Below are 56126 nucleotides of genomic sequence, written 5' to 3' on the forward strand. Positions count from 1 at the left end.
GTCCCGCCCGGAGACGAGCATCTGCCGCATGGTCTCGAACATGTCGTGGCGGCCTGCCGTGTTGGAACAATCGGTGCCCAGTCCCAGCCTGATGTTCGCGTCGAGCATCCTGCGGACAGGCATGGCGCCGGAACCGAGCATCTGGTTGCTGAGAGGATTGTGGATCGCCGTGGCGCCATGCCTGGCCAAGGTCTCGCGTGCCGTGTCGTCGAGCCAAATCGCGTGCGCGAGCGAAGTGCGGCCGTCAAGCAGTCCGAGCCGCTCGAGCTCCGACACCGCCCCACCAGGCCAACGCGCCTGCGCGAGCCGATGCTGCGGATAGGTTTCGAGTAGATGCGTGTGGCTGCCGAGATCGTGGCGCGCCGCAAGTTCGGCCCACAGTTCGAGCAGGGGCTGCGAGCACCGCTGGGGCGCGTTCGGGCCGAGCAGAGGCGTAATGCGCGCGTCGCGCGTCCACGCCAATCGCTCGGTCCTGAGACGCAGCGCATCATGGTCCGACATGGGGCCCTGCGCCTGCGCCTCAAGGGTCGTGCGATCCAGCGGCATGTCGAGGATGTCCTCGTCGCGCAGATCGGCGAAGAACGGGGCGAAACCGACGCGCAGGCCGCTCTGGCGGTGGACATGAAGGGCATCGTCCATGAACTGGGCGGGAGGGAAGTGGTCGATGTAGCCGCCGATACCCGCCCGGATCATCTCGATAGCGGTCAGTCGCAGCGCCGCACGGATCGAGGCGGCCGTGGAGCCCCGACCGTAGCATATGGCCCAGAGCGACCAGAGCTCCAGCGGATAGCTGTTCTCGGTGCCCCGGAACAGCGTTGAGGACGAATGCACATGACCATTGAAGAAGGGCGGAATCACCGCGCAGCCGGTCGCGCCGACGGTCGGAACGTCCCGCCCGCTCGCCTCTCCAGGAGCGACGATCGCCTCGATCGAACCACCGGCGAGCAGGATGTCGGCGCGTCGAAAGGCTCCGTCGGTCCAGACCGTGGCGTTGGTTATCAGGGTTCCGTCGACCGCTGTCTCGCCCACCTCAGCCGAACCGCCCGGCAAGCTCATGCGCCTGGAAGACGCCCTCTTGGGTCGCATAGGCCGTGACGAAATCAGGAGGGGTGATATCGAAGGCCGGATACCATCCCTTCGCCAGCGGCGTCGCTGTGCGCTGCCCCATGCAGTAGAGCGACTCGTCGCCATCCCGCATCTCGAGTTCTACCGCCGCGGGCTGGGGTGCCAGGCGATCCGGCTTCAGCACCATCGCGATGTACGGCACGCCGAGCGCCTTGGCGGCGGTGGCGATCTGGAATGTTCCAACCTTGTTGAACACGTGGCCCGACAACGTGACCCGATCCGCCGCGGTCATGTACCGAGAGACCATTCCGCTCGCCATGGCGTGGGCGGCCATGCCGTCAGTGATCACCGTCGCGGGCAGTCCCATCTCGGCCACCGAATGGGCGGTAAGGCGAGCGCCCTGGAGGTATGGCCGCGTCTCCGTACAGATGACGGAGACTTTCTTGCCGCTCTCGATGCATACGGCGAGAGTATCCACCAGGCTCGTTTCTGCCCAGCAGTGGGTGAGGATCGTGTCGCCGTCCTCTATCAAGCCCGCAGCCGCAGTCCCCAGACGCCTGCTGTTCTGCAAGCGCATGTCCCACTGTCGCCGAACCAATGCATCGACGGCCTCTACGAAATCGTCGCGGCTGGCGATCTCGGGCAGGCTCGCCTTCACTGCGGCAACGATGTCGCGGATGTTGTTGTTGGTCGGCCGCGTTCTGAGCAGCCTGTCCGCCGCCGCGGTCATCACTGCCATGCGCCCGTCCGCATCGGCGCCGGCAGAGCTTTCAGCCGCCAGGGCGAGCGCGGCGCCGGCCACCTTGCCCGGGCCGGCGCTCTGCGTGACCATCTCCTCGATCGCCCTGGCGCAGGATTCGACGTCGGGACAGTCGACAAACTCGATGCTGTGAGGAAAGACCCTGCGGTCGAGGATGCGCACCAACCCAGGCTCACGCAGGACGCTATCGCGGATGATCGTTGGTATGACAGCCGTATTCATGGGGAATGCTCTCTCTGGAATGTCACGCAGACGCCGCGAGATGGGCCGCAACGAGCGGCGCCTTGCCGTGGCCGCCGCGCCGTTCGTCCCACTGCGACAGCCGCACGAGCGCCTCTGCGCCGGTCATGCAGGCCTTGGCGACTCCGCCGCTGTCCGCCCACACGCCGGTGCGTCGGTTGGCGATGACGGAGCACACCACGCCAGCACGGAAACCGAAGATGCGCGCAAACGTAAGCAGCGACGCCGCCTCCATCTCGAAGTTGAGGACGCCCAGACCTGCCATTTCCTCGAGCACGGTCTCACTGTGCTTCGACATGAAACCGTTCAAGGCCGGGCGGCCCTGTCCGGTCAGGAAGGAGCCTGCCGTGCAGCCGGTACCGATCCGAAACGAATGGCCGAGTGCGGCAGCGGAGTCCGACAGCGCGAGCGTCGCCTCGTGAGAGGCCGTCGCCGGAAATTCCGGCCGGGCGTAGAAATGGGTCGTCCCATCCAGCCTGACCGCTGCGTCGTTGATGATAAGGGACCCGGTTTCGATATCGGCATGCAACGTGCCGCAGGTGCCGACGCGTATGAAGGTGTGGACGCCCAGCCGCGCCAGATCCGTGAAAACGTTCTCCAGGGACGGCGCCCCGATCGCCGTCGACATCGCGCCGATCCGCACCCCGCGATAGACGCCCGTCGCCGCCTTGTAGCCGCGGGGCAGCGTTACGACGGTCGCGTCCTCCCATTGCGAGGCCATTATATCGACGCGGTCGGGATCGCCCGGCAGGAGCACGTAGCCGGGCAGATCGATCTCACCCAGCTGTTGGATGCGGCGCTGGTCGCCCATCGTTGCGGGCGAGTTGGTAGCGGTCGTGTTCATCAAGTCCTCCGTATGGGCATGTTGGTGCGGCGCTCAGCTGGTGCGCCAGCGAACGATGAATGTCTCGGCGATGACCACGATGGTGAACATGCAAAGCGCAAGCAGGGAGGACGTCGCAATCGCGGCGTAGAGAAGCTCGGTGCGGTAGTCGAAGGTCGTCTGAATGATCAGCACGCCAAGTCCCAATTCCGCGCCGATCCATTCCGCTACGATGGCACCGATCACACTCGCAGTCGCCGATATGCGCAGCGCCGCAAACAGGAACGGCACGGAGCGCGGCAGCCTCAGCCTGAAGAATACTTCCCGGCGCGATGCCGACATCACCCGCATCAGTTCGAATTCCGACGGAGAGACCGACTCGAAGCCGCGGATCATGTTCACCAGCATCGGGAAGAAGCAGACAATAGCCGACACCATGATCTTGGAGGTGATCCCGAGGCCAAAGATCAGGATTAGCACTGGTGCGAGCGCGATGATCGGGATGGTGTTGAAGAACACTGCGACCGGCAGGTAGATTTCGCGCACGCGGGTCCAGTGCACGAAGACGGTGGCAATGCAGATGGCGGCGAAATTGCCGATCAGAAAACCGCCCACGGCCGCCTGCATCGTCGGAACAAGGTTCTTGAAGAGGATGCCAAAGTTGGTGCCGAACGCCTTGGCCACGCCGATGGGGCCGGGCGAGATGTAGTTTGGCACGTCGAAGAGCCAGACCGCGAGCGCCCAGGCGAGTACCAGCGACGACAGGCCGAGGATAGGGCGCAGGATGGTCATCATGTCAGGCCATCCCTTCCGCTGTCTCGAGGTGCCGTCGGAGGTTCGAGGTGATATCGAAGAACCTGCTCGAGCCGCGATCGATGGCGCCGGCGGGTTTCTCGCCTTCCAGATTGATGATCCTAGACATACGACCAGGATGCGCCGCCATGACCGCGACCGACTGGCCTAGGAAAGCGGCCTCGGACAGGCTGTGCGTGACGAAGACGATGGTGGTCCCCGTCTCCTGCCAGATCTTCAGCATCTCGTCGTTTAGGCGTTCGCGCGTGATTTCGTCGAGCGCCCCGAAGGGTTCGTCCATCAGCAGGACATCGGGCCGCGTGACGAGGGCGCGCGCGATGGCTACACGCTGGCGCTGGCCACCCGACAGCTGATGGGGCAGCGCCGCTTCCCGGCCGCCGAGCCCGACCAGCTTCACGAGCTCGTTCGGATCGCGATGTGGCCTGCCAGCCGACTTCCAGTTACCGACCTGGAGCGGCAGGCGGACATTATCGATGACGCTCCGCCAAGGCAGCAGCGTCGCCTCCTGAAAGACAAACGATATCCGCCGCGCGTGGCGTGCCTCGGCGGGATTGCCGCCGAACACCTGAACCTCGCCCCGGTCAGGTGCCTGCAGATCGGCGATGACTCTCAGCAACGTCGACTTGCCGCAACCGGAAGGCCCGATCAGCACGCAGAACTGTCCTTCCGCGATGTCGATGGCAATGTCGTCGAGGGCCCGGATCGGCCCCGAGGCGGTGGTGAACGTGACCGCCACCCCCGATACCCGGATTGCCGACATCAGCCGAGCCTTGGACGAACATCGGCGGTGGCGTCGAGGATCGCGTGTGAAGAGACCTCGCTGAGCACCGGCTTTCGCACTTCGAAGGCCTTTGCTTTGTCGAACGTGTCGATCTGCATCTGCAGCTTGTCATTGTCGAACCAGCCCCAGCCATTGGCCTTGGTATCGGGCCCGAAGGCGATGCTCATGACAGTGTCGACGGTCGCGTGCTCGACCGCGCGGTCGAGGTTCGGCAGGGCGTCGCACATCAGGTCGACGGCTTCCTTTCGATTCTCGAAGGCCCAGCCCCAGCCCTTGCTGCAGGCGCGGATGAACTTCACCAGACTATCCTGCTCCGAGGCGAAGACCTCAGGCGTGGTGAGATAGGCGTTGGCATAACCGAGAGCCCCTGCAGATTCGGCGGTCATCACCACGCGATCCTCGCCGAGCACCGCAAGCGCCGTGGTATTGGTGAGGAAGCCCGTCACGGCATCGGCCTGGCCCACCAGCAGCGCGGTCATGTCTGCGCCCTGAGTGATCGTCTTGACGCTGGCCGGGTCGATGTTGTGCAGGCTCATGATGATCTGCAGTGTCAGGCGGCCATTGGGATTGAGTGCGACGGTCTTGCCGACGAGGTCCTGGGGCGTGCGGATCGGGGAGGACGGCTTCGAGATGTAGGCGTAGGGGGTACTGATATCCGCAGGCGAACAGCATGACCGGACGGCCGGCGCCATGCGCGAGAACGGTCTGTGAACTTGTCATCTGCGCCGCGGTTGCCTGGCCGGCCAGCAGCGGCGGAATTGTCTGGGCGTTGGGGCCTCCGCCGCCCAGCGTGACGTCGAGACCTTCCTCGGCGAAGTAGCCCTTGGCCTTTGCGACGATGTCGCCAATCTGGCCGTTGCCGAGCAGCCAGTCATATTGCACCAGCATGGCCTTAGTGCCGGCGGCTCGCGCCGGCCCGAAGCTGACGAAGGCGCCGGCCATCGCCGAGCCGCTCGCTATCGTTACGGCCGAAGAACGAAGAAAATCACGGCGGCTCATGCCATCGGATCGATCGAGTATTTTTCCCATTGTCATGATGTCGGTTCCCGTTGTTGCGTCTGATGCGCGTTGCCCGAAAGGCACCACCGACATGGGTTCCACGCAACCAACCAGTTATCCGCAAAGAGGGGATCCAGTTTGCGCCAAGGTGCAACCTGACGCAGCGATGTTCGAGAGCCGTCACATCGATGCATGCCCCCTTACTGCTGTCTCTGTGGGAGTCCGTTATCCGGTTTTGGGAGATACGATCCTGGGGCCCTGATCGCGGAAATCCGACAAGGTCAACGATCCCAACCGTTTCCGTTTGATGTGGCAGCCCGCTGCCGATGAACCTTGAAATTCTGTTTTAGGACGGAGACAGGGCTGACAGTGCGGCCTTGAGGGATGTCGTCGCGCCTTGGCGGAGGTCTAGGTCGGCCTCGATGTGATCGATGTGGCGCAGGACGAGCGCCTGCGCAGCGGCGGCATCCCGACGCTCCAGCGCAGCGACGATCCCGTCATGCTCGTCATGGCCGCAGCTTGAAGCGCCCGATCGCCCGTAGAGTGCGATCACCAGGGAGGAGCGTGCGATCAGTTCCTCCATGAAGCGGTGCATGATCTGGTTGCCTGCTGCGGCGGCGAGCAGGAGGTGGAACTCGCCCGACGCCTTGATCTCGGCACGCCGTGCATTCGGGCCGCGCAGATCCATGTGCCTTCGCTCGTCGGTGAGATGCGCGCGCAGCCGGGCAAGGTCACGCGGCGTCGCCCGGGCACAGGCCTCCGACGCGATGCCGGGCTCGACCAGCCGCCGGGCGGCGAAGACCTGCCGCGCCTCTTCCGGATCCGGATTGGCGACGAAGGCACCACGGTTGCGCTCGATCCGCACGAGACCTTCAAACGAGAGCATCTGCAGCGCCGAGCGCGCCATCGTGCGGCTGACATTGAACAGCGAGCCGACCTCGACCTCCGTCAATTTCATGCCGGGCGCCAGCCGCCGATCGACGATCGCGTCGCGCAGGTGATCGCGGATCGCCTGCGTGCGGTCTTCGGCCGCCTGTGGGCTGTCAGGTTCCTGGGTTGCGACGAGGGACATGGAGGTCATCAAGATATCTGTTCCCTTCTAGCGGAATCCGCGCCCAAGGGAAGATGGGAACCGCTACAATCTGATTGCAAGATCGCATACAATATTTGCATATGATTGCTCACAATCGCCTATGATTTGTGCACTGCAAAAGTCCGAGGCAGGCGCAAAACGCGCTCAAAGACACAGAATCAACCGTTTAGCGCCGGAAAGCCAATTGGCACGCATTCTGCATCGCTCTTCCCGAACGGGAGATGCGCATGAGCAAGGCCGCAACGATCGACATCGCTTCTGTTTCCAAGGTGTACGGCCAGACGACGGCCGTCCACGCGATCAGTCTCAAGGTTCCGGCCGGCAGCTATTGCTGCCTTCTCGGCCCCTCCGGCTGCGGCAAGTCGACGACGCTGAGGATGATCGCCGGCCACGAGAGCATCTCCTCGGGCGACATCCGCCTCGGCAATTCGGTCGTCACCGACCTGCCGCCAGCCAGGCGCGGCACAGCGATGATGTTCCAGTCCTATGCGCTGTTTCCGCATATCGACGTCACGGACAACGTCGCTTTCAGCCTGAAGATGAAGGGCGTCCCCAAGGACGAGCGCCGTGCCAAGGCGCTGGACATGCTGAAGCTGGTCCAGATGGAACCCTACGCGACGCGGCGCCCGGCACAGCTCTCCGGCGGCCAGCAGCAACGCGTGGCGCTGGCCCGCGCGCTGATCACCGACCCGGAAGCGCTGCTGCTCGACGAGCCGCTGTCGGCGCTTGACCCGTTCCTCAAGATCCGGATGCGCGCTGAGCTGAAGCGCCTGCAGACGACGCTTGGCATCACCTTCGTCCATGTCACGCACAGCCAGGAAGAGGCGATGGCGCTGGCCGACCTGATCGTGGTGATGAACGACGGGCGCATCGAGCAGGCAGCACATCCGCGCGAGGTGTTCGAACGGCCGGCCACCGCCTTCGTCGCCCGCTTCATGGGCGACCACAACGTGATCTCAGGCAGGGTCACCGCCGCGAGCGAGAGCGGTGTGACGGTCGCGGTGCCGAGTGGCGGCGAATTCTCCGCGACCGGCGGCCTGCGCGAGGTCGGCGAGAGCATCGACATCGCGGTGCGCACCGACAAGGTGCGGATCGGCGAGCCGGACGCCCCTGGCCTCGGCTTCACCGGCATCGTCGACAACATCGAGTACCGCGGCGCCTCGGTGAAGCTCACCGTCAGCGGCGCCGGCGTGCAGGACTTCACCGCGATCGTCAGCGACGCGGCCTTCTTCGCAGCACCGGTCAAGGTCGGCGACGCGGTGTCCCTCGCCTGGGGCCCCGAAGACTCGATCGTCCTCGGCCGGCTCGATTCCTGACGACAGAAACCGACAACATAGGGGAACTGGACATGACACAGACGACGAAAAAGCCCGCCGGCATCTCCCGCCGCTCGCTGATCAAGACCGGCGGCGCGGCCCTTGGCCTCGCGGCCGGGTCCGGCGCGATCACCGGCTTCCCGACCATCTGGGCGCAGAACCCGATCACGCTGCGCCAGTTCGGCACCGGCGTGTCGAATCTCAACGCCATTGCCGACAAGTGCAAGGAAGACCTCGGCATCACGCTGGAAATGACGGCAACCGATTCCGACGCCGCCGCTCAGCGCGCCGTGACGCAGCCCGACAGCTACGACATCGCCGACATCGAATACTGGATCCTGAAGAAGGTATTCCCGGCCGGCGTCATCCAGCCGATGGATACCAAGAAGCTGACCTACTACGACCAGATCGTGCCGCTGTTCAAAACCGGCAAGCTGACGCCGGACAGCGTCATCGCGCAGGGCACCGCGCCGCACACGGTCGGCTTCGTCGAAAAACCCGGCGACAAGACTTTCGCCGCCGCCGAGACGCAGTATTTCACGATGGTTCCGACCATCTATAACGCCGACACCCTCGGTATCCGCCCTGACCTCGTCGGCCGCGAGATCACGACCTGGGCCGACATCATGGACCCGGCCTTCAAGGGCAAGACCTCGATCCTCAACATCCCCTCGATTGGCATCATGGACGCGGCCATGATCATGGAGGCGATGGGCAACATCAAATATGCCGACAAGGGCAACATGACCAAGGAGGAGATCGACAAGACGGTCGACTTCTTGATCAAGGCCAAGCAGGACGGCCAGTTCCGCGCCTTCTGGAAGTCGTTCGACGAGAGCGTCAACCTGATGGCGTCGGGCGAGGTCGTCATCCAGTCGATGTGGTCGCCGGCCGTGGCCGCCGTCCGCTCCAAGGGCATCGCCTGCAAATACCAGCCGCTCAAGGAAGGCTACCGCTCCTGGGGCGGCGGCCTGGGCCTCGCCGCCCACCTCGAAGGTGCCAAGCTCGATGCGGCCTACGAATACATCAACTGGGCACACGTCCGGCTGGGTCGGCGGCTATCTCAACCGCCAGGGCTACTATTCGGCGGCCATGGAGACGGCGAAGAAGTTCATGTCCGACGATGAGTGGGGCTACTGGATCGAGGGCAAGCCGGCGCAGGGCGATATCAAGGACCCGACCGGCAAGGTCATGGAGAAGGCGGGCGCGGTGCGCGACGGTGGTTCCTTCGAGGAGCGCATGGGCAAGGTCGCCTGCTGGAACTCGGTCATGGACGAGGACCGCTATATGGTTCGCCGCTGGAACGAGTTTATCGCGGCCTGACGACCGATCTGCCTCCCCTGGCCATCGCCGGGGGAGGCATCCGCTGCAACCCCAATCGCGAGCAGGGTCTTCCAGATGACCGCAGCCATTGACGAGATGATCGCCGAACCTGCGGCCGCAGGCCGGAGCCGCGTCCGGGCCTCGGTCTTCGCGCGCTTTTCCGCTTATCTGCAGGCGGCGCCGCTGGCGCTCATCCTCGGCGCATTCCTGCTCCTGCCGATCCTGATGATCGCGATCGTGTCCTTCTGGGACTACGACTTTGCCGCGATGTATCCCGATTTCATCACCCTCAACTATGCCGAGACGCTCGGCTCCTGGGTGACATGGAAAACCTATCTCAACACGCTGAAATACGCGGCCATCGTCTGGGCGCTGACCATCTTCATCGGCTTCTGGGTCGCCTACTACCTCGCCTTCCACATCCGCACGACGACGATGCAGATGGTGCTCTTCCTCGTCTGCACGGTGCCGTTCCTGACCTCCAACATCATCCGGATGATCTCGTGGATCCCCGTGCTCGGCCGAAACGGCCTGGTGAACTCGGCGCTGGTCTCCTCGGGCATCGTCCCTGCCCCGATCGAATGGCTGCTCTATTCGGACTTTGCCGTCGTGCTGGCCATGGTCCATCTCTACACGCTGTTCATGGTGACGCCGATTTTCAACACGCTGATGCGCATCGACCGGTCGCTGGTCGAGGCCGCGCGCGACGCCGGCGCCACGAGCTGGCAGATCCTCACCAACGTCATCATCCCGCTCGCCAAGCCCGGCATGGCGATCGGCACCATCTTCGTCGTCACCCTGGTGATGGCCGACTTCTCGACCGTGCAGGTCATGTCCGGTGGCCAAAGCGCCTCGGTCGCCCTGATGATGAAGAACCAGATGTCGCTGCTGCAATATCCGGCCGCCGCCGCGAACGCGGTGGTGCTCTTGGTCCTCGTTCTCCTGATGGTCGCAGGCATCCTGCGCATCGTCGACATCCGCAAGGAGCTCTGAGCAATGTCGCACGAGAAGCGCACTTTCGAATTCTACGTCCTGTCGACCTTCTTCATCCTGTTCGTGCTGTTCCTCTACGGCCCGCTTTCGGCGATCCTGATCCTGTCCTTTCAGGGCCCGAACGGCGGCCTCACCTTCCCGCTGAACGGCGTGTCGCTGCACTGGTTCGCCAACCTGTTCGAGCGGCAGGCGGTTGGCGACTTCGGTGGCAGTTTCCGCCGCTCCTTCACGCTCGGTCTGATGGTGATGATCGTCACGGTCGTCGTGTCGCTGCTGGCGGGCCTTGCCTTCCGCCGCAAGTTCGTCGGCGCGACCGCGTTGTTCTACCTGTCGGTCGCCAGCCTTGTCGTGCCCTCGATCATCATCTCGCTCGGCATCGGCGTGTTGTTCCAGCAGGTCGGGATCAAGCCCTCCTGGTATGGCTCGGCCTTCGGCGCGCATCTCACCTGGACGCTGCCCTTCGGCGTGCTGATCATGTTCGCCGTCTTCAACCGTTTCTCGCCGTCCTATGAGGAGGCCGCCCGCGACCTCGGCGCCACCTCCTGGCAGACCTTCGCCCACGTGCTGCTGCCGATGATCGCGCCGAGCCTCATCGGCGTCGGCCTGTTCGGGTTCACGCTGTCTTACGACGAGTTCGCCCGTACGCTGATGACCGCAGGCACTTTCAACACGCTGCCGCTGGAAATCTACGGCATGACCACCAACGTCACGACGCCGGTCCTACGCGCTCGGCACCGTGACGACGCTCTTTTCCTTCCTGGTGATTGCGGCTACGCTCGGCATCATCGTCTGGCTCGGACGACGACGGACTCGCGGCTGATCCTGCATGCGCATTCTCGTCGTCAACCCGAACACCACCGCCTCGATGACCAAGACCATCGAGGCGGCCGCGGCCGCGGCCGCGGCCAGGGGAACCATGATCGAGGCGGCGACATCAGGCATGGGACCGGTATCGATCGAAGGCTATTACGACGAGGTCTTTGCGATGCCTGGCCTGCTCGCCGAGATCCGGCGTGGCGAGGCCGGCGGCGCGCAGGCGGCGGTGATTGCCTGCTTCGACGACACGGGGCTGGATGCCGCGCGTTCGATGGCCTCGATCCCGGTCATCGGCATCTGCGAGGCTGCACTTACGCTGGCTTCCTTTGTCGCGTCCCGCTTCACCGTAGTGACCACCAGTGAACGCTCGCGCGTGCCGGTGGAGGAACTGGTCCGCCGCTACGGCTTTGCCTCGCGCGCCAAGGTGCGCGTCGCGGGCGTGCCGGTGCTGGCGCTGGAGGACCCGACCTCGGGCGCGGTTGCGAAGCTCAAGGTGGAGATCGCCCGCGCGCTGGACGACGATCACGCCGAGGCGATCGTGCTCGGCTGCGCCGGCATGGCCGACCTCGCGGCGGCCATGCAGCGGGAATTCGGCCTGCCAGTTATCGACGGGGTCGGCGCGGCGGTGAAGCAGGCCGAGGCGCTGATCGCGCTTGGTCTGACGACCGGCAAGCGCGGCGCCTACGCCCCGCCGCTGCCCAAACGCTTCGCCGGCATGCTCGCCGATTTCGCTCCGCCGGTCACGTGATGGCCAGCGCTCCGGAAATCAAACCCCTGTCGCCGGCCGAGGTGGAGACGCTCGTCGGCTGGGCGGCAGGCGAAGGCTGGAACCCGGGTCTTGGCGATGCCGCCGCCTTCCGCATCGCCGACCCCGAAGGTTTCCTCGGCGCCTTCGTCGGCGGCGAGATGGTCGCCGGCATCGCGGCGATCGCCTACGGCGACGATTTCGGCTTCATCGGCCTCTACATCTGCCGGCCCGACCAGCGCGGAAAAGGCTACGGCAAGGCCGTGTGGGACGCGGGCATGGCGCGGCTTTCGGGCCGCACGATCGGTCTCGACGGCGTGCCGGCGCAGCAGGCAAACTATCGGAGCATGGGCTTCGAACCGGCCTACCGCACGCTGCGCTTCAGCGGCCGGGTTGCTGCATCCGCCATATCCGACACTCGCCCTGTCACACCCGATCTGTCCGCCGCGATACACGAATTCGACCGCATGTGTTTCCCGGCCGAACGGGACGATTTCCTGGCCGCCTGGCTGGGCCCGCCGCGGCTCTCGATGGCATCTGTTGCGAACGGGATCGTCCGGGGCTTCGGCGTGGCCCGCGCCTGCGGCGAGGGACACAAGATCGGCCCGCTGTTCGCGCGCGATGACGAGACCGCCGCGGCACTGCTTGCCTCACTCGCAACGACCTGCGGGAGCGAAGTTCACATCGATGTTCCCGACGCGCGATCCGGCTTCATAAATGGCCTCGTCGCCCTCGGTTTCACCTCCGGCTTCGAAACCGCGCGTATGTACAGTGGGACTTCTCCAACCTACCGGGACGATCTCGTGTTCGGCGTAACGTGTCTTGAGCTTGGATGAGGCATCGGGTGCCCGTCCCACATCGGCGCTGTCGTGTTTGATGCCGCGCACGGTAAGCCAATGTCCACTATCGAGTTGAAGACCGGTCGACTCTGATCCAGATCCGCTGCCGGTTGACGGCAAAATGGTACAGGCGCGTCGTGTTACATCACGCCTGCCTTCGACGAATCCACTGCCGTCGGAAGCCTCCGTCTTATCGACCCAGCACGTGTCGCAGCACGCGCAAAAGGTCAGCCTTGGGGTTCTCGGCCATTGCGGTTGCGCGCCAGGCGACATGATGGTCGGGCCGCACCAACAGGCAGCCATTGTCCCGGATTTCCGAGACCCTCGCCCACTCTCCGCTATGGTCTATATAGAACTGGCGCGGACCGATGACATGCGCGACGAGGTCGAGGCCGAGTTCTGCCCGAATCTCCTTTGCGGCCTCGGCCCAGGCTTCGCCGCCCAGCCCGGTCAGTATGGCAAAACGGCCATGGCCGCAGATATCGAGCGTTGAAACCTCTGCTCCGTCATCATGGCGGTAGAGCCACACATGAGGAAGCCGGGCGCCCGGCCAGGTTGTTGGCTGGTAGTGCAGATCGGCGTCGAGTTGGAAGGATGGCTCGATCTGTCCGTCTGTGACCACGGCATTCGAACTATAGCGCTGGTTCATCTCGACACCATGCGCGTCGAACTCATACTTCTTGAAGGCGATAGCCTTGCGGATCGCCTCGCGCTGCGCTTCGGCCGCCGGCGTCCCGCCGGTGCGGGCTGCAAGATTTGCCTGCATCTGTTCCGGACTGACACCCTCGGCCATCCCGAGCGCCGCAAAGATCGGCCCCGTTTCACCGATGGATTGATTGGCGCGGGTGACGATCTGCTTTGCGATCGGCGCGCGCTCCGCATTGTAGCTGTCGAGCAGGCGTTCGCCCGCCTGCTCCTTCAGCACCAGCGCCAGTTTCCAGCACAGGTTGAAAGAGTCCTGGATGGAGGTGTTGGAGCCGAGTCCGTTCGACGGCGGATGGCGATGGATTGCGTCGCCGACGCAGAACACCCGGCCATTCGAGATCGACGTGGCGTAGTAATTGTTCACTGTCCAGGTGTTGGCGGAAAGCAGCTCGATCTCCAGCTCGGGGTCGCCGACGAGCTGGCGCGCCACGCCGGTGGCGAACTCGGGTGTAACCTCGGGCTCCGGCCCGTTGATGTCGTAGCCCCAGACGATCAGCCACTCGTTCCATGGCCGCACCATGCGCACGAGCCCCATGCCGATGCCGCCGACATCGGCGCCGGGCTGCATGACCCAATAGAGAACCGACGGGCGGTGCGCGACATATTTGGACAGATCGGCCTTGAACAGGATATTCATCGAGCCGCCGACGCCCATCTTGCCTTCGAACGGCAAGCCGGCATGCTCGGCCACCAGCGATTTGCCGCCGTCCGCGCCGATCAGATATTTCGAGCGGATGGTGAATTCCTTGCCCGTCAGGCGGTCGAGGCAGGTCGTCGTGACCCCCGCTGTATCCTGCACATGCGACAGATATTCGGTCGACATGCGCGCCTGCGTGCCACGCGAACAGGCCGTCTTGAACAACAGCGGCTCCATGAAGGTCTGCGGCAGGTCGTTCATCTGCGTCGGCGACGACATCAGGTGTTCCGCCTTGGAAAGCGGATGGTTGCCCCAGGCCTTCATGCGACCGATCTCTTCGCCCGCGAGGCTCTCGCAAAAGATGTTCTCGCCCATCAGTTCCTGATGCGTCGCGAACATATAGGCTTCGTCCTCGACTTCGCGTCCGAGGTCGCGCAGCACCTCCATGGCGCGCTGGTTGGTGATATGGGCGCGCGGCGTGTTCGCCAGCCAGCGATAGCGGTTCACCGCCATGTTGGCGATGCCGTAGGTGGACAGAAGAGCCGCCGCCGCAGAACCTGCGGGGCCGGTGCCGATGATCAAAACATCGGTCGTGATATCAGCCATGAAAACTCCTCCCAGAAACTCAGATCCCAGAACTCAGGCGGGTTCCTCCCCGCATGCTTGATTCAGCCGGTGGGCGCCTCGCCCGCCCACGCTGCCTGTAACAGCGCCAAAATCGCTTCCCGCTCGATCAGGCGCGGATTCCAGTATGGGTTGGCCGTGGCCAGATCGGCGGCACGGCCAAGGTCCTCCGGCTTCATCCCAAGCTCGCGCAACGTCATCGGCGAGCCCGCGTTCTTCGCGAAGGTCCACAGCGCGAGGCCGGGCGGCCCGCCGCCGAACAGTTCCGCGACGGGCGCCAGAAGCTCCGGTACAGCCGCAGCGTTGTAGGCAATGGCGTGTGGCAGGATCACAGCATGCGTCTCCGCATGCGGCAGGTCGAAGCTCCCGCCCAGCGTGTGGCAGAGCTTGTGGTGCAGCGCCATGCCCACCTGCCCGAGCACGGTGCCGCACAGCCACGCGCCATAAAGCGTCTCTCCGCGCGTTGCCGGATCGGCAGGCGTTTCGATCACTTTTGGCAGGCTGTCGCGAAAGGCGCGCATACCCTCCACGGCCATCAAGGACGTGATGGGCGAACGGTCGCGCGCGTAAAGCCCCTCCGCCGCATGCGCCATGGCGTTCATTGCCGAGGTGACGGTCATACCGACGGGCAGGGTCGCGACAAGCTCGGCGTCGTAAATGATAATCTCGGGCTGCACCTTGGGGCTCGTCAGCGTCGTCTTCACGCCGTTTTCCGTCTGACCCAGAATGCCTGTAGCCTCCGACCCGGCATAGGTTGTCGGCACAACGATCTGCGGCAGATCTGTGCGCAGCGCTATGGCCTTGCCGAGACCGGTGGTGGAGCCGCCACCCACCGCGATGACGACATCGGCCTGCAGCTCTCGAGCGTACGCGGTGGCCTCCTCTGAAATGTCGACCGGCGTATGCATCGCCGCCTTGGTATAGCTGCCGACCGCACGGCCGGCGCAATAGGTCGAAAATTCTTCCGCCAGGGATTGCTGGTGCGGAGTAGTCAGAATCAAGGCGCGCTTGGCACCGAGCTCTTCGATTTCCGCGCCAATGGTTTTGCGCGCGCCAGCCCCGAACCGCACGCGAACGGCAGCACTGCGCGCCGTGAACTCCTCACGGAAGAACGACATCCGACTCCTCCCTTATGCTGTACACGCTATATCGAAACTGCAGGGATATTGATCGGATGATGCCAATATAATATCGCATTCCGTTATGAAACTGGACAGCGAGCATCTGGAGATACTGGCGGTCATCGTCGAAAAGGGCGGATTGACCGAAGGAGCTGATGTGCTTGGCAAGTCGCAGCCATCGGTTTCGCGCAGCATGGCGCTTCTGGAAGAGCGCGTCGGGATGCCGCTGTTTGAGCCCGGCCGGCGGCCGCTGCGACCGACCGAACTGGGCGCCAGTCTGGCGCGGCTCGGTGCGCGCATCCGCGCTGCCAATCAGGAAGCGAGCCTTCTCGTGCGTCGCTTCCGGCAGGGGCTGGCCGGGCGACTGCGCGTTGGCGGCTCGCCGATCTTCATGGACGGCGTGGTAGCAACCATGATTGCCGAATTCCAGTTTCGCCATTCGGACGTGCAGATCGACCAGTCCTACGGCTATCTCGATACGCTGGAGGTAGGCCTGCGCAATGGCGGGCTGGATGTCGCCATCCTGCCGCTGCATCCCAGTCGCATCCCGCCCGACATGGAGTTCACGCCACTGCTGTCGGGCAACAATGTGATAGCCTGTCGCGCTGCCCACCCACTGACTCGCGCACGTGCGATCACGTTGAACGACATCGCACCCTTTGCCTGGATCGCGCCACCGGCGAACAGCCCACTCTATCGCGATCTCGAACGGGCGCTGAAATCCATCGGCCAGGAAGATTTCCGGGTGAACTTTTCCGGCGGCACGCTGGCATCGATCCAGTCTGTTCTGGCGGGTTCCGACTCTCTGACTGTCCTGCCTTATTCCGTCGTCTTCCTGTCGCGCAACACGGTACCGCTGGAAGCGCTGCCGCTGAAGATAGACCACCCCGACCGCCAACTCGGATTGCTGACCGTGAAGGATCGTCAGGGTCCTCCGGCCGTGCGTCAGTTCAACACTTTCCTGCAGGCGGAATGCCAGCGGCTGCAAGCGCGCATGGATCATGAGCAGCAGGTTACCCGGCGACGCGGCTAGCAGGATGGGTGCGGCTCATTTCAGCGCAACATAGGTTTCCGCGTCCAGCGTCGCGATACGCACCGCAACATGCTGCCCGGTCGCCTTATGGACGCTATCGCGCGTCTTCTTCGCCACGGCCAGAACCGCCTCTCGTGTCCGCTCCGGCCGCGGCAGGACATGCATCTCGACATTGATGGCCGGCTGGTCCGGCAGCCCTACCACCGGGATCACGGCAAACTGGGTAGCAGCGAGATCTACCGAGAGCGCTTCGCAAAGCTGCGTCCGCAGGTCGGGCAGAATGCTCGCCAAGTCCTCCTGCACGGCGCGAAACCGGGTTTCGTCGACGAATATCTTCACATTGGGCATTGGAGCCTCAGATCGGAACCAGCACGAAGTCGAAAGGCGAGCGCCACAGCGTGTCGCCGTTCGTAACGTGCTCATAGGGCGCGATGAGTGTGTTCTTGACGCCGAACACCGCATCCGAGGAGAGGTATTCGTCGCCGCCGACGAAAGTGTGGGTGACGAGCTTCTGGTAGCCCGGCGCTGTGACGAGATAGTGCATATGCGCCGGCCGGTAAGGGTGGCGGCCGAGATGGCCGAGCATCTGGCCGACAGGGCCGTCATCGGGAATGGGATAGCTGACCGGCTTGATGCCGCGGAAGCTGTAGCGCCCGTCGGCCCCCGTGAAGAAGCGGCCACGATTGTTCCACTTCGGCTGGATGCCGGGCTGCTGCACGTCGTAGAATCCGTCCGCGTTGTCGGACCAAACGTCGACGCAGGCGCCCTCGATCGGCTTGCCGTCGAGGGCGAGCACACGGCCTTCGAACAGACAGCTTTCGCCCTTGCCGTCGAGAGTGATGTTGTCGCCCATCTGCCGGATCGGCGCATCATCGACGTGGAACGGCCCGAAGACAGTGTTCTCCGTCGCTCCCGGAGGTCGGCGGTTGTTGATTGCGTCGACGAGCATCGACATGCCCAGCACGTCGGAGAGAAGGATGAACTCCTGCCGCTCGGCTGAACAGATCTGCCCTGTGCGGGTAAGAAAGCCGATGCCGTATTCCCATTCGGCTTGTGTAAGCTGTGTCTCCTTGGCGAAGTCGTGCAGATGCCTGACCAAACTGGACATGACTTCGGCGAGGCGAGCATCTGTGTCTTTGCCCATGCGGCCGTTTACCGTGGCGATGGAATTGGCTTCGGTGAAGTAGCTCAACGTTTTTCCTTCCTCGAACATCATGAGACGGGATCGGATTTTGGCGCAGCATGGCCGAGCGGCAGCGGATCGAAGCCGATACGCTGGATGAAGCTGCCCCACAGGCCGTGGCGCGCGAACAGCATGATTGTGATGCCGATGACGCCGAGCATGATCAGATAGACCGTGCCGTAGTCGGACAGCAGCCGCTCGAGCGCGAAGAAAACCAGCACGCCGACAATAGGACCGGGCAGCGTGCCGATGCCCCCTATGACCACGATGAAGATGACGAAGGCGGTCCAGTCCAGCAGTGAGAAAGCAGCGTCCGGCGAGATTCGACCGATCTGGATGAAGATCAGCGCACCACAGATGCCGGTGCCGAAAGCCGTCAGCAGGAACACCAGCGCCTTGAGCCGCGTCGGGTCGACGCCCACCGAGCGCGCCGCGACCGGGTTGTCGCGCACCGCCTGCAGGCCGAGCCCCATGCGTGAGCGCAGGAAGGCCCAGCTCGACACCAGCAGAGCGACCACCAGCGCCAGTACCAGCCAGTAGGTCATGACGTCCACCGCGGCCGCCCTGGACAAGCCAAGCATGGCGCGCACCGAGTCAACGCCGAACATATTCTGCGCCGCGCCCTTGGGCAGCGAGGTGCCCGTGCCGCCGCCGAGTGCTTTCCACTGGCTGAAGGAAAGCCGCGCGATATCGGCGACGGCCCAGGTCCCAATGGCGAAGTAGGCGCCGTTCAACCTGAATGTGAAGAACGCCATCGGCACCGACAGCGCCATGGCGACGACGCCGCCAAGCAGCACACCGAGCAGCGGATCGAGCCCGCCGAGGATGACGGCGGCGAACATGGTGTAGGCGCCGATTCCAACGAACGCCTGCTGGCCGACCGAGACAAGCCCGGCGAAGCCGGCCAGCATGTTCCAGTTCAGCGCCAGGACCAGGAGGCACATGATCATGAACAGGTCTTGCACCATGGCCCGCGTGCCGATGACGAGTACCGCGGCCAGAAGCAGCAGGAGAGCAATCAGGCAGAGTGGCAGGAGAAGCTTCATCATGCCGGCCTCAGTCGTTCGCACGTGGAAAGAGGCCACGCGGACGCACGAGAAGCACCGCCACGAAGGCAAGGTGGCCGGCGAGGATCTGCCATTCCGGGCTGAGCGCCGCGCCGAGCGCCTGCGCGACCCCGATAACCAGCCCGCCGGCCAGCGTGCCCCAGAGGCTGCCTAGACCACCGATGATGACGGCCTCGAAGGCATAGAGCAGGCGCGCCGGCCCGATAGAGGGATCGAAGGTTGCGCGCGCGCCCAGATAGAGCGCGGCGATGGTAGCGACAACAAGCGCGATGCCGGTCGCCACCGCGAAGACTCGCTGCGGGCGGATGCCCATGAGCTGCGCCGTGACGGGGTCGTCGGAGGTGGCGCGGAAGGCGCGTCCGAGCGCAGTGCGGTAGAACAGCCAGTTCAGGCAGAGGATCACGCCGATGGCCGAGGCAAAGGTGATGACCGGCATCACGCCGACCGACACCGGCCCCAGCGCGATCGATTGCGCCTCGAGCGCGCCGACCGGCAGCTTTCGACTGTCGGCCGTGAAACCCTGCAGCAGCGCATTCTGAATGACGACGGAGAGGCCGAAGGTGACGAGCAGCGGCGGCAGTATGTCATCGCCCAGAACCCGGTTGAGCAGCGACGTCTGCAACAGCCATCCGAATGCGAACATCAGCGGCAGTGCCAGCAGCGCTGCGACAAACGGGTTCAGCCCCGTCGCCGTGCAGATGCCGAGGATCAGATAGGCGGCGAGCACGATCAGGTCGCCATGCGCAAGATTGACCAGGCGCATGATGCCGAAGACGAGGCTGAGCCCGCCCGCGAACAACGCGTAGAGTCCCCCCAGCAAAAGCCCCTGTACGAGTGTGTCGAACCAGATCATGCGTGGCTCACCCCGAAATAGGCGTCGTGGATGGCCTCGCGCGACAATTCGCTTGGATGACCGGACAGCGTGATGCGGCCCTCCATCATGCAATGCACCCGGTCCGCTACCTTCAGCGCCTGCCCGATATCCTGTTCCACAAGCATGATCGCGGTGCCGCTTTCACGGATCGTCGGGAAGGCCGCGTAGATCTCCTTGATCACTACAGGCGCCAGTCCGAGGCTCAATTCGTCGCACAGCAGGACCGACGGGTTTGACATCAGAGCGCGTCCGATCGCGACCATCTGCTGCTGCCCACCGGACAAGGCCGTGCCCGGCTGGGCGCGCCGCTCGCGCAGGATGGGGAACAACTCGAAGATCCGTTCAAGGCCCCAGAAGCCATTGCCCTTGCGGGCATGCGCGCCGATCCGCAAGTTCTCTTCCACGGACAGGCTGGGGAACAGGCGCCGGCCTTCCGGCACCATGGCGATGCCGGCGCACAGAATATCCGGCGCGGCGAGGCTGTGGATCGGTTTGCCATCCAGTTCGACGCTGCCGTCAGTCACGCGGGCAATACCGGTGATAGCCCGCATCAGCGTCGTCTTGCCGGCGCCATTCGCGCCGATGATCGCCATCGTCTGGCCGCGCTCAAGCCGAAGATCGACACCGAACAACGCCTGGAAGTCGCCGTAGTGAGCGGTAAGCCCCCGTATGTCCAGGAGTGCGCTCATGCCTCGATGCCCAGGTAGATCTCGCGTACCTCGCGCGTCGCCATTACCTCGTCGGGCTGACCGATCGTCAGTATCCTTCCAAAGTTCAGCACCATCAGCCGCGTCACCACCGAGGTCAGCGCGTGCAGCACATGCTCGATCCAGATGACCGCCATGCCCTGCGCATGGATGGCACGGACCGTCCCCACCAGTTCGCCGCATTCGGCCTCCGTTAGGCCGCCAGCGATCTCGTCCAGCAGGATGACCCGCGGACGTGTCGCCATGGCGCGTGCAAGTTCCAGCCGCTTGCGGCTGAGCAGCGGCAGCCCACCTGCCGCGCGATCCGCAACATGGGCAAGCCCCGTGCGGCGCAGGATATCCATCGCAGCATGCGGCGCCTCGGCGGCGGACATGCCGCCGCCGAAACGGGCAGCGACCAAAAGGTTCTCATAGACCGACAAATGGTCGAAAGGCTGCGGGATCTGGAACGAGCGGCCGATTCCGCTGGCGCAGCGCTGCATCGGGCTCTCGCCAGTGATGTCTCGACCATCGAGAAACACCCTTCCCGAATCCGGCCGCAAATTGCCGGTGATGAGGTTGAACAGGGTCGACTTGCCCGCGCCGTTCGGACCGATGATGCCAAGCGCCTCGCCCGGCTCCAACGAGAAGCCGATCTCATCGGCGACTTTAAGCGCCCCGAAACTCTTCGATACGCCCTGCAAGGACAGGATCGTCATCAGTTCCTCCCACCGCTCTCCTCAGCGGCACGTCTGCTTCTGTCATCCTAGGCGCAAATAGGCGTGAAGTTGATCGTATCACTCAGCAACAATATCGCTTTCCGTTATGAATTCACCGACGCGGGCGGGGGCCTCAGCGGAACACATCGCGGTATTCCATGTCCATCGGCATCAGGCTGGCGACACCATCCTGCGTCTCACGCAGGCGATGCCAGCGTCGGTCGAGATAGATCAGCGATTCCAGTTCCGGCGCGTGAGTATTTTCACCTTCCGTGTTGCCTTCTAGGAGTTCGGCAATCACCACCGTTGCCCCTTCGACGGGCAGGGTTCCACTGATGCGCGCACGAAACCAGGTTGCGACATCCGTGTAGCGCGGCTCGCCGGTCGGCAGCCGGTCCCAGGCGATACCCTGTCCAAAGCGGTCGACGCCGGGCGTCGCGCCCAGCCGGGCCAATGCGAGGTCGGAATAGCGCAGCAGATGGATCAGCATGGTGCCGGCCGCCAGCACAGGCTGCGTCGAGCCTGAGCGCGATGAAAGAGAGAACGCGACCGTAGGCGGGTCGGCACTGACGGAGATCAGCGACGAGACGGTCATCGCCACCGGATTACTGCCGGGATCGGCGGTAATGACGGCGACACCGGCGGGATGGCAGCGGAACGCCTCGCGAAAGGCCGTCTGCAGCGGAGTTGTGGTCATGTCGCTCTTCCCGGCCGCCGGGGCGATCCTCACCGCCCCGGCCAGCCGGCCTCATTTCTTCTCGATCAGATCGTAGAACTGCCAGACCCGGTCACTCCAAAGGCCGCCAAGGTCGCGGCCGGCGGATGTGACGATGGACGGCGCGATGGTGAAGTGGTTGGCAGCCACCATCATGTCGCGGAATGTGCGCTGGATGACACCGGCACGCAGGCCTGCGCCGCCTGACGCGCGATAGGCGAAATTGCAGAGATCGACGCCCGCTTCGTGGATCTGCGCTTTGGCGAGATGTACGAGGCTGATATTCCGTGTGGTCATCATCTTGCCGGCCTCGGCAGTCGCCTCGATGTCGCCCCACACCTCCATGACGAAGGCGCGCGCGGCGCGGTAGGAAGCCTCAGCCCGACCGTAGTCGTACCAGAACTTCTCGCTCTCCCCGAGCATGCCGGCGCGGCCGGATTTGCTGCGCGCGAACTTGGCGATCTCGTCCAGCATGCGGCGGCCCGCGCCCATGGCCCAGCCGGTGTGGCCGATGGCGGCCAGCCCGACGATGCCGAGGCTGAACAGCTCTTTGAGGCGCTGTGGCGGCGCCGTCAGGATCGGAAACACCAGGTCCTCGGCGATGAAGACGTCTTCGGCGGAATAGTCGATCGACCCCGTGCCCTTCAGCCCGAGCACGTCCCAGTTGCCGAGTTGCTTGTGCTCGGGGATGGGTGCGTGTGCGCACATCACGATGACGTTGCCGTCGGCATCCTTGGCAGGCTTTCCTGTGCCGTCATCCAGGAAGCAGGCGGAGTGCGACCAGGTGGCGTGAGAGAAGCCGGAGCCGTAGCTCCACTTGCCGGTCAAAGTGTAACCGCCGTCGACTTTCTTCAGCATGCCGAGCGGCGCGCCCTGCCCCGAGAAGCGGTTTTCGGTCCCCGGCCCGAACAGACGCTCCACCGCCGAGTCTGGCAGGAACGCTGCCGACATGGCGCCGATACAGCAATGCACCATGGACACCCAGCCGGCCGAACCGGACCACCATGTGACCGCCTCGATCAGTTGCAGCACCTCGGTCGGCCGCATTTGGGCACCGCCAAGCTGTTCTGTGGCCAAAAGATGCGAAAAACGCAGCGGCCTGAGCAGTTCGAAACTCTCCGTCGTCAGCTCGCCAGCAGCCTCATCGGCGGCGGCATTGGCTTCCAGTCGCGGACCGATCTCGGCAATCTTCTTCAAGACTTCCTTATGATCGACCGTATTGCCCCAATAGCCGTGCTTCATGGGCTTGTTCATGGCTGTGTTCTCCATTGGACAGGTACGATTCACGCGGCGAGGAAATCGCCGATCTTCTTCAGCGTTTCGGGTTTTTCCTGCATGACGAAATGGCCCGCGTCGGACACGGTCAGCAGACGGGCATCGGGCAGCGCATCGACCCAGAGCTGCGCCTGGCTGGCCGGCAGGAGCCGGTCCTCCGTGCCCCATACGACAAGCGTCGGATTGGCGATCCGCGCCAGGAAACGGCGCAGGTTAGGATGCCCCATCCCAAAGGGGGCCAGAACGCGCGCGGCCGTCTCGCCTTCACGGGCGCGATCCGCACCGAAGGCCTCGGCAAACCCGGCGTCGGACCCATCCGGAAAATAGCGCAGTGCAACAGACACGTCGTGCGCCAGGTAGCTCGGCAGATCTTGCGGCGCGACTGCGCCCAGATTGGTTGCCGGATGCGAGGGGTCATTCAGCCCGGCCGGCGCGATCAGCACCACCTTGTCGAACTTCTCGCGGGCGAGGCCGGCAAGCTCGGTGGCCATCCAGCCGCCCATGGAGAAGCCGATCAGATGCGGCTTTTCGGTCAGATTCAGCACGTCGAGCAGGTTCAGGTAGTGCACGATAAGATCGCTCATGCCCGCAAGATGTGGCGCCGCGCCTGAAAACCCCCAGCCCGGGTGGCTTGGGCATAGCACGCGAAACCTGTCCGCCAGCCCCTCGGCAAAATCGAAGCCTTCGAGCGTCGAGATGCCGTGCAGGAAGAGTATCGGCTTGCCCTTGCCGATTGCCTTCACAACGGTTTTGACGCCGCCGATGTCGTATTCAAGAGTTTCGAACTTCATGGCCATGATGGACCCTCCTCAGGCAACCTCCGGTTGGATCAGCACCTTGCATTGCGTGGTACGCTGACGCAGTCCCTCGAAGACCTGCGGCACAAGCGAAAGGTCGATCCTGTCGGTGATGATCTGTTGCGGCGCAAAGGGGCCGCCGGACAGGGCGTCCAGCGCTACGCCGAATTCGTTCTTCTGGTGGAAGAACACCGAGAAGATCAGGTCGATCTCCTTGGAGAGCGCCACGAAGGGATCCCACTCGTCTCCCCCGATGCACAGCCCGACGCCGATGACCCTGCCCTGAAGTCGCACCGCTTCGGTAGCTGCCTGGAGCAATCCGCGCTTGCCGACGCATTCGAACACGATGTCGGGCGGGCCGCCGCAAAGGTCGGCGATATTCTGCGACAACCTCTCGTTCGACAGGGCGAAATCCGTCGCGCCAAGTGCGAGCGCCCGATCGCGCTGGTAGGTATGCCTGTCCGCCATGACCACGCGGCTTGCGCCCATGCGACGCGCCCAGAAGGCAACCAGCAGACCGATCGGGCCGGCACCGAGGACCGCAACCCTGTCCCCCGGCTGCATGCCGGAGCGCACGATGCAGTGGAGCGCTACAGAGAGCGGCTCCGCCAGCGCTGCGTCCGCTACCGATATGCCGTCCGGCACCACACGGCACTGGCGCGCTGCGACGGTGACGTATTCGGCATAGCCGCCGCCGATGAGGACCAATTCGGCGCAGCGTGCCGGATCGCCGTCGACGCAGCGGGAGCAGCGACCACAGCCGCGCATGGGCACGACGGCCACCCTGTCGCCGCGCTGCAGATCATGCACATCCTTGCCTGTGGCCACGACTTCGCCGGCGATCTCATGGCCAAGAACGAAGCCGCCGCTCACCCCGAACGGCGCGGGATCCTCAGTGATGTGCAGATCGCTGCCGCAGATGCCGCACGCGGCGGTGCGCAGCACGACCTCGTCTGCGCCCGGCGAAGGATCCGGCACGTCGCCCACGCGAAGCGGGCTGCCTGTTGCGTCGAATATGACCGCCCTCATGGCTTTGCCTCCGTCACCTGAACGAGATGGCGCCGGATTGGGAACCAGGGGGCATCCCATCGCTTGGAGATCATCCCCCAGATGCCGCCACGGGCATAAAGCGCAACGAGCACGGTCATGACCCCAAGCACGACGAAGTAGCTCGCGCCGTAGGCACCGAACCAGCGCTCGGCCACGAAGTAGATCAAAGCGCCGATCAGCACGCCTTCGATGGAGGCGATCCCGCCAACCATGACGATGAAGATCGCGATGTTCGACCACATCGGATCGAAGGCGGATGGCGGATTGATGCGCAACTGCGCCATGAAATAAACGGCGCCTGCAAGGCCGCAACCGATCGCCGACGCGACATAGATCATGAAGCGCAGGCGGCGAACATCGACGCCCTGGCTCGCCGCCGCCACCGGATTGTCACGCATGGCGATCAACGCCAGTCCGAAACGCGAACGCAGGAACCAGTAGCTGCCGCCTATCGTCACCAGGATCATCAGCGCGCAAAGAAGCGACATCGCCACGTTGCGCTCGAAGGCCGAATACTCTCGCATGACGCCGAGCGACATGCCGGAGCCGGCGTTTACGAAAGTGAGGTTCGAGGCAGCCAACCGGAAGACTTCCGCCACGACCCAGGTCCCGATGGCGAAGTAGGGCCCGTCCAGCCGGTGCAGCAGCAGATAGCAGGGCACCGCCAGGACGGCGGGCACGAGCAGCGACAGAAATATCGCGACGAACGGATTAACGCCAAAGGTTTGCGCCAGCACGAACAATGCATAACCGGCGGTGCCGACGAACGCCTGTTGGCCCACGGAGACGAGCCCCGCATATCCGGCCATCATGTTCCACATCTGAGCGACAGCGATGTAGCAGCACAATTCGACGATCATGCGGATGGTGCCGGGCTTGGCCCACCAAGGCATCAGCACCAGGCCGATAACGGCGAAAACGAACACAGCCAGAGCCAGGCGCCCCGACAGAGTTTGCCGGCGAACAAGCACCGCGGGCAGTCCGGCAGCGGATGTCGAGCTCATGGTCAACCCTTTCCCGAAAGGCCTTGTGGGCGCATGGCCAACACAAGGAGGAATACGAGATGGCCCGCCAGCACGCCGAAGCCGGGGTTGATGCGAAAGCCGATCGCTTGCGTAATCCCAAGCACCATCGAGCCGAGGAAGGCGCCCCAGATGGAGCCCATGCCGCCGATGATGACTGCCTCGAAGGCATAGATAAGCTGCGCGCCACCATCGGCAGGGGCCACGGTTGACCGCAGCGACTGGAACACGGCCGCAAAACCCAGGATGCCTACCGCGATGGCGGTGGCGAAAGCATAGACGCCCTTCGGATTGATGCCGGTCATCGCCGCCGCCTCCACATCCGCGGAAGCGGCGCGCAGCGAGCGGCCAAAGCGCGTGCGCTTCAGCATCAGATCCAAACCCCAGGTGAGGCCGGTAGCGAACACCAGGACTATGATGGGCAGAAGACCGACATAGATGCCACCGATCTCCACCGAGCGGCTTTCGAGCCCTCCGCCCGGCAACGAGCGACTGTTGGCCGACCAGATCTGCAGCATCAGGTTCTGCAGCGCCAACGACAGGCCGAACGTGGCGATCAGCGACGGCAGAGGATCGTCACCCACGACCTTGTTCAGCAGCGCCTTCTGCAAAAGCCAGCCCATCGCAACAGCTAGCGGCACGAGTGCAGCCATCACGGTGAACGGCCCCAATCCCCAGGCGCCGGCTATCGAGATACCGATCAGCGAGAGCAGGATGACCAGATCGCCATGGCTGACATTGACGATGCGCATCACGCCGAACATCAACGCCATGCCGAGCGCGTATTGCGCGTACATGCCGCCCAGCAGGACGCCTTGGATGAGCGCATCAAGCCACTGCATGACTGGCTCCGAAGTAAGCTTGGCTGATCTGCTCGCGCGTCACGTCGCGGGATCGGCCGGTCAGTGTCACGCGGCCTTCGAGCACGCAGTAGAGGCGGTCGGTCGCCGTCTGGGCGAGGCCGACATCCTGTTCAACCACGACCATCGCCGTGCCCTGGTTGCGAATTTCGGGGAGCACCGCGTAAATCTCACGGATCACCTTCGGCGCGAGTCCGAGACTGATCTCGTCGCAGAGCAGAATCCGCGGCTGGCAGAGCAGTGCGCGGCCTATGGCGACCATCTGCTGCTGACCGCCGGAAAGGCTTTGCACCGGCGTGCGGGCCTTTTCCTTCAGAATGGGAAACAGCGTGTGCAGCCGTGCCAGCGACCAGCCCCCGGTGCGGCCGAGATATTCGGCGCGATCGATGGCGACACGCAGATTGTCTTCCACCGTCATGCCGTTGAACAGGCGACGACCCTCGGGCACGATGGCGATGCCTTTCTGCACCATGCGGTCCGTGGGCGTGCCGCCGATTGGCTGGCCGTCGAGGCGCACCATGTCAGGCGCCACCGGCAACAGGCCCATTATGGCACGCAGAAAGGTAGATTTGCCCGCGCCGTTGGCACCGATCAACGCAACCGCCTCCCCCTCGCCCACCTCGGCGTCGATGCCATAGAGAGCCTGGAAATCGCCATATCGCGCCACCAGGCCGTGTGTGGAGAGAGCAGCGCTCATGTCTCGATCCCCATATAGACTCGCCGCACCTCGGGGTTCGCGATCACCGCGTCCGGTAACCCCTCGGCGATCTTCTCGCCGAAGTTCAGCACCATCAGCCGGTCTGCTACGGCCAGGAGCGCGTGAAGCACGTGCTCGATCCAGATGATGGTGATGCCGCGGTCGCGAATGCGCCGCACCAGCGCGACCAGGTCCTTCGACTCTTCGTCGGTCAGGCCGCCAGCGATCTCATCCAGAAGGAGAAGCTTTGGATCGGAGGCCAGGGCGCGGGCGAGTTCGAGCCGTTTGCGATCGAGAAGCGTAAGGGCGCCCGCCTGCCTGTTCGCCTTTTCCCAGAGTTCGCATTCGCGCAAGACGTCGGCGCAGAAGGCGTAGCTTTCCTGCTCCGATTTGCCGGCGCCAAATGTCGAAGCGACAAGCAGGTTCTCGAAAGTTGTCATGCCTGAATAGGGGCGTGGAATCTGGTAGGTGCGGCCGATGCCCATCTTGCAGCGACGGAAGGGCGGTTCGCCCTTCAGCGTCTCTCCGCCCAGGCGGATCTCGCCGCCTGAGCTCTTCAGATCGCCGCTGATCATGTTGAACAGCGTCGTCTTGCCTGCCCCGTTGGGGCCAAGGATGCCGAGCAGTTCGCCGCGATAGACATCGAAGCTTACCGCATGGAGGACCCGCACCGCGCCGAAGCTTTTCGACACGTCGCTGGCGCGAAGCAAGATTTCGCGGTTCATCCCGGGCTACACCGTTGCAAAGTTCACCAGCCGATCGCGACGATCTTCTGTTCGGGCTCGAACAGCTTGTTAACCGTGTTGTCGACGATCTTCAGGTCGTACATCCACTTCTCGCCCTTGACCCACTGCCCACCGAAGATCGGCGTCGTGGAGACGTTCTTGTGCGGTTTGCCGGCAAACTTGATCGGCCCCACGACGGTGTTGATGTCGGTCGCGGCCAGCGAAACGCGGTTGGCCTCGCGGTCGAGCGGGTCAGTCGACCGCTTCAGGACGTCGATCACCACCTCGAGGAGCGCATGGGAATAGCCCAAAGGCTGTGTCCACTGCCGCTTCTGATCCTTCTCCCACTGGTCTGCCAGATCGCGGCTGACCTGCCCGGTCAGCGTCGACGGGAACGGGAAGGCCGGCGTCCACCATACCTCGGACGACATGCCGTTGCCGAGCGGACCCATCGCTTCCACGCCACTGGGAAACAGCAGCGCAGCGGCAACGGTGACTGCCTTGGGCTTGAAGCCCTGCTGGTTGCACTGGGTGACGAAGGTCTTCAGGTCGTCCGGATAGGTGATGCCCCCGACGATCTCGCAATTGTTCTTCTTGAATTCGGCGATCTGGGCCGAGAAGTCATTGGTCCGCGGCTGGAAGTAGCCGGGGATCGTCACATCGTAGCCCGCTTTCTTGGTCGGCACCGGCAGGCCGTATTGGTCGTTGCCCCAGGTCTCGCCGTCGATGTTCTGCGGGAACAGCATGCCGACCTTCTTGTTTGTGTCGAGCCCGTTCCACAGGCCGACGAAGGTGTTCAGCGCCTCGTCGAGGCCCCAGAAGAAGTGATAGGTCCAGCTGAACTCGCCGCCGCCGCGCGGCATGATGACCGCCTGCCATGGCGCACCCGCCGAGACGCAGGGCGTTTCGTTAAGCTCCGACTGTTCCATGACCGGAAGGATCGTATCTGTCGTGGAGGCAGGAGCCATCAGATGCACCTCCTCGTTCAGGATCAGATCGCCGGCAATTTCCGCGGCCTTATTGGGGTTCGATTGAGTGTCGCGCTCCAGGATTTCGATCTCGTAGGTATTTCCGTTGGCGCAGGTCAGCTTGCCGCCGAGGAATTGCCTGATCTTCTGGACGGTGTAGCCGTCCGTCTCGCCAAACAGGCCAAGCGGCCCGGTGGCGGGTGTCAGGTAGCCAACCTTGATCTTTCCTGCGGTCTGCGCGCGCAGATAGGTCGGCATGCCGACGGTGCTCGCCACGACGCCCGCACCCAACCCGCGCAACACGGTGCGACGGCTGATGCCTGCCTTCACCAACTTATTATAGTAGGTCATCACATTTCCTCCCTTGTGTTGACCGTCCGCCCCGCGTTCCTCCCGCTTCGGGCATTCGGATGAAAATCTCACGTCATGCGATTGAGCGAACCGCCGTCGATGACGATCAGCGAGCCGGTGAAATAGGCACCAGCAGGTGACGCCAGCAGCAGCGCCAGGCCCTTGATGTCTTCGACGTCGCCGATGCGGCCGATGAGCGACTGGCTTTCGAAGGCGGCGCGGTCGGCCTTGTTGCGCAGACGGCCGCCGGCAATGTTGGTGATGAAAGGCCCCGGCAGGATCGCGTTGACACGAATGCCGTATGCGCCGAGTTCCATCGCCATGTGACGCACGAAATGGTTCACCGCTGCCTTGGCAGGCATATAGCTGGTGCCGACGATGCTCTCGCAGATTTCCGAGGCGATGGAAGAGGTTACAATGATTTCGCCGCCGCCCTTCGGCTTCATGTGCCGCACCGAATTCTTCACCGTGGTGTAGACTGAGGTGAGGTTGATCTCGATGCCACGGTCCCACTGCTCGTCGGGAATGTTCTCGATGGCGCCTTCGGGGTTGCGTTCGCCGGTCGGCGTGTTGAAGCCCGGGCCAGGGTCGATACCGGCATTGGCGAAGACGGTGTCGATACGGCCGTGCTTTGCAGCCACCGTGTCGAACGCCTCGGCCATGGCAGGGCGGTCGCCGACATCGACCACCCGCCCCCAGACATCGCCGCCGCCGGCGACCAGATCGGCTACAGTCTTCTCCAACCCGACCGGATCGAGATCGAGGATGCACACCCGCGCACCTTGCTGAGCCATGATCTCGGCATAGGCGCGGCCGATGCCGCTGGCACCGCCAGTGACGATCACCGACTTGCCGCGCACGTCGAACATTGCCTCAAGGCTTGGCATTGTTTCCTCCCAGCCAATGCTATCCGAAAGTCCGCGCACCCTTGGTGGCGGGCAGCAGCCCTCAGCCCCGGAACAGGCCCAGGCGTAATGGCGCATGTCTTCGGAAAGGCTCCAGATACCTCCCAGCAGATGGAGCCGATTGAGAAGCATAACGCTTCGTGTTCGCCTGCAAGTCAAATGCGGAAAGCACACCTTTATATATCATTCGGGCATATTTTCCGGCGATCCCAGGCACAGATTATGTGCGGCCGAGCATGCCTGCCGCACACGACATCAGGAGAGCGCCTCCATTTTGCCGCCGGTGGGAATCTCGGGCGCCGCGCCGTTCTCGACGATGACGAGGTCGTAGCCGCCCTCCTTCTTGCGCCACTGGCCTCCGGTCAGCGGTGTCTTGCAGACATTCTTCGCGGCAAAAGGCGGCACGTTCACGCCGTTCCACGCTACCTTGCCGACCACGGTCGCCATATCCGTCGCTGCGACGGCTGCCGCCACGGCGTCGCCGTCCGACGGGTCGCTGACGCGGCCCATGACATTGGCCGCGACCTCGAAAAGGGAATGAACGAAGCCGATTGGCTGCGTCCACGGGCGGCCCGATTTTGCAGTGAAATCCGCCGCCAGTTCGGCCGAGCTTTTGCCGGTCAGGCTGGACTTGAAGGGGTGCGACGGCGTCCACCACACCTCGGACGACAGATTGTGACCGGCCTCGCCGAGGGTTTCCACAGATTGCGGGAACAGCAATGCCTTCGCCACGGTCACCACCTTCGGCTTCAGGCCCTGCTGCCGCAGCTGGCTCCAGAAAGTGCCGAAGTCCGGCGGGATGAGGACACCGGTGATGATATCAGTGTTGGCAGCCTTGAAGGCATTGATCTGTGCCGAGAAATCGTCGGTGAGATTGTGGAAGCTGCCGGGGTTTGTCAGTGCGTAGCCCTGCTCCGCCAGGCCAGGGCGCAGGCCGCGGTCCGGATCGCCCCAGGCATTGCCGTCCGCGTCGTTCGGGAACAGGCCGCCCACCGCCTTGTTGGTCGAGAGCTGGTTCCACATCGCGGTGTAGACCTTGATGACGTCTTCCATGCCCCAGAAATAGTGGAAGGCATAGTCGAAGCTCTGCCAGCTCGAAGGATCGCCGGGGTTGCCCTGCTGGCCGATGAACCACGGCTGCCAGGGCGCCACGGTCGAGATGCAGGGCACGCCTTCACCCTCGCAGACACCGGCCACCGGATTGGTGGTTTCCGGCGTCGAGGCGACGAGCATCAGCTTCACCTCGTCCTTCAGGATCAGTTCCTTCGCCACCTCGGCGGCGCGGTTCGGGTTGGACTGGCTGTCCTTCACGACAACCTCGAAATTCGCGCCATGCTCCGAAGCCAGGAAGGCCGCAATGTTGTAGGCGTCGCTTTCCGCAAAGCCGGCGAGCGGGCCGGTTTGCGGCGAGACATAGCCGAGCTTGATTTTCGTACCCTGCGCGATGGCCGGCATGGCAAGGCCGGGCGCCGCGAGCGCCAGTCCCGTCGCCGCCGTTGACTGCATGAAAGTTCGTCTGGTGATCATGTTTTCCTCCCTGTTTCCGATCTGCCGGCCTTTACGGCCCTCTCTTCACGACAGGCGTTGCACGCGGCCTACCGGGCGGCCGCCATTCCGATGTTCTGTCCGCCGGCAAGGTCCGCCAGCACGCTGCGCATCATATCGATCTCGGCATCCGAAACCTCGTGTCCGCGCCCCGGAAAGAGGTCCGCCCGCAGCTTCGCCCTGCCCCGTCCAAGCTCGAGCGCCGCCTCTGCGAAAGCTGTCACGGGTATCCACGGATCGGCATCCGAACCCGTCAGATAGACGGGCAGGCCATTGCGAAGGCTGGCCGGCCGATCGTCTGACGCACGTCCCACCCGGCAGCCCGTGAAAGCGATGAGGGCATCGACGCCGGACAGTCCCGCAAAGGCATACTCAAGCGACAGGCAGGCTCCCTGCGAGAAACCGGCAAGCAATAGGGGCAGGCCCGGATACGCAGCCTTCGCTTCCTCGACGTCGGCCTCGAGCTGGTTGAGCGCGGCGCCCAGTGCAGCGCGGGTTCCCGACGTGAGCGGGTCGACCGCCTTGGCTGCGTACCATGCCCCTTTGGCCGCACGTGGCAACACGAAAGCAACGTCCGGCGCGTCGAGCCGCGCCAGAATGTGCGACTGCATTTCCTCCGGCGATTGGCCACGGCCGTGAACGATGACGCAGCTTGCTTGCGCCTTCGTCCTTGGCCCCAGATGCAGCGCGCCGGACACCATCAGGCGAACTCGGCTTCTTCCAGTCCAGCGCGCAGTTCCGCTTCGCGGTCCTTGAACCACGGCGGGAATACCAGCGTCTTGCCGATGGCGCCCGGAGGCTCGTCGCGCGCCCAACCTTCCGGCGTCGTCCAGGCGAGCTCGAACAGCGCGCCGCCCGGCGAACGGACATAGCAGGACTTGAAATAGTTCCTGTCTTTTTGCTCCGAGATGTCGGTGAAGCCGAGCCCCTCGATATGGGCCCGAAGCTTCATCTGGTTTTCCTCGTTGCCGGTGTTCAGTGCCAGGTGGTGGATGGTACCGCCTGAAAGTGTCCACGTGCCCTGAGGCGAGACACGGTCCTCGACGACCTCTACGCGCTGGATGACGCCGTTGTCGTCCGGCACGCGATAGACGGTTCCTTCATGCGTATCGGCCTCCTTCGTCAGAGGCAGCGCGATGGTCATGAAGTCGTCCATCGAGGTACGGTCGAAGCAGGCGACGAGACCACCGTAGATGCCCTTGATGCCATGCGCCTTGCCAATTCCTTGTGCCGCGTTGACGATGGGCTCACGCTTGTCGCTGTCGCTCTCCACCAGTTCGTGCGGGATGCCGCTCGGATGCGCGAAGGCGACGCGGTCTGCGCCGAAGCGCGTGATCTTCTCGGCCTTGATGCCCTTGCCGTTCAGCCTGTCTACCCAGAAGCTGGCCGCTCCCATCGGAATGGCCTGCATGATGGTACGTGACTGGTTCGTGCCGCGTCGGCCATAGACCCCGGGCTTGCGAAAGGGGAACGTGGTGATGATCGTCGAGGCGTCGCCGTTCGGTGAGCCATAGTAGAGGTGATAGACAGGGATCACCCCGTCGAACAGGACAGTCCGCTTCACGGAATGCAGGCCGAGGGTCTTCGTATAGAAATCGAAGTCCTCCTGGGCTCCGTCGGTGGACATTGTCAGATGATGATAGCCGCTGATCTGGTTCATGGTTTCCTCCGTTCGTTCAATCAGTCTCGCCGCGTGCGGCAGAGCACCAGTTCCTGTTCGAGGGATCGCCCCTGCGCGCCTCCATCGCAGGAGTCCGCGCTGAAATGGGCCAGGAGTTCGGGTTTAACCCCGAAAATCGCGTCACGTCCGATGGCAGGATCCGATATGTCGAATATATGCGTCGTCAGTGTCTCGTAGCCTTCGGCGGAGACGCGAAAGTGCAGATGCGCGGGCCGCTCCAGGGTGAGCCCGAGTGTCCTCATAAGTCGCCCGACAGGTCCGTCCGAAGGCAGCGCATAGCCGCGTGGCATCACCGTGCGAAACGCGAAGCAGCCGAGCGCATCGGGCACGAAACCTGCCGCGCAGATTGTTCTCCGGCTGACGGTCCGGTTCCTGGTTCTCGTCACTTCCCGTCGCCATTGGCCTGCCAGACCTCGACCAGCGCGCCGGCGAGCGGCTCTCCCGAAAGGCCGACCACTCGGCCCGAAACGCTGAGTGGCTCGCCCTTGCCATCACGCGAGATGTTGGCTCCGGCCGGCATTTCCGGCACGTCGGCGCGATAGAATGGACCAGCGATCGTGTTTGGCGTAGCGCCCGCCGGGCGGCGATGGTTCAGATCCTCGATGTGTGAGGACAGGCCCAGGACATCCGCCAGCAGCACCCATTCCTGGCGACGCGAATCGGCATAGTGGCCAACCTCGGTCAGAAAATCGGTCGCGGCATGGAATTCGGATGCGGTGAGGCCCAGTTCGTCGGCGAGGCGATTGAGGCTGGCGACCAAGGCACCCACCGTCTCGCTAAGGCGTGACGCAGGGCGTGTCGCAAGACGGGCGGCAAAATCCTCCGAAGCCATCTGGCCCGTCGCCGAAGTGCCGCCACGATGGAGCCTGTGCTGATTGCCGTCCATCCTCCCAAGGGCCTCCCAACCCTCGATCTTGGGATAGCATGCGGCTTGGCGGGTTAGGTTGAGATATTCGGCCAATAGTATAGCACTGTGCTATGAAGCTGAATGAACGCCACCTTATGCAGCTTGCGGCCGTGCTGGACGCGGGCGGTGTCTCTGAAGGCGCGGCAATGCTGGGCCTGACACAACCGGCGGTCAGTCGGTCGCTCGCCATGCTGGAGGCAAGGGTAGGCGAGCCGCTGTTCGTGAAGGGCCGCCGCCCGCTTCAGGCCACACCGCTGGGCATTCAGCTTGCTATACAGGGACGCAGCATCATCACCGCTTCCCGCCGCGCCTCCGACGCGGTGCAGGGCTTCGTGCGTGGCACAAAGGGGCTGGTGCGCGTGGGCGGCGTGCCCTTTTTCATGGACGCGATGATCAGCACCATGATCGGCACCTTCCAGAACCAGGAACCGGAAGTGACGATCGAGCAAAGCTACATGAATCAGCCCGAGATCGCGGCTGCTCTCGAGGCGAACCAGATTGACCTCGGCATCGTGCCCATCGGCGTCCTGAACCTTGGCAGCGGCTTCGAGTTCACCGAGATCCTGCCCGGCCGCAACATTGTTGCCTGCCGGCCCGACCACCCACTGATGCGCAAGCGCCCGCTCGAGGCGCAAGACCTGACCCGCTATCCGTGGGTGGGGCCGCTGCCGGGGTCGCCGCTGGCGTCCGACCTGCAGATGATCCTCATGTCCATCGGCATGTCCGACCTGCATATCCGCTATTCGGGCGGCTCGCTGATGAGCGTCGTGAATGTGCTGGTCGAAACGGAATCGCTGGCCGTGCTGCCTTTTTCGGTGGTGTTCGCACAGCGGCGGGAAAATCGCATCGCCGTGCTACCTTATGAGATTCCGCAGCCCAACCGCTCGCTCGGCATTTTGCGACGCGCAAACAGCGCACGCTCACCTGCGGCGGAGCGCTTTGCGGGGCACATCATCGCCGCGTTCGAAGAACTGAAGCACGTCATCCGCCGCCACGAGCGCGCCGTGGTGTGGGGCACGACCGCCAGTGAGAGGCAGCGGTGACGGGTTGGGTGTCGGTGCAGGCGCGGCGGGCTCAACGAGCGCTGGTTATCAGTAAGCGAAATTGCTCCGTCACCTCGGAATTTGCGGGACTACACCATCATATTGAGGTCGGACCGGCCTTCAACCGCAAAGGTCGAGAACTCCAAGTCGATCGCTCCGAGGTCGGGGTGGTGGAGGCGCTTGATGCCCTCGCGGGTGCCTGTGATCTCGTTGTCGTTCCACATTCACGCATAGCCTCGGAACTGGCTGGCCAGGAACAGCTCGAAGCGGGCGTCAACCTCGGTGTGGTTCGACTTCCGCAGGTGCACGACACGGTAAGGCAGGGCCTTATCTCGCCCTATATCGAGATGGCCCGCCAAAAAGGCGTCGTGGCCTATGTCGACGAAGGCGCCAACCGCTGGGCCGCGGGCCACGTGAACGATGTGGCCAGGCTCTACGTTCTGGCGCTGGATCGCGCCGAGCCTGGCGCCCGCTTCAATGCCGTAGCCGAAGAGGGCGTCGCGGCACTAGATATCGCCGAAGTTGTCGCTGCCGGCCTCGGGCTGCCCGCCGTCTCGATCCCGCAAGATGAGGCTGAAACTCATTTTGGCTGGTTCGCAATGTTCGCCTCGATGGACATCACGGCTTCCAGCACGCAGACGCGGAAAAAACTTGGCTGGGAACCGAACGGGCCCAGTCTGCTCGACGACCTCAGGGCCATGAACTATTCGATGCCCTAGGACTGAGCCTCATGTCACGCCCCGCCACGGGCCCAGCGCAACGTTCGATGACGACACGCTAGATTTGGCGTCGACCGTCCGGAGAACCATGAGTCGGTCAGGCCAGGTTCTCACTCGCAGTGTCCCAGACGGCAATCCGTAATCGTCACCCCCATGAGCAGAGAGCACAGTACACGCTTGACGTGATTGCGGCGGTATCAAACGTCGCCAGAACGGAGGCTGCAGTGACGGGACAGGCATCGACAACAACTCATTTGGCGAGCGCGATCCGACGGCGTCGCGCCGCCTTCCTGGCGGGAAGCATGCTGGCCTTCGTCTCGGCCGTCCCGGCTACGGCGCAGACCGCTGTACCCGCACGGTCAACGCAGCAATCTATCTCCGTGCCGGCGGGTAACGGGCACTCGGCGTCCGAACCGATAGATTTTGGTCCGGTGGTCGTCATTCGCGACTGAAAAGGCTGCCCAGCGAAGCCGGCCGGCCTCGACACCGGCACCATCGCACCGGAGGAGATCGCACTCCATCCTCGTCGAAATCGTCGTTGCGCGCCGGGCGTATTGAACCTTGCAATCGGGCCGGTTGTCCCCGAAGAGTTATGCGATCGATGCTGCGGCGATATTCTGCGAGCAACCGAGAAGGGTGACAGGTGACCGACCGAAAGATTCTTATTCCCAACCCCGACCATCCCATTTCGATTGTCTCCAATCCGAAGCGGGTGGTGGTTCGAGCTGGTGACATCGTCATAGCCGACACGCGCAATGCGTTGGAGCTGCGCGAGGCTTCATACCCGCCGGTCCAATATATCCCGCGCAGCGACGTTGACATGGTGCAGTTGACGAAGAGCAGTCACGCGACCTATTGCCCCTACAAAGGGGATGCTGGCTATTTCAGCATCGATCGTCTGGGCGAAGCTGGCGCGAACGCTGTCTGGACATATGAGGCGCCCTACCCTGCTGTCGCGGACATTTCGCAGCATGTGGCCTTCTATCCGGACAAGGTCTCGATCAGTATCGAACCGTAGCAGCCAGCATCAGGCCATTCGCATGCAGCCAATCTATCTCACCTATCTGAACCGGTTCGACATCGAGGCAGCAATGCTAAGCGACGCCGAGATCCTGACGGCAATCGAGGCCAGTCTCGCCATGCAGGGGCGCGGCGAAACGGTGATCGAGCCGCGCATGCATCTTGAGCCTCGCGCAGGCGTAGAGGGTCATTTCAACGTGCTGCGCGGCTGGATCGGCGGTGAGATCGATGCAGCCGGTGTCAAAGTCGTCGGCGACTTCGTAGATAATTACAAGCACGGAATGCCGTCGGAATTCGCCGTGCTCAACCTCTTCGATCCGCGCACAGGCAAGCCGACGGCCATTCTCGACGCCAGCGGCATTACCGACATGCGCACCGGCGCGGTGACCGCCATCGGCGCGAAATATCTGGCTCGCAAAGGTTCCAAGGTTCTCGGCCACATCGGTGCGCGTGGGACCGCTTACTGGAATGTGCGACTGCTCGATCATCTCTTCGATTTTGATGAGATACGCGTGCATTCGCGCCGGCCGGAAAGCCGCACCGGCTTCGCCGAGCGGCTGACGCGCGACCTCGGCAAACCTGTGATTGCCACCGACGATTGGCGCTCCTGCGTCGAGGGCGCCGACATTGTCGTCGAGGCGTCGCGGCTCAGCAAACCGGAGCCGATGCTGAAGACGGAATGGATAAAGCCCGGCGCGCTGGTCGTTCCCTATGGCACCATGAGCGCAGTGGAGCTGTCGCTCACCGACATCATGGCGAAACTGGTGGTCGACGATTGGGGCCAGTGCAAGGGTGGCAAGTTCGGCTCGCTGCGCGCCCACGTCGAAGCCGGCAAGCTGTCAGAGCAGACACTGCACGCCGAACTCGGACAGATCGTTGCCGGGGTGAAGCCTGGACGCCAGAGCGATGAGGAGACAAATCTGTTCTGGCATCGCGGCCTGTCGCTTTCGGACATCGCGCTCGGCCACGCTTTCCTTGCCAAGGCAGAGCAGCTCCGCATCGGGCATCGGTTGCGTTACGCCTGATGCGCCTCGCGCTTGGCGACCAGCCCGTAACTATCGCCGACGTCGTCACTGCGTCTGGAGGCGGCGCTGAGGTGACCGCGACGTCAGCCGCGCGCGAGCGAATGGTGCGAGCCCGTCACGTATTGGACGACTTCCTTGCGCGCGATATTCCGGTCTATGGCTTGAACACCGGCATGGGTGCGAACATCGGCCACCGTATCGAGCCGGCGCAGGCAGCTAGCATGCAACGCGCGCTTATTCTGCCTCGCGCCGCCGCGGTCGGCGAGCCGCTGCCGCTGGAAACATGCCGAGCCGTGCTGTTTTGCCGACTGGCCGGACTGGCGCAAGGAGGCGCGGGCGTTTCGCTGCCCGTCTTCGACCACCTCTGTGCCATGTTTGCAAAGGATGTCATACCTGCGATCCCGCGCCACGGCTCCATAGGCGCCAGCGATCTCGTCCAGACAATGCACCTTGCCGCCGCCGCGATCGGCGAAGGCCAAGTTTACTACGACGGCAAGGTTTTAGACGCGCGTTCGGCGCTGGCGAAGGCCGGACTGGCGATTCCGCAACTCGCTCCGAAGGATGGGCTTTCGGTCGGAAGCGCATCATCGGTAACCGTCGGGGCCGCCGCGCTTGCCGTCGATGCGCTCGACGGCCTCATCGCAACCCACACCGTTGCCGCCGCGCTGGCCTGCCAGGGATTCGGAGCCAATCCATATCTGTTTGAACACCGGGCGACGGCGGCGCGGCCGTCGGCCGGGCAGGTGCGGGCCGCCGCCCTTTTCCGCCATGTCCTGGACGGCAGCAACTTCTTCGAACGTGCCCCTCGGAAGGTGCAGGATGCCATCTCATTTCGCGGGTTGCAGCAGATCACTGGCACCGCGATCGCAGCCATCGACAATGCACGCGATGAGACAGAGGTAGAACTGAACGCCGCTGCCGACAATCCGCTGGTCTTCGGCGACACAGGCGAGATCATGCCATCCGCGAACTTTCTGACGGTCTCGCTGGCGCTTGCCTTTGACAACCTCGCAATTGCTCTCGCCCAACTGGGCACGGCCTCCGCCCAGCGTTCGATCAAGCTGATGACCGGACGGCTGTCCGGTTTGCCGAACTATCTTTCGCCTGTCGGCGGCGCATCCGCCGGATTCGTTCCGATGCAGAAGACGATCGGCGCGCTGCAGTCCGAAATCCGCCTGCGCGCGACGCCGGCGAGCCTCGATGCGCTCGTCGTTTCGGATATGGTCGAAGACATCGGCGCCAACAGCCTGCTCGCTGTCTCGAAGCTGACGGAGCAGATGGAGCCGCTGCGTTGGCTGGTGTCAATCGAAGCCATGCTGGCGGCACAGGCTGTCGACCTTAGGCGCGGCGGTGGTGAAACCGTGTCGCTGTCTGCCGCCTCGGCCGGACTTTACAAGACCGTGCGCGCGGCGACGCCTGTTCTCGAAGCCGATCGCGCGACTGGTCCCGATGTGCAGGCGGTGCATCGTCAGCTGTGGTCGCGATCCAGCGTGGCCGCGATGCGCGCCATCGCCTATGGCCGCAGCTGAAGCACGACGTCGCCAAAGGGCGTGATCTCAACCCTGATCACGCCAGGAGAGGTGATGGCCCGGCCCGGCAGATGCGCGCCTGTCAGAACCACCATTCCCGGCTCCAGGGCTTTGCCATCGCGAGCCAATGCGCTCACCAGCCAGTTCAGCGCCTCAAGCGGCTGCTGCGGGGCGGCGTTCCGCGCCTCGCCCGCAACCGTACCGTCTATGGACAGGCGTACGGCAGTGTCGGCGCTCGCGACGAATGGGACAGGGGTTCCCAACACCGCCCCCTCACTGTGAATGCGTTGCGCGACGGCCGCCGCCGCGCTCGGATCGTGGGCAAACGCGCCTCGTGCATCCATGATCTCGATCGCTGGCAACGCCTCGACGGCGTGCTCCAGATCCTTGACGCTGGTTGCCGTTTCAACTGGCGCGATGAGGCGCAGGGCGATCTCGGGCTCGATCACCAGATCGACAAATCCCGCCAGAGCCAACTCTGCGCCTGAGGCGTGAACCTGATCGGAAAAGAGAGGCGCATAGCATGACTCGCTCAGGCCATAATAATCCATCGAAGACCGGCGGTTGAAGGCGATCTTGTAGCCCACGATGCGCCGGCCCGGAGCGCCCTTGATCAGTTTGTCATTGACCTCCCGCTGCACTTCATAGGCGTGCGTCAGCCCTTTGATCTCGTCCTCACGCGGCGCGAAGGGCCGCAAGCCGACTATGTCGTCGACTATCCGCCGTGCCAGATCGCTCATGCCGGCGCGATTCCCAGATTGGCGCGCAGGGTCGCGCCTTCGTATGCGGTGCGAAACAGCCCGCGCCGCTGCAGTTCGGGAATGACCCGGTCGACGAAACTGGTCAACTCGCCAGGAAAATAGGCGGCCAGCACATTGAAGCCGTCGCACCCGCCGCCAAGGAACCAGGCTTCCATCTCGTCGGCGACGTCGCTCGCTGTTCCGACAAGTCGCCAATGGCCGCGCGCGCCGGCAAAATGCTGCGCCACCTGCCGGATGCTCAGGCCATCGCGACGCGACTGGTCTATGACCAGCTGCTGGCGGCTCTGCATTCCCTCGCCGACCTTGATGTCCGGCAGCGGCCCATCCAGCGGCAAGCCGTCGAGCGCATTGGTCGAGAGATAACTTGCAAGCAGCGCCAGCCCGACCTCGTCGGGGATCAATGCCTGCAACTCGTCGAATTTCTCCTGCGCCTCGGCGCGAGTTTCACCGACCACAGGCGAGACGCCGGGCAGTATCTTGATGGCTTCGGGACGGCGCCCCGCTCGCTCGGTCCGCGCCTTCACATCGTCATAGAACGACTTGGCGTCCTTCAGCGTCTGCGTCGCGACGAACACGACGTCCGCCGTGCGCGCGGCAAGATCGCGCCCCACATCGGACGAACCCGCCTGCACCATGACGGGCGCGCCTTGGGGCGATGCAGGAATTCCGAGGCCCTGCCGCACGGCGAAATTCTCACCCTGATGCTCCACCACCCCGAACCGTGAAGACGGCTCCCAGAGGCGGCTGACGACTTCGGCAAATTCTTTGGCGCGAACATAGCGGTCGCCATGGGCGCGCAGGCCTTGGGCGCCGAAATTCGCCGCCTCGATCTCGCTTGCAGAGGTCACCAGGTTCCAGCCGGCGCGACCGTCGCTGACGAGGTCCAGCGTGGCGAAGGCACGCGCCAAGGCATAGGGTTCGTTGTAGGATGTCGACGCTGTCGCCACCAGACCAATCGTGTGCGTGTTGGCGGCCAGCGCCGCCAGCAGGCTGATTGGCTCGAAACCGATCGACCGCGACGTCTGAGCCGCCAATTCCACCCGCGCCTCGCGTACGCCGGCGGCGTCTTCGAAGAAGATCAGATCGAAAAGTCCTCGCTCGGCAATCTGGGCAAGTTCGATCATATGTCCGACATTGACGCCCGCATCGGCGACGGCGTTTGGATGCCGCCACGCCGCGATGTGGTGACCGGTGGGCATCAGGAATGCACCGAGTTTCATCTGCCCGGCCATCGTCATGCCTCTCCCAGCAACGCCAATACCGCACGGACGCTGGCGACGGGTACCGCGTCGGCGAGATCGCTCGCATGGAGCAAGGCCGGCACGCCTGTAGGCGCGCGCATCACGTTCAGCGGACCTTTCACCGAGAAGTGTGCGCCATTGTGGCTGAGCAGGTGCATGGCCTCGTGCTTGAAGAACTGCCCAGCGGCTTTGTCGAGCGTCAACGCATCCGCGTCCCAGCTTTGCCAGAGGCCGCGCACGATGGCTTCGAACTCCTCTTCACGCTCGCCGAGGTCCTGGCCTGCCAGCCGAAACGCGCCGCTGAAAGCGGCTATGGCGTCCTCGACCTGCCCCTCTTCCACCGCCCAGCCGGCACGGCCACCGCTGATCAGATCTAGCGACGCCAACCGCCGAGCCAGATTGTAGGGCTGGTGTCCGAGGCTCGAGACTCTGCCAATCAGGCGAATGCGATGGGTCGCCGGCGCCAGCCAGCCGATCAGGATCAGCGCATCCGGCCAGGCTTCGCCGCCGCCGGCCGGAGCTATGACATCAGGCAGGACGATTGCTTCGACGCCCATCTCATCGGCGCGACGCGCAACGTCCCGCAGACCATCCAGGCTCCAATCGGAGAAGGGTCCGGTGATGGCGATAGATCGAGGAAAAGTCATTTCAGAAAGCCAGAATGGCTTCGCGTTTGATCGTTCCGATCACCGCTCCGGATTCGTTCGTCACCACGGCGGCGTCACTCTTGGCGGCCACGATGGTCGAGAGCGCGTCGCGCAGGTCGGCGTCATGGGCGATGCGGGGCAGCGACGACGACGCCTCTCCAGGCACCATGATCTCGCTGACCGCAAACAGGCTGAGACGCTTCAGTGCCCTGTCCGCACCGACGAAATCTTCTACGAAGCCGTCGATTGGCCGGGAGAGAATTGTCTCCGGCGTATCATACTGGACGATCTTGCCGTCGCGCATGATGGCGATGCGGTCGCCAAGCCGCACTGCCTCGTCAATGTCGTGCGTCACCATGACGACGGTCTTTTTCACGCGCTTGAGGATTTGCTTGAATTCGTTCTGCAGCCGTGTGCGGGCGATCGGATCGATGGCGCCGAAGGGTTCGTCCATGAGAAGGACCGGCGGGTCGGCCGCGAGGGCACGCGCGACGCCGACGCGTTGGCGCTGCCCGCCCGACAGCTGTCGCGGATAGCGTGTCAACATCGATGCGTCGAGACCGACAAGAGCCATCAACTCACGATTCCGGCTGTCGATTTTCGCGCGTTCCCAGCCGAGCAGGCGGGGAACCGAAGCAAGATTCTCCCAGATCGTCATATGAGGGAACAAGCCGACCTGCTGGATGACATAGCCGATGTGGCGGCGCAGCTGCACCGGATCCGCTGCGCGCACATCCTGACCGCTGACGGTGATTTCGCCGCTGGTCGGCTCGATCAGGCGGTTGATCATGCGCATCGTCGTCGTCTTGCCGCAGCCTGAAGGACCGACCAGCGCCACCGTCACGCCGTCGGGCACTTCGAGGTCCAGATTGTCAACCGCCGGCGTGCCGCCCTCGCCGAAGCGTTTTGTAACGCTCTTCATCGTGATCATGCGGCGCGTCTTTCTCCGAACAGCCAGCGCTCGGTGAGGCCGAGGGAGAACTCGGCCCCGAGCGCCAGCAACGCTATCGGCACGGCGCCCACCAGCAACCGTGACTGATCCATGCCGGCCACGCCGACGGCGATAAAGTCTCCAAGGCCGCCACCGCCGATGAAGGGCGCCAGCGTCGCGCCCGCCAGCACCTGCACTGTGGCAGTGCGCAAACCGGCAAACATCGCCGGCGCGGCGAGCGGAATGCGGATCTTGCGCAGGATCTGCCCGTTGCTCATGCCCATGCCGGTGGCAGCTTCGACAGCGTCCTGGTCGACATCGCGCAGGCCGATATAGGCATTGATGAGGATTGGCGGCAGCGCCAGAATGGTCAGCGCCACGATCGAGGGCCACAACCCGATGCCGAGAAGCGGCATCATGATCGCGAGGATGGCAAGGCTGGGCAGTGTGCGCAGGCCGTTGACGACATTGATCGCCGCCGCAGCCAGACCGCCGTGTCTGAGGATCACCACCGCAAGGGGCAATCCGATCGCCAGCGCGAAGGCCAGTGCGGCAAAGGACATGATCAGGTGCTGGCGCAGCGCCTGGTTGAAGTCACCGGGATTGGCGACGATCCAATTGAAAGCCTCCGCCAGCAGGTTCACGCCTGCCTCCAGCGCTGCAGCCGCCGCTCGAGCCAGGTCATCACCGTGTCGAAGAAGATGGCGATCAGCGCCGTAAGGCCGCCGCCGACGATGATCTTCTCGGGGAAGTTCTGGTCGATGCCGGCCAGGATGATCGATCCGAGCCCGCCTGCATCGATGAAGGCCGCGATCGTCGCAATGCCGATGACGGTGACCAGCGCGATCCTGACGCCCGAGACGATCAGCGGCAGGGCAAGCGGCAGTTCCACGCGGATCAGCCGCTGCCAACGACTGAACCCCATTCCGTCGGCTGCATCGAGCAGTTCGTCGGGCACATTGCGCAATCCGGTGACGACGTTTCGCAACAGGATGAGCACGCAGTACGACGAAAGGCCGGTGATTGCAGGCTTCATTCCCAGTCCCATGACCGGGATCAGGAAGGCAAAAAGCGCCAGGCTGGGGATCACGAAGATGATCCCCGCCACGGTCAGGAAGAAGGCGTAGAGCCTCGGGCGCCGCGCCGAGATGATCCCGAGGATCAACGCGACGATGCCGCCAATGAGCACCGACAGGAAGGACAGCACCAGGTGCTGTCCGGCGGCATCAAGGATCAGACCAAGGTTCTTGGGCGCCCAGATCACGCGGGTCTTTCCAGGCCGGTCAGATACCCTCGGCCTTCAGGAACTCAGCCGCAACCTCTGCCGGCTCCTTGCGGTCGCGCTCGACGGCCGCGTTCATGGTTCGCATCTTTTCGTTGGTGAGCAACGGCGCCAGCTTGTCGAGAACCTCGGCGATCTTCGGGTTGGCCTTCAGCGCATCCTGGCGCACGACGGGCACCAGATAATAGGGGGGAACAAACCCTTATCATCCTCCAGCACGGCGAGCTTGTTGTCCTCGATCTGCCAATCGGTTGCGAACCCGAACGAGACGTCGATCTGTTTGCTGGTCAAGGCGCTGTAGCGAATGCCAAGCTTCGCGAACTTCACGAACTCCTTGAACTTGATGCCGTACACCTTTTCCAGACCCGGCAAGCCGTCCTTGCGCTCGCCGAACGTGCCTTCGGCGCCAAAAGTCAGATCCTTCGAGACCGGGCCGAGATCCGTCAGCGTCTTCAGTTTGAACTCGGCGGCGCGGTCGGGAAGCATGATGATCGCATAGCCGTTGTTGATCGCGGTCGGCTTCAGCAGCGTCAGTTGAAGCTGGTCTTCATAGTGCTTTTTCACGTCGGTGTAGATCTGGTCCGGGTCGCTCGTCAGCTCTCCCTTCACCACGGCTGCAAGCGCGGTCCCGGTATATTCCGGATAAAGGTCGATCTCGCCGCTGGTCAGCGCCGTGTGGGCGATCTGGGTGGCGCCGAGATTGAGACGCTTCTGGACTTCGATTCCGGCCTTTTCCAACGCCTGGGCGTAAATCTCGGCGACGATGAACTGTTCGGTGAAGTTCTTGCTGCCGATTTTGACCGGCTCTGCGTGCGCGGCCAGAACTGAGGTGACAGCCGCCAAGCCGCTGATCGCAATGGACTTGAATAGGCGGGAAATCATAGAGGCGGCTCCGTTGTTGGGTCGAGAACTCGACTGGTCTGGCTTTCGCAATAGCGAAGAGTTGCACTAATTCGCCAGCGTCGCCATTCCAAAATCAGGGGAGCGCGCGAAAAAAACCAGACTGCTGACAGCGCTCCGAGATCTCGGTCGTGCAGTTGGTCGAGCGAACTCAGGAGACCAATCCGCACTGCTGGGGCACGCTCGACATCTCGGCTCGGCTTTCGCATAAGCCAGGCTCAGGACTCTTTCACCCCTGACGCAGAAGCGCGAACAGACTCTCCGAAAGCATCGCATTGCTGTGCCGTCCGCATTGCCGCGCTCCACCTTGAGAAGCACGGGCCCGACGTCGGCGAGTTTCAGCATCGGCATCTCGCCGACGCACAAGCCCGCACCACAAGCGACCGACAATGCGACGTGGTGCTTGAGACAGGTTCCAAAGGCGATCGACCCCCGAGAAGCCCGGGCAGTCCCGGGAGAACAGTCCCGCTGACGGAACGTTCAGGTCTCGCGAATCGGCGTCGGACCCGTCGGGGAAGCCGGTTTATCAGCCCTCGCGCTTGTAGCTGCCGTGACCGGGCTGGTAGGTCTTCTCATCGAGAAACTGCGACAGGCCCTTGGCGCGGCCGCGCTCCGGGTCGACGAAGGTCGTCTGGTCGGCCTTGGCGGTGAGATATTCCGCCGATTCCTCCCAGGTCATTTCGCGAACGGCTTGTAAGCCATCCGCGCCTGGCGCAGCACTGTCGGGTTCTTCGCCAGCAGGACCCTGCAGAGCTCCACCGTGCGCTGGCGCAACCGGTCGGCGGGCACCGACTCGTTGACCAGGCCGAGCTGCTCCGCGACCTTGCCGCCGAACTGCTCGCCGGTCATCACGTAGTAGAGCGCCTTGCGGTCGTTCATCAGCGTCGAGATCGCCTTGGACACGACGCCGCCGGGGATGACGCCCCAGTTTATCTCCGACAGGCCGAACACGGCATCGTCGGACGCGATCGCCAGGTCGCAGCAGATCAGCGGCGTGAAGGCGCCGCCGAAGCACCAGCCGTTGACCATGGCGATGGTGGGCTTTGAATAGTGCATCAGCGTGCGCCACTGCCAGGCGCGGGTGGAGCGGTAGGCGCGCATCCGTTCGATGTCGCTGACGCCGTCGGTGGCGCGGAAAAAGTCCTTCAGATCCATGCCGGCGGAAAACGCCTCACCCATGCCGGTGAGCACGATGACGCCGCAGCGGTCGTCGATTTCGAGCGCATCGAGGACCCTGTTCATCTCCTCCGCGAGGCCGACGCTCATCGCGTTGCGCTTTTCCGGGCGGTTGAGCTTCACCCAGGCGATGCCCTCCTCGAACTCGACGAGCACGTCCTTACCCCACGGTTCGGGGCGGGTTTTGGCGGTCTTGTCCTGGGTCATCGAGGTGCTCACGTCTGGCTGACAAACTTGGTGGTGAGATAGGCGTCCATGCCCTCGGTGCCGCCTTCGCTGCCGTAGCCGCTCTGCTTCACGCCGCCGAATGGCGTCTCGGGCATGTTGATGAAATTGTTGTTGAGGCCGACCATACCGGCCTCCAGCGCGTCCGCCACCATCGCCGCCGTCTTCGACGAGGTCGTGAAGGCATAGGAGGCGAGGCCGAAGGGCAGACGGTTGGCCTGCTCGATCACCTCGTCGAACGAGGAGAACGGCGAAGTGATCGCCATCGGCCCGAACGGCTCCTCGTTCATCGCGGCCGCCTCGACCGGCACGTTGGCGAGAACCGTCGGCTGGAAGAAGTAGCCGCGGTTGGCGCCGCGCTCCCCGCCGGCGACAAGCGTCGCGCCATGCCCGACAGCATCCGCCACGAGCCGCTCCATCGCCGCGATGCGGCGCGGATTGGCGAGCGGGCCCATTGCGGTGGAAGGGTCGAGCCCATCTCCGACCGTGATCGCCTTTACCGCATTCGCAAAACCGTCGACGAAGCGGTCGTGCAGGCTGTCGTGCACGTAGAACCGTGTCGGCGAAACGCAGACCTGGCCGGCATTGCGATATTTCGCGGCGACCATCGAGCGCACCGCGTGATCGAGATCGGCATCCTCGAACACGAGCACCGGCGCATGCCCGCCGAGCTCCATCGTGGCGCGCTTGACGCCGGCCTCGGCCGCCAGCTTCGCCAGATGCTGCCCGACGACGGTCGAGCCGGTGAAGGTGATCTTGCGGATCGCCGGATGCGCGATCAGCTGCTCCGACACTGCGGAGGGAACGCCGTAGACGACGTTGAGCACGCCCTTCGGCAGGCCGGCATCATCGAGCGCCTGCGCCAGCTCGAGCACAGAAGCGGGAGTCTCCTCGGAGGGCTTGATCACCATCGTGCAGCCCACCGCCAGCGCCGCCGAGATCTTGCGCGCGGGGATCACGATCGGGATGTTCCAGGGCGTGAAGGCGGCGACCGGGCCGACCGGCTCTTTGGTCACCAGCCAGCGGGCGCCGGGCATGCGCGACGGCACGATGCGGCCATAGGTGCGCCGGCCCTCGTCGGCCGTCCAGTCGAAGATGTCGGCGGCGGCGAGCACCTCCTGCCGCGCCTCCAGCATCGGCTTGCCCTGCTCCAGCACGACCCGCGTGGCGATGTGCTCGACACGCTCGCGCAGCAGGTCCGCCGCCTTGCGGACAATTTTCGCACGATCGTAGGCTGGAAGGACCTTCCACGACTTGAACGTCCGTCCGGCAGCCAAGGCCGCCGCGTCGACGTCGTCGCCGCTGGCATGCGGCAGGGAAGCGATGGCGTCCCCGGTCGCCGGATTGATCACGTCCTCGGTGACGCGGTCGCCGGCATCGAGCCATTGTCCGTCGACAAAGAGCTGAAGCGTTCCGTACCGGGCATCCTGGGCCATGATCCCTCCCGTGCGGCAAAAGTCGCCGCGTCAGTCCTTCACGAACAGCGCATCGAGCGCGACTGCGCCCTCGGCGCCGACCATCAGCGGATTGATGTCGACCTCAGCGATCGACGGGTCCGCCAGCATCAGCCGGCCGAGCTTCACCACGACGTCCGCAATCGCGCCGACGTCTCGCGCCGGCTGCCCGCGGAACGGCCCCAGCAGCGACGCCGCCTTGAGCTTGCCGAGTTCGGCGATGACGCGCTCACGGGTCGTCGTCGCCGGCAGCAGCCGGGCATCCTTCAGCGCCTCGATCCAGACGCCGCCGAGGCCGACCAGCACGACCGGCCCCCATTGCGCGTCGCGGCGGGCGCCGACCACCATCTCGAGGCCGGGCTTCGCCATCTCCTCGACCAGCACGCCGTCCAGCACGAGGCCGGGTCTGGCCGCCGAGACGCTGCCGTGCAGCCGGTCCCACGCCGCGCGAAGTGCTGCCTCGTCGGCGATGTTGACGATGACGCCACCGACGTCGCTCTTATGTGCGAGCGCGACAGCCTGCGCCTTGATGACGACGGGATAGCCGATGCGTGCGGCGGCGGCGATGGCTTCCTCGATGCTCGTCGCCATCTCGCCGCGCGGCACGGCGATGCCGAGATCGGCCAGCACGCGCTTGCCGGCATATTCTGGAACGACTCCGGAACCTGCGACCCTCGTCCGCACAGGCGGGACCGTTTTCTGCTCGCTGACCGCGGCCCGCGCGTCGGCATATGCCGAGACCGCCGCCATCGCGCGCAGCGCTCGTTCCGGCGAACGGAAGAAGGGAATGCCGCTCGCGCGCACATCCGCCATGAAGCGCTCGTCGAGCGGATAGTCGTCGCCGACGATGTTGAGGATCACCGGCTTCGTCGCCGAGGCATAGACCGGGATGATCGCGTCGGACTTGGCGATCTGCATCTTCGGCGAGCCGCCGGCATAGGACAGGAGCGCCATGCCGACGTCCGGCTGCTTCAGCAGCACCGCGGCCGAGGTGCCGTAGATGGCGGGATTGGCGAAGCCGACCGTGCCGATGTCGAACGGGTTGTCGACGTGGACATAGGGCGGCACCAGCGTCTGCATCTCCGCCTCGATCTCGGGCGACAGGGTCGCCAGTTCGAGCCCGATGCGCTCGCAGAAGTCGAAGCAGAGGCCGCGGATGGCACCGGAATTCGTCACCACGCCGGCCTTGCCCGGCTTCGGCGTCGGGAAGCGCGACAGGATGGCGAGCACGTCGAACAGCTCGTCCGTCGTGTCCACCAGCGCGATGGCCTCGTTGCGCAGGATGGTCTCCATCACCGCATGGTCGCCGGCGAGCGCGCCGGTGTGCGACTGGGCGGCGGCCCGGCCGCGGGCGCTGGAGCCGGGATGCAGCAGGACGATCGGGATGCCCTTCTCGCGCGCCCGCCGGGCCGCTGCGAGGAACAGGCCCGGATTGCGGATCTGCTCGACATAGACGCCGATCGCGGTGTTCTGGGGATCGCGGATCATCACGTCGATGAAGCGCTCCGCGCCCAGCGTCGCCTCGTTGCCGGTGGCGATGACGAGCGAGGTCTCAATGCCGCGCGCGTGCATGGCGAAGCGGATGTTGGCGGCCGTCGCGCCGCTCTGCGCCACCACGGCGACGCGGCGTCCCGCGGCCGCAGGCTGCCGGACGTCGACCGGCTCGAAGGTGAGCGGGATGCCGGCGGAATAGTTCGTGTAGCCCATGCAGTTCGGGCCGAGCAGCGCGATGCCGTTGTCGGTGCACAGCCGCGCCAGCTCGTCCTGCTGCAGCCGGCCCTCGTCTCCCGCCTCCGCGAAGCCGGACGCGAACACGATCACCGCGCCGATGCCGCGCTCCGCGCAGGCGCGCACCGAGTCGAGGATCGCGCCCTGCGGCACGATCAGCACCGCGACGTCGATGCCCTTCGGCAGGTCGCCGATCGCTTTGACGCAGGGCCGGCCGCGGATCTCGTCCTTCGAGCGGCTAACGAGGTGGATCCGGCCGGAATAGCCGAAGGCCTCGAGATTGGCGAGAACGCCGCCGCCGATCGAGGTCGGTTCCGGCTGCGCGCCGACGATCGCGACCGAGCGCGGCGTCAGCAGCCGGTCGAGGTCGATCGCCGCGTCGGACGAGACCGGCCGCGCGGCCTCAGCCACGATCATAGGTTTCGAGCCCGGGCTTGAACGACTTGTCGTCGAGGAATTGCTTCATCCCCGTGTTGCGGCCGTTCTCGGGATCGCGGAACTCGGTCTGGTCCGACTTCGCCATCAGATAGTCGCCGGCCTGATCCCAGGTCAGATCCTTGACGAAACGCGCCGCCGTCTTGGCCTGGCGCAGCACGTAGGGGTTCTTGTCCATCAGCGTCCTGGCCAGTTCGCGCGTCTTGTCCTTCAGTTCGGTCGCCGGAACCGCCTTATTCACGAGCTTCATGTCGGCCGCCTGGCGGCCGGTGAAGGTCTCTCCGGTCATGATGTAATACATCGCGTCGCGAAAGCTCATCACCTCGACCACCGCCTTGGTGACGATGCCCGCCGGGATGATGCCCCAGTTGATCTCGGACAGGCCGAACACGGCGTCCTCGGAGGCAACGGCGAGGTCCGAGCCGATCAGGAACTGGAACGCGCCGCCGAAGCACCAGCCGTTGACCATCGAAATCGTCGGCTTCGGATACTGCATCATGCGGCGCCACTGCCACGCGGCATTGGCGCGGAACAGGCGCTCGCGCTCGATCGGCGGCACCTTGTCGGTGGCACGGAAATACTCCTTCAGGTCCATGCCGGCCGAGAAGGATTCGCCCGCGCCGGTCACCACCATCACCTTGCAGCGGTCGTCGGCTTCCAGCGCGTCCATGATCGCGTTCATCTCCCAGACGATGCCGGGATTGATCGCGTTGCGCCGCGCCGGGCGGTTGAGCGTCACCCACGCGATGCCGTCTTCGAACTCGACGGTGACGTTCTCGCCCCATGCCCCATTCTGTTTCGGGGCACTGGAAGCGGCTTCGGCGGTTTGCATGGGACAACTCCGTGACTGTCGCGGCTGGATATCAGGTAGCCATATATTCGTCAACCTGACATGCCCGCTCAGCCCCGTCCCAGAAACGGCATTCCGACCGGCAGCATCGTCGTCTCGAACAGGTTCACGTCGTCCGGCAGCGTCGCCATGATCAGTGCCACGCGAGCGACATCGGCCGGGTTCATCGAGTTCGGCCGCGGCCGGTCGGTGACGCCCGGCACCAGCATGCTCTGGGTCGAGCCAGGATGCAGCATCGACACGGCGATCCCGTGCTCGCGGCCGTCGAGCGCAAGGGAACGCGTCAGCCCTTCCAGCGCGAACTTGGAAGCGGTGTAACCGGCCGTGTGCTGCCGGGGCACCTTGGCCGAGATGCTGCCGATGTTGATGATTCTACCCTTGCGCCGCGGGATCATGCTCCGCAGCGCAGCGCGGCTGCACAGGAAGACCGACGTGATGTTGATCCGCAGGATCTCGTCCCACCGCGCCAGCGTCATGTCGACCGTCGGCGTATGGTCGGCAATGCCGGCATTGTTCACCAGGATATCCGGATCGCCATAGGCCTCGCGGCAGCGGGAAAACAGCGCCTCGACCTGCGCCTCGTCGGTCACGTCGCAGGAAACGGCGAGCGCTGAACCGCCGGCCCGGGTTATCTCGCGCACAAGCTCATCCAGCTTCGCCGCGGTCCGCGCCGCCACTACCGTCTTCGCACCCGCCGCGGCATAGGCCTTCGCAATTTCCCAGCCGATGCCGGAGCTCGCTCCGGTGACGATCGCGACCTTGCCCGTGAGATCCGTTGCCATGCTGTCCGTCAGTGCCTTTGGTCCAGTGACTGGAGGAAATCGGCCAGCCCGCGCCTGTCGCTCACGCAGAGCTTGCGGTAGGCGCGTCGTCGGTAGGTGATCACGCTGCTCAGCGCGATACCGGTGGCCGCCGAGATGTCCCGCTGCGTCCTGCCGAGAAACAGCGACGCCGCGACCGCGGCCTCCCGCTCGCTCAGCGCGTGGCCGCAGTCGAGAAGCCGCCGCGCGATCTCGTGCAGGGGTGCCGGTTGGCCCTCCGCCGGGCGCTGCGCCGTCTCCAGGTGCTTGGCCAGCAGCGCCATGACGAGCGGCGCGGCGCCCTCCAGCGCCTCCACCTCGGCGGCGCCGGAATGACCGCTCGCGCGTGTCCGGTAGGCGCTGGCGAACAGCGGACGCGCGCCACCGGCATAGAGCGTCAGCCGTTCGACGATGCCGCCGCGCTCGTAGCAGGTACGCCGGTAGTCGGGGTCGGTGATGCCGTTCCAGGCCTGGCGGACGATCTGCACCGATCCGGCCGCCTGCGCCAACGCGCGCTGCGTGGCCCGGTCGCGCTGCCAGTAGTTTCGGGCATAGGCGAGCGACGCGCTTTCCGCGAAGTCAGGGATGTCGGGATGCCGCCCCGCCGAGAACAGGTAGCGCGGCGCGCCGTCCCCGACGAGTTCGAAGGCCGAACAAAGGTCCGCACCGGCCAGCCCCCGCAGCACGGCCAGGAACCGCTCCGGAAACTCCACCGCGCCGAGGGCTGCGACCGCCGCCGCCAGCGCGTCGTTAAGGGTTTGCGCGCTCATCGCAACTGCCTCCCGCTGACGTGTCCTCCCGCCGGGGGGATAGACCGCATCGCCCGACAGGCTAGCTTCGGGAACCGTCGCGCAGACGACGACCCAACGGAGGACCTGCCATGACACCCGCCCCCAAGGTGAAGGGACTTTACCACTATTCCTTTCCGTGCCGCGACGGCGAGGAGACGCGGAAATTCTACGAGGATCTGCTCGGCCTGCCGCTGGTCAACTGCATGACCGCCGACAAGGTGCCGAGCACCGGCGAGGAAAAGCCCTACGCGCACTTCTTCTTCGAGATGGGCGACGGCTCCTACATGGCCTTCTTCGATCTTGGCGAGAACGAGATGCCGCTGCCTTCGCCCAACACGCCGGCCTGGGTGATGCACTTCGCCATGGAGGTGGAGTCGGTCGAGAAGGTGATGCAGATGAAGGAGCGCCTGCAGCAGGCGGGCGTGAAGACGACCGACGTGGTCGACCACGACTTCATCAACTCGATCTACTTCTTCGACCCGAACGGCCTGCGCCTCGAGATCACGGCGCGAACCGAAGAGCCGGGCTATCTCGAGAAGGCTGCGCGCGAAGCGCACGCCCAGATGGCCGCGTGGACCGAGAAGAAGGCGAAGATGATCGCCGCCAAGAAAGGCAAGGCCGCCTGACATTTCGTATCCTCCCAAACGCCGCAGGCGCCTCGGGCGCCTGCGGCCTTTTCATGCCTCCAGAAGACCGTGCCGCCCGCTCCAGTCGGTCAGTGTGTCGAGACACAGCTTCAGTTGCTCGGGCTGGCCAAGATAGTAGTGCGTCGCGTGCGGGATCCGTAGGTATTCCTTGTCGGGCGTCGCCAGCGCCGCAGCGATCGTCGGGTTGTGCGTAGCCGGCACCGCCTCGTCGGCATTGTTCTCGATCTGTAGCACCGGCGTGCGGCGGATCAGCCGCGCGTTCATCGGCCCCTTCGCGTTCGATAGATCGTAGCTCCACTGGCTGAGCCATGAGCGCAGCGTCGTGTAGCGCGCCAGCCCCACCGGTCCGACATTCACGGTACGCGGGTCGCCCATGTAGCTCCAACCGGGTTTGCGGTCGTTCGGGTCGATCGAAGGGTCGAACCAGCGCACGTCGCACATCGTGCGGTGAACGACAAAGGCGCGCTCCTGCTCGGGTCCGCCGCGCGTCCTGAGCCGGTCCAGTGTCGCCAGGCACCAGTCCGTGATCCTGCGGTTGCGCACGACCTGCGCGGCGCGGAATCGTGCGACGAACTCCGGCGTGTAGGGCGGCTGGTGTGGACAGTCCGGCGCATAGATGTCGAACTCGGGATCGCGCCTGTCGGGGTCGAGCTCGTCGATCACCGATGGGTCGAGCCACTCAGTCAGCGTCTCCGCCCGCGACAGATGCGCGGCGATGAAGATCACCGCGTCGGCGGGCGTCAGCCCCGCCTCGACCAGATTGACCTCGTCGCCGGCCGGCGTATGCGTGACGGTCGGGTTTTCCGCCTGCGCCTGGTAAAACAGCGACAGCGAGCCGCCGCCCGACCAGCCAACGAGGACGACCTTGGCATAGCCCAGCTCGTTACGCGCGTAGTCCAGCCAACGGCCGAGATCGATCGCCACCTTCTCCATAATCAGCGCACTGTCGTTCTTCGGATAGCGGCTTGCCGCACAGAGCACGTGCAGGCCGCGGTCAGCGAGCGCGGTCGGCATCGGCAGCAAGTGCAACGTCGAGGTCGGATGCATGAACACATAGACCGTCGAGGAAGGCTGTGCCGGGCGCAGCAGCTGGCCCTCGAGGTTAATCCGGCCGGAATTGCCCGCAAAGCCATAGGTCTCAGTGAAGCGTGCCGTCTCCGGAAAGGAGATGATCAGCGGCACTCGCGCCCAGGCTTGGTCGGTCGCGGTCATGCGCTCGTTCATGGCCGCGCGGTGCGGGCGTTGCTGAGGAAGCGTAGGGTGCGCTGCCACGCGATCGCCGCCTGTGCGGCGTCGGCTGTTCCCGGCGCGCCGCGGTTGAACCCGTGCCCGGCCGGATAGAGATGAATCTCCGCCTCGGGACATTTGACGCGCACGGTCTCGACATTGCTCAGCGGGATCGAACTGTCCGTCTCGCCATAGTGCATCATCACCGGGCAAAGCGGCTTCGCGTCGGCGAACTTCGCGATCATGCCGCCGTAGTAGCAGACGGCAGCATCGAGACCGTCGCCCTGGGTCGCCGCCAGGAAAGCCAGCGATCCGCCGAGACAGAAGCCAACCAGCGACACGGCCTCCGTCTCCTGCCGCACGCGCTCGATCGCGGCGCGCGTGTCGAGCATCAGGGCGTCCCAATCCAGCGATTTCAGGTAAGCGAGAGCCGCGGTGATCTCTTCCGGTGAATAGCCGGACGCGAAGTCCCGCGCGAAGCGATCGAACAGCGCCGGCGCGATGGCCACATAGCCTTCGGCCGCGAATGCGTCGCAGACGCCGCGGATATGGCTGTTGACCCCGAATATCTCCTGCAGCACCACGATGCCGCCGATCGGTGTCCCGGCCGGAGCGGCGCGATAGGCGCCGAGTTCATGACCGTCGGCAGCACGTAGCCGCAATAGTTCTCCCATGTCGAAATCCTTCAGGCTGATTTGCGGGTGTCGGCGGGTGGGTCGGCGAAGTCGTCGCGCAGTACGTCGGACGGACAGCCGAGTTTGCGGGACACTTCCGCCGCTGCAGTATGCACGCGCCGCGCGGTCCGTCCCTGCGGATCTATGTCGATGTCGTTCTTCATTCCGAGCGCGGTGACAGCGGCGGCGATCTCGCCGGCATAGTCGAAGATCGGCGCCGAAATCGACGCAAAGCCGGCATTGAGCTGGCTGTCGGAGAAGGCAAGCT

General features: G+C 64.3%; 54 protein-coding genes and 6 pseudogenes (2 of these 60 cut by a window edge). 13 read left to right on the forward strand and 47 right to left on the reverse strand.

The window, feature by feature from the left end; all coding sequences use genetic code 11:
• From LRS09_RS05635 to LRS09_RS05665, 7 genes and pseudogenes are all read right to left on the reverse strand, one after another.
• Positions 1-1056 carry the 5' portion of an amidohydrolase family protein gene (locus LRS09_RS05635; RefSeq protein WP_257804824.1) on the reverse strand. It extends 474 nt beyond the left edge of the window, so the window shows 1056 of its 1530 coding nt (coding positions 1-1056); its start codon is at positions 1054-1056; its stop codon lies off the left edge, out of view.
• Positions 1031-2047: a hypothetical protein gene (locus LRS09_RS05640; protein ID WP_257804826.1), complete on the reverse strand. Its 1017-nt coding sequence runs from the start codon at positions 2045-2047 to the stop codon at positions 1031-1033. Before LRS09_RS05640 ends, LRS09_RS05635 begins: the two co-directional genes overlap by 26 nt.
• 22 nt (positions 2048-2069) lie before the next feature.
• A complete protein-coding gene (locus LRS09_RS05645) occupies positions 2070-2909 on the reverse strand; it encodes a nucleoside phosphorylase (RefSeq protein ID WP_257804828.1) in 840 nt (279 codons plus the stop codon).
• Positions 2910-2942: 33 nt separating this feature from the next.
• On the reverse strand, positions 2943-3683 hold the full coding sequence (locus LRS09_RS05650; protein WP_257804830.1) for an ABC transporter permease: 741 nt from the start codon (positions 3681-3683) through the stop codon (positions 2943-2945).
• A 1-nt stretch (position 3684) separates the two neighbouring features.
• Positions 3685-4461 (reverse strand): ABC transporter ATP-binding protein, encoded by a 777-nt coding sequence (locus LRS09_RS05655; RefSeq protein WP_257804832.1) that lies wholly within the window; start codon positions 4459-4461, stop codon positions 3685-3687.
• Positions 4461-5574: pseudogene (locus LRS09_RS30185) on the reverse strand (ABC transporter substrate-binding protein). Before LRS09_RS30185 ends, LRS09_RS05655 begins: the two are co-directional and overlap by 1 nt.
• A 253-nt stretch (positions 5575-5827) precedes the next feature.
• A complete protein-coding gene (locus tag LRS09_RS05665; protein ID WP_257810134.1) occupies positions 5828-6553 on the reverse strand; it encodes a GntR family transcriptional regulator in 726 nt (241 codons plus the stop codon).
• Positions 6554-6801: 248 nt separating this feature from the next.
• Between LRS09_RS05665 and LRS09_RS05670 the strand changes: the two genes are divergently transcribed.
• From LRS09_RS05670 to LRS09_RS05695, 6 genes and pseudogenes are all read left to right on the forward strand, one after another.
• The gene (locus tag LRS09_RS05670) at positions 6802-7890 is read left to right on the forward strand and encodes an ABC transporter ATP-binding protein (RefSeq protein WP_257804835.1); all 1089 of its coding nucleotides are present in this window, start codon (positions 6802-6804) and stop codon (positions 7888-7890) included.
• A 32-nt stretch (positions 7891-7922) separates the two neighbouring features.
• Positions 7923-9213 (forward strand): annotated as a pseudogene (locus tag LRS09_RS05675) (PotD/PotF family extracellular solute-binding protein).
• Positions 9214-9288: 75 nt separating this feature from the next.
• A complete protein-coding gene (locus tag LRS09_RS05680; protein ID WP_257804836.1) occupies positions 9289-10206 on the forward strand; it encodes an ABC transporter permease in 918 nt (305 codons plus the stop codon).
• A 3-nt stretch (positions 10207-10209) separates the two neighbouring features.
• Positions 10210-11026 (forward strand): annotated as a pseudogene (locus LRS09_RS05685) (ABC transporter permease).
• Positions 11027-11032: 6 nt separating this feature from the next.
• Positions 11033-11770, forward strand: a complete 738-nt coding sequence (locus tag LRS09_RS05690) for an aspartate/glutamate racemase family protein (protein WP_257804838.1) — start codon at positions 11033-11035, stop codon at positions 11768-11770.
• Positions 11770-12603: a GNAT family N-acetyltransferase gene (locus LRS09_RS05695; RefSeq protein WP_257804840.1), complete on the forward strand. Its 834-nt coding sequence runs from the start codon at positions 11770-11772 to the stop codon at positions 12601-12603. Before LRS09_RS05690 ends, LRS09_RS05695 begins: the two co-directional genes overlap by 1 nt.
• Positions 12604-12796: 193 nt before the next feature.
• Here the strand turns inward: LRS09_RS05695 and LRS09_RS05700 are convergent, their stop codons facing one another.
• Both LRS09_RS05700 and LRS09_RS05705 read right to left on the reverse strand, forming a co-directional pair.
• A complete protein-coding gene (locus tag LRS09_RS05700) occupies positions 12797-14554 on the reverse strand; it encodes an FAD-dependent monooxygenase (RefSeq protein WP_257804842.1) in 1758 nt (585 codons plus the stop codon).
• Positions 14555-14616: 62 nt separating this feature from the next.
• Positions 14617-15690, reverse strand: coding sequence for a maleylacetate reductase (locus LRS09_RS05705; RefSeq protein WP_257804843.1), 1074 nt, complete (start codon positions 15688-15690; stop codon positions 14617-14619).
• A gap of 85 nt (positions 15691-15775) precedes the next feature.
• On the opposite strand from LRS09_RS05705, the gene LRS09_RS05710 reads away from it, so the two are divergent.
• Positions 15776-16726 carry a LysR family transcriptional regulator gene (locus tag LRS09_RS05710; RefSeq protein WP_257804845.1) on the forward strand — a complete coding sequence of 317 codons (951 nt, stop codon included), beginning with the start codon at positions 15776-15778 and terminating at the stop codon, positions 16724-16726.
• 15 nt (positions 16727-16741) lie between these two features.
• Here the strand turns inward: LRS09_RS05710 and LRS09_RS05715 are convergent, their stop codons facing one another.
• From LRS09_RS05715 to LRS09_RS29975, 21 genes are all read right to left on the reverse strand, one after another.
• A complete protein-coding gene (locus LRS09_RS05715; protein WP_257804846.1) occupies positions 16742-17074 on the reverse strand; it encodes a hypothetical protein in 333 nt (110 codons plus the stop codon).
• Positions 17075-17081: 7 nt separating this feature from the next.
• The gene (locus tag LRS09_RS05720) at positions 17082-17870 is read right to left on the reverse strand and encodes an intradiol ring-cleavage dioxygenase (RefSeq protein ID WP_257810135.1); all 789 of its coding nucleotides are present in this window, start codon (positions 17868-17870) and stop codon (positions 17082-17084) included.
• Between the two features lie 68 nt (positions 17871-17938).
• A complete protein-coding gene (locus LRS09_RS05725; protein ID WP_257804847.1) occupies positions 17939-18958 on the reverse strand; it encodes a branched-chain amino acid ABC transporter permease in 1020 nt (339 codons plus the stop codon).
• 7 nt (positions 18959-18965) lie between these two features.
• Positions 18966-19829: a branched-chain amino acid ABC transporter permease gene (locus tag LRS09_RS05730; protein WP_257804849.1), complete on the reverse strand. Its 864-nt coding sequence runs from the start codon at positions 19827-19829 to the stop codon at positions 18966-18968.
• Complete coding sequence (locus LRS09_RS05735; protein ID WP_257804850.1) at positions 19826-20539, reverse strand: ABC transporter ATP-binding protein; 714 nt, start codon at positions 20537-20539, stop codon at positions 19826-19828. Before LRS09_RS05735 ends, LRS09_RS05730 begins: the two co-directional genes overlap by 4 nt.
• Positions 20536-21255, reverse strand: coding sequence for an ABC transporter ATP-binding protein (locus tag LRS09_RS05740; RefSeq protein WP_257804852.1), 720 nt, complete (start codon positions 21253-21255; stop codon positions 20536-20538). The genes LRS09_RS05735 and LRS09_RS05740 overlap by 4 nt, the downstream gene beginning before the upstream one ends.
• 133 nt (positions 21256-21388) lie before the next feature.
• The gene (locus LRS09_RS05745) at positions 21389-21952 is read right to left on the reverse strand and encodes a flavin reductase family protein (protein WP_257804853.1); all 564 of its coding nucleotides are present in this window, start codon (positions 21950-21952) and stop codon (positions 21389-21391) included.
• A gap of 51 nt (positions 21953-22003) precedes the next feature.
• On the reverse strand, positions 22004-23224 hold the full coding sequence (locus LRS09_RS05750) for an acyl-CoA dehydrogenase family protein (RefSeq protein ID WP_257804854.1): 1221 nt from the start codon (positions 23222-23224) through the stop codon (positions 22004-22006).
• A gap of 29 nt (positions 23225-23253) precedes the next feature.
• Positions 23254-24042, reverse strand: coding sequence for an alpha/beta fold hydrolase (locus LRS09_RS05755; protein WP_257804855.1), 789 nt, complete (start codon positions 24040-24042; stop codon positions 23254-23256).
• A 12-nt stretch (positions 24043-24054) separates the two neighbouring features.
• Positions 24055-25071 carry a zinc-binding dehydrogenase gene (locus LRS09_RS05760; RefSeq protein ID WP_257804856.1) on the reverse strand — a complete coding sequence of 339 codons (1017 nt, stop codon included), beginning with the start codon at positions 25069-25071 and terminating at the stop codon, positions 24055-24057.
• Positions 25068-26096 (reverse strand): branched-chain amino acid ABC transporter permease, encoded by a 1029-nt coding sequence (locus tag LRS09_RS05765; protein WP_257804857.1) that lies wholly within the window; start codon positions 26094-26096, stop codon positions 25068-25070. The genes LRS09_RS05760 and LRS09_RS05765 overlap by 4 nt, the downstream gene beginning before the upstream one ends.
• A 2-nt stretch (positions 26097-26098) precedes the next feature.
• Positions 26099-26956, reverse strand: a complete 858-nt coding sequence (locus LRS09_RS05770) for a branched-chain amino acid ABC transporter permease (protein ID WP_257804858.1) — start codon at positions 26954-26956, stop codon at positions 26099-26101.
• A complete protein-coding gene (locus LRS09_RS05775) occupies positions 26943-27671 on the reverse strand; it encodes an ABC transporter ATP-binding protein (protein WP_257804859.1) in 729 nt (242 codons plus the stop codon). Before LRS09_RS05775 ends, LRS09_RS05770 begins: the two co-directional genes overlap by 14 nt.
• Positions 27668-28396 carry an ABC transporter ATP-binding protein gene (locus LRS09_RS05780; protein WP_257804860.1) on the reverse strand — a complete coding sequence of 243 codons (729 nt, stop codon included), beginning with the start codon at positions 28394-28396 and terminating at the stop codon, positions 27668-27670. Before LRS09_RS05780 ends, LRS09_RS05775 begins: the two co-directional genes overlap by 4 nt.
• A gap of 23 nt (positions 28397-28419) precedes the next feature.
• Positions 28420-29715 (reverse strand): ABC transporter substrate-binding protein, encoded by a 1296-nt coding sequence (locus tag LRS09_RS05785; protein ID WP_257804861.1) that lies wholly within the window; start codon positions 29713-29715, stop codon positions 28420-28422.
• A 68-nt stretch (positions 29716-29783) separates the two neighbouring features.
• Positions 29784-30602: an SDR family NAD(P)-dependent oxidoreductase gene (locus tag LRS09_RS05790; RefSeq protein WP_257804862.1), complete on the reverse strand. Its 819-nt coding sequence runs from the start codon at positions 30600-30602 to the stop codon at positions 29784-29786.
• Positions 30603-30875: 273 nt separating this feature from the next.
• On the reverse strand, positions 30876-32147 hold the full coding sequence (locus LRS09_RS05795; protein ID WP_257804863.1) for an ABC transporter substrate-binding protein: 1272 nt from the start codon (positions 32145-32147) through the stop codon (positions 30876-30878).
• Between the two features lie 68 nt (positions 32148-32215).
• On the reverse strand, positions 32216-32866 hold the full coding sequence (locus LRS09_RS05800; RefSeq protein WP_257804864.1) for an alpha/beta hydrolase: 651 nt from the start codon (positions 32864-32866) through the stop codon (positions 32216-32218).
• Positions 32866-33825 carry a VOC family protein gene (locus LRS09_RS05805; RefSeq protein WP_257804865.1) on the reverse strand — a complete coding sequence of 320 codons (960 nt, stop codon included), beginning with the start codon at positions 33823-33825 and terminating at the stop codon, positions 32866-32868. The genes LRS09_RS05800 and LRS09_RS05805 overlap by 1 nt, the downstream gene beginning before the upstream one ends.
• A gap of 20 nt (positions 33826-33845) precedes the next feature.
• On the reverse strand, positions 33846-34175 hold the full coding sequence (locus LRS09_RS29970) for a hypothetical protein (RefSeq protein ID WP_308240282.1): 330 nt from the start codon (positions 34173-34175) through the stop codon (positions 33846-33848).
• 53 nt (positions 34176-34228) lie between these two features.
• On the reverse strand, positions 34229-34732 hold the full coding sequence (locus tag LRS09_RS29975; protein WP_308240283.1) for a dioxygenase: 504 nt from the start codon (positions 34730-34732) through the stop codon (positions 34229-34231).
• Positions 34733-34824: 92 nt separating this feature from the next.
• Between LRS09_RS29975 and LRS09_RS05815 the strand changes: the two genes are divergently transcribed.
• Complete coding sequence (locus LRS09_RS05815) at positions 34825-35796, forward strand: LysR family transcriptional regulator (RefSeq protein ID WP_257804866.1); 972 nt, start codon at positions 34825-34827, stop codon at positions 35794-35796.
• An 89-nt stretch (positions 35797-35885) separates the two neighbouring features.
• On the opposite strand, the gene LRS09_RS05820 is transcribed toward LRS09_RS05815, so the two are convergent.
• Positions 35886-36020 (reverse strand): hypothetical protein, encoded by a 135-nt coding sequence (locus LRS09_RS05820; RefSeq protein ID WP_257804867.1) that lies wholly within the window; start codon positions 36018-36020, stop codon positions 35886-35888.
• Between LRS09_RS05820 and LRS09_RS05825 the strand changes: the two are divergent.
• The 4 genes and pseudogenes from LRS09_RS05825 to hutH form a co-directional block, all read left to right on the forward strand.
• Positions 36015-36515, forward strand: a pseudogene (locus LRS09_RS05825) (NAD-dependent dehydratase); the annotation flags it as partial. The gene LRS09_RS05820 and the pseudogene LRS09_RS05825 overlap by 6 nt on opposite strands.
• Positions 36516-37158: 643 nt before the next feature.
• Positions 37159-37533 carry a DUF427 domain-containing protein gene (locus LRS09_RS05830; protein ID WP_257804868.1) on the forward strand — a complete coding sequence of 125 codons (375 nt, stop codon included), beginning with the start codon at positions 37159-37161 and terminating at the stop codon, positions 37531-37533.
• Positions 37534-37555: 22 nt separating this feature from the next.
• A complete protein-coding gene (locus tag LRS09_RS05835) occupies positions 37556-38560 on the forward strand; it encodes an ornithine cyclodeaminase family protein (protein ID WP_257804869.1) in 1005 nt (334 codons plus the stop codon).
• The gene (gene hutH / locus LRS09_RS05840) at positions 38560-40089 is read left to right on the forward strand and encodes a histidine ammonia-lyase (RefSeq protein ID WP_257804870.1); all 1530 of its coding nucleotides are present in this window, start codon (positions 38560-38562) and stop codon (positions 40087-40089) included. Before LRS09_RS05835 ends, hutH begins: the two co-directional genes overlap by 1 nt.
• Here the strand turns inward: hutH and LRS09_RS05845 are convergent.
• From LRS09_RS05845 to LRS09_RS05905, 13 genes and pseudogenes are all read right to left on the reverse strand, one after another.
• A complete protein-coding gene (locus LRS09_RS05845) occupies positions 40074-40829 on the reverse strand; it encodes a 2-keto-4-pentenoate hydratase (RefSeq protein WP_257804871.1) in 756 nt (251 codons plus the stop codon). The genes hutH and LRS09_RS05845 overlap by 16 nt on opposite strands.
• A complete protein-coding gene (locus tag LRS09_RS05850) occupies positions 40826-42082 on the reverse strand; it encodes an LLM class flavin-dependent oxidoreductase (RefSeq protein WP_257804872.1) in 1257 nt (418 codons plus the stop codon). The genes LRS09_RS05845 and LRS09_RS05850 overlap by 4 nt, the downstream gene beginning before the upstream one ends.
• Positions 42083-42084: 2 nt before the next feature.
• Positions 42085-42738, reverse strand: a complete 654-nt coding sequence (locus LRS09_RS05855) for an LLM class flavin-dependent oxidoreductase (protein WP_257804873.1) — start codon at positions 42736-42738, stop codon at positions 42085-42087.
• Position 42739: 1 nt separating this feature from the next.
• Positions 42740-43669, reverse strand: a complete 930-nt coding sequence (locus LRS09_RS05860; RefSeq protein WP_257804874.1) for an ABC transporter ATP-binding protein — start codon at positions 43667-43669, stop codon at positions 42740-42742.
• The gene (locus LRS09_RS05865; protein ID WP_257810136.1) at positions 43666-44307 is read right to left on the reverse strand and encodes an ABC transporter permease; all 642 of its coding nucleotides are present in this window, start codon (positions 44305-44307) and stop codon (positions 43666-43668) included. The genes LRS09_RS05860 and LRS09_RS05865 overlap by 4 nt, the downstream gene beginning before the upstream one ends.
• A gap of 2 nt (positions 44308-44309) precedes the next feature.
• Positions 44310-44933 carry an ABC transporter permease gene (locus LRS09_RS05870; protein ID WP_257804875.1) on the reverse strand — a complete coding sequence of 208 codons (624 nt, stop codon included), beginning with the start codon at positions 44931-44933 and terminating at the stop codon, positions 44310-44312.
• Positions 44934-44952: 19 nt separating this feature from the next.
• A pseudogene (locus LRS09_RS05875) lies at positions 44953-45833 on the reverse strand (glycine betaine ABC transporter substrate-binding protein).
• A gap of 544 nt (positions 45834-46377) precedes the next feature.
• Positions 46378-47234 (reverse strand): annotated as a pseudogene (locus LRS09_RS05880) (p-hydroxycinnamoyl CoA hydratase/lyase).
• Between the two features lie 8 nt (positions 47235-47242).
• A complete protein-coding gene (locus LRS09_RS05885; RefSeq protein ID WP_257804876.1) occupies positions 47243-48688 on the reverse strand; it encodes an NAD-dependent succinate-semialdehyde dehydrogenase in 1446 nt (481 codons plus the stop codon).
• A 30-nt stretch (positions 48689-48718) separates the two neighbouring features.
• On the reverse strand, positions 48719-50845 hold the full coding sequence (locus tag LRS09_RS05890) for an acetate--CoA ligase family protein (RefSeq protein WP_257804877.1): 2127 nt from the start codon (positions 50843-50845) through the stop codon (positions 48719-48721).
• Positions 50838-51701 (reverse strand): p-hydroxycinnamoyl CoA hydratase/lyase, encoded by an 864-nt coding sequence (locus tag LRS09_RS05895; protein ID WP_257804878.1) that lies wholly within the window; start codon positions 51699-51701, stop codon positions 50838-50840. The genes LRS09_RS05890 and LRS09_RS05895 overlap by 8 nt, the downstream gene beginning before the upstream one ends.
• A 68-nt stretch (positions 51702-51769) precedes the next feature.
• The gene (locus tag LRS09_RS05900; protein WP_257804879.1) at positions 51770-52501 is read right to left on the reverse strand and encodes an SDR family oxidoreductase; all 732 of its coding nucleotides are present in this window, start codon (positions 52499-52501) and stop codon (positions 51770-51772) included.
• A gap of 8 nt (positions 52502-52509) precedes the next feature.
• Positions 52510-53289, reverse strand: coding sequence for a helix-turn-helix transcriptional regulator (locus LRS09_RS05905; RefSeq protein ID WP_257804880.1), 780 nt, complete (start codon positions 53287-53289; stop codon positions 52510-52512).
• Positions 53290-53399: 110 nt separating this feature from the next.
• Between LRS09_RS05905 and LRS09_RS05910 the strand changes: the two genes are divergently transcribed.
• Positions 53400-53936 carry a VOC family protein gene (locus tag LRS09_RS05910; protein ID WP_257804881.1) on the forward strand — a complete coding sequence of 179 codons (537 nt, stop codon included), beginning with the start codon at positions 53400-53402 and terminating at the stop codon, positions 53934-53936.
• A 51-nt stretch (positions 53937-53987) separates the two neighbouring features.
• Here LRS09_RS05910 and LRS09_RS05915 read toward each other — a convergent pair whose 3' ends face one another.
• The 3 genes in view from LRS09_RS05915 to LRS09_RS05925 are tightly spaced (at most 11 nt apart) and all read right to left on the reverse strand, a layout consistent with a single transcriptional unit that may run on beyond the window.
• Entirely contained in the window at positions 53988-55169 is a 1182-nt protein-coding gene (locus tag LRS09_RS05915) for an alpha/beta hydrolase (RefSeq protein ID WP_257804882.1), read from the reverse strand.
• 8 nt (positions 55170-55177) lie between these two features.
• The gene (locus LRS09_RS05920; protein WP_257804883.1) at positions 55178-55858 is read right to left on the reverse strand and encodes a dienelactone hydrolase family protein; all 681 of its coding nucleotides are present in this window, start codon (positions 55856-55858) and stop codon (positions 55178-55180) included.
• Positions 55859-55869: 11 nt separating this feature from the next.
• On the reverse strand, positions 55870-56126 hold the 3' end of the coding sequence (locus tag LRS09_RS05925; protein ID WP_257804884.1) for an IclR family transcriptional regulator. It continues 559 nt past the right edge of the window; 257 of the gene's 816 nt are visible here — the last part of the coding sequence; the start codon falls outside the window, past its right edge — the gene reads right to left on this strand; the stop codon is at positions 55870-55872.

The sequence above is a fragment of the Mesorhizobium sp. J428 genome (assembly GCF_024699925.1).
Taxonomy (GTDB): Bacteria; Pseudomonadota; Alphaproteobacteria; order Rhizobiales; family Rhizobiaceae; genus Mesorhizobium_A.

Excerpts from the sequence above, each read along its gene's own strand:
- LRS09_RS05640 (WP_257804826.1), bottom strand. The coding sequence starts at position 2,047 with ATGAATACGGCTGTCATACCAACGATCATCCGCGATAGCGTCCTGCGT.
- LRS09_RS05645 (WP_257804828.1), bottom strand. The coding sequence starts at position 2,909 with ATGAACACGACCGCTACCAACTCGCCCGCAACGATGGGCGACCAGCGC.
- LRS09_RS05650 (WP_257804830.1), bottom strand. The coding sequence starts at position 3,683 with ATGATGACCATCCTGCGCCCTATCCTCGGCCTGTCGTCGCTGGTACTC.
- LRS09_RS05655 (WP_257804832.1), bottom strand. The coding sequence starts at position 4,461 with ATGTCGGCAATCCGGGTATCGGGGGTGGCGGTCACGTTCACCACCGCC.
- LRS09_RS05665 (WP_257810134.1), bottom strand. The coding sequence starts at position 6,553 with ATGTCCCTCGTCGCAACCCAGGAACCTGACAGCCCACAGGCGGCCGAA.
- LRS09_RS05670 (WP_257804835.1), top strand. The coding sequence starts at position 6,802 with ATGAGCAAGGCCGCAACGATCGACATCGCTTCTGTTTCCAAGGTGTAC.
- LRS09_RS05680 (WP_257804836.1), top strand. The coding sequence starts at position 9,289 with ATGACCGCAGCCATTGACGAGATGATCGCCGAACCTGCGGCCGCAGGC.
- LRS09_RS05690 (WP_257804838.1), top strand. The coding sequence starts at position 11,033 with ATGCGCATTCTCGTCGTCAACCCGAACACCACCGCCTCGATGACCAAG.
- LRS09_RS05695 (WP_257804840.1), top strand. The coding sequence starts at position 11,770 with ATGGCCAGCGCTCCGGAAATCAAACCCCTGTCGCCGGCCGAGGTGGAG.
- LRS09_RS05700 (WP_257804842.1), bottom strand. The coding sequence starts at position 14,554 with ATGGCTGATATCACGACCGATGTTTTGATCATCGGCACCGGCCCCGCA.
- LRS09_RS05705 (WP_257804843.1), bottom strand. The coding sequence starts at position 15,690 with ATGTCGTTCTTCCGTGAGGAGTTCACGGCGCGCAGTGCTGCCGTTCGC.
- LRS09_RS05710 (WP_257804845.1), top strand. The coding sequence starts at position 15,776 with ATGAAACTGGACAGCGAGCATCTGGAGATACTGGCGGTCATCGTCGAA.
- LRS09_RS05715 (WP_257804846.1), bottom strand. The coding sequence starts at position 17,074 with ATGCCCAATGTGAAGATATTCGTCGACGAAACCCGGTTTCGCGCCGTG.
- LRS09_RS05720 (WP_257810135.1), bottom strand. The coding sequence starts at position 17,870 with ATGGGCAAAGACACAGATGCTCGCCTCGCCGAAGTCATGTCCAGTTTG.
- LRS09_RS05725 (WP_257804847.1), bottom strand. The coding sequence starts at position 18,958 with ATGATGAAGCTTCTCCTGCCACTCTGCCTGATTGCTCTCCTGCTGCTT.
- LRS09_RS05730 (WP_257804849.1), bottom strand. The coding sequence starts at position 19,829 with ATGATCTGGTTCGACACACTCGTACAGGGGCTTTTGCTGGGGGGACTC.
- LRS09_RS05735 (WP_257804850.1), bottom strand. The coding sequence starts at position 20,539 with ATGAGCGCACTCCTGGACATACGGGGGCTTACCGCTCACTACGGCGAC.
- LRS09_RS05740 (WP_257804852.1), bottom strand. The coding sequence starts at position 21,255 with ATGACGATCCTGTCCTTGCAGGGCGTATCGAAGAGTTTCGGGGCGCTT.
- LRS09_RS05745 (WP_257804853.1), bottom strand. The coding sequence starts at position 21,952 with ATGACCACAACTCCGCTGCAGACGGCCTTTCGCGAGGCGTTCCGCTGC.
- LRS09_RS05750 (WP_257804854.1), bottom strand. The coding sequence starts at position 23,224 with ATGAACAAGCCCATGAAGCACGGCTATTGGGGCAATACGGTCGATCAT.
- LRS09_RS05755 (WP_257804855.1), bottom strand. The coding sequence starts at position 24,042 with ATGGCCATGAAGTTCGAAACTCTTGAATACGACATCGGCGGCGTCAAA.
- LRS09_RS05760 (WP_257804856.1), bottom strand. The coding sequence starts at position 25,071 with ATGAGGGCGGTCATATTCGACGCAACAGGCAGCCCGCTTCGCGTGGGC.
- LRS09_RS05765 (WP_257804857.1), bottom strand. The coding sequence starts at position 26,096 with ATGAGCTCGACATCCGCTGCCGGACTGCCCGCGGTGCTTGTTCGCCGG.
- LRS09_RS05770 (WP_257804858.1), bottom strand. The coding sequence starts at position 26,956 with ATGCAGTGGCTTGATGCGCTCATCCAAGGCGTCCTGCTGGGCGGCATG.
- LRS09_RS05775 (WP_257804859.1), bottom strand. The coding sequence starts at position 27,671 with ATGAGCGCTGCTCTCTCCACACACGGCCTGGTGGCGCGATATGGCGAT.
- LRS09_RS05780 (WP_257804860.1), bottom strand. The coding sequence starts at position 28,396 with ATGAACCGCGAAATCTTGCTTCGCGCCAGCGACGTGTCGAAAAGCTTC.
- LRS09_RS05785 (WP_257804861.1), bottom strand. The coding sequence starts at position 29,715 with ATGACCTACTATAATAAGTTGGTGAAGGCAGGCATCAGCCGTCGCACC.
- LRS09_RS05790 (WP_257804862.1), bottom strand. The coding sequence starts at position 30,602 with ATGCCAAGCCTTGAGGCAATGTTCGACGTGCGCGGCAAGTCGGTGATC.
- LRS09_RS05795 (WP_257804863.1), bottom strand. The coding sequence starts at position 32,147 with ATGATCACCAGACGAACTTTCATGCAGTCAACGGCGGCGACGGGACTG.
- LRS09_RS05800 (WP_257804864.1), bottom strand. The coding sequence starts at position 32,866 with ATGGTGTCCGGCGCGCTGCATCTGGGGCCAAGGACGAAGGCGCAAGCA.
- LRS09_RS05805 (WP_257804865.1), bottom strand. The coding sequence starts at position 33,825 with ATGAACCAGATCAGCGGCTATCATCATCTGACAATGTCCACCGACGGA.
- LRS09_RS29975 (WP_308240283.1), bottom strand. The coding sequence starts at position 34,732 with ATGGACGGCAATCAGCACAGGCTCCATCGTGGCGGCACTTCGGCGACG.
- LRS09_RS05815 (WP_257804866.1), top strand. The coding sequence starts at position 34,825 with ATGAAGCTGAATGAACGCCACCTTATGCAGCTTGCGGCCGTGCTGGAC.
- LRS09_RS05820 (WP_257804867.1), bottom strand. The coding sequence starts at position 36,020 with ATGTGGAACGACAACGAGATCACAGGCACCCGCGAGGGCATCAAGCGC.
- LRS09_RS05835 (WP_257804869.1), top strand. The coding sequence starts at position 37,556 with ATGCAGCCAATCTATCTCACCTATCTGAACCGGTTCGACATCGAGGCA.
- hutH (WP_257804870.1), top strand. The coding sequence starts at position 38,560 with ATGCGCCTCGCGCTTGGCGACCAGCCCGTAACTATCGCCGACGTCGTC.
- LRS09_RS05845 (WP_257804871.1), bottom strand. The coding sequence starts at position 40,829 with ATGAGCGATCTGGCACGGCGGATAGTCGACGACATAGTCGGCTTGCGG.
- LRS09_RS05850 (WP_257804872.1), bottom strand. The coding sequence starts at position 42,082 with ATGGCCGGGCAGATGAAACTCGGTGCATTCCTGATGCCCACCGGTCAC.
- LRS09_RS05855 (WP_257804873.1), bottom strand. The coding sequence starts at position 42,738 with ATGACTTTTCCTCGATCTATCGCCATCACCGGACCCTTCTCCGATTGG.
- LRS09_RS05860 (WP_257804874.1), bottom strand. The coding sequence starts at position 43,669 with ATGATCACGATGAAGAGCGTTACAAAACGCTTCGGCGAGGGCGGCACG.
- LRS09_RS05885 (WP_257804876.1), bottom strand. The coding sequence starts at position 48,688 with ATGGCCCAGGATGCCCGGTACGGAACGCTTCAGCTCTTTGTCGACGGA.
- LRS09_RS05895 (WP_257804878.1), bottom strand. The coding sequence starts at position 51,701 with ATGCAAACCGCCGAAGCCGCTTCCAGTGCCCCGAAACAGAATGGGGCA.
- LRS09_RS05900 (WP_257804879.1), bottom strand. The coding sequence starts at position 52,501 with ATGGCAACGGATCTCACGGGCAAGGTCGCGATCGTCACCGGAGCGAGC.
- LRS09_RS05905 (WP_257804880.1), bottom strand. The coding sequence starts at position 53,289 with ATGAGCGCGCAAACCCTTAACGACGCGCTGGCGGCGGCGGTCGCAGCC.
- LRS09_RS05910 (WP_257804881.1), top strand. The coding sequence starts at position 53,400 with ATGACACCCGCCCCCAAGGTGAAGGGACTTTACCACTATTCCTTTCCG.
- LRS09_RS05915 (WP_257804882.1), bottom strand. The coding sequence starts at position 55,169 with ATGACCGCGACCGACCAAGCCTGGGCGCGAGTGCCGCTGATCATCTCC.
- LRS09_RS05920 (WP_257804883.1), bottom strand. The coding sequence starts at position 55,858 with ATGGGAGAACTATTGCGGCTACGTGCTGCCGACGGTCATGAACTCGGC.